This window comes from Streptomyces sp. PT12 (assembly GCF_003311645.1).
Lineage (GTDB): Bacteria > Actinomycetota > Actinomycetes > Streptomycetales > Streptomycetaceae > Streptomyces.
This window is the reverse complement of record NZ_QEST01000079.1, coordinates 284,496-327,822: the sequence shown is the minus strand read 5'-3', so window position 1 is coordinate 327,822 and position 43,327 is coordinate 284,496. Positions and strand designations below refer to the sequence as shown.

40 protein-coding genes and 1 pseudogene are annotated in these 43,327 nt (G+C 73.4%); 15 read left to right on the top strand and 26 right to left on the bottom strand.

Annotated elements, in window-relative coordinates; genetic code table 11:
- The first annotated feature begins 480 nt into the window (after positions 1–480).
- Positions 481–3,621, top strand: a complete 3,141-nt coding sequence (locus tag DEH69_RS07865) for a glycosyl hydrolase 115 family protein (protein ID WP_113686144.1) — start codon at positions 481–483, stop codon at positions 3,619–3,621.
- A 125-nt stretch (positions 3,622–3,746) separates the two neighbouring features.
- The gene (gene fdhD, locus DEH69_RS07860) at positions 3,747–4,619 is read left to right on the top strand and encodes a formate dehydrogenase accessory sulfurtransferase FdhD (protein ID WP_113686143.1); all 873 of its coding nucleotides are present in this window, start codon (positions 3,747–3,749) and stop codon (positions 4,617–4,619) included.
- Here fdhD and DEH69_RS07855 read toward each other — a convergent pair.
- The 4 genes from DEH69_RS07855 to DEH69_RS07840 form a co-directional block, all read right to left on the bottom strand.
- Positions 4,562–5,611, bottom strand: coding sequence for a bile acid:sodium symporter family protein (locus DEH69_RS07855; RefSeq protein ID WP_113686142.1), 1,050 nt, complete (start codon positions 5,609–5,611; stop codon positions 4,562–4,564). The two genes, fdhD and DEH69_RS07855, sit on opposite strands and share 58 nt — an antisense overlap.
- A 382-nt stretch (positions 5,612–5,993) precedes the next feature.
- Positions 5,994–6,299, bottom strand: a complete 306-nt coding sequence (locus tag DEH69_RS07850) for a 4a-hydroxytetrahydrobiopterin dehydratase (protein WP_113686141.1) — start codon at positions 6,297–6,299, stop codon at positions 5,994–5,996.
- A 436-nt stretch (positions 6,300–6,735) separates the two neighbouring features.
- Positions 6,736–8,289 (bottom strand): PQQ-dependent sugar dehydrogenase, encoded by a 1,554-nt coding sequence (locus DEH69_RS07845; RefSeq protein ID WP_113686140.1) that lies wholly within the window; start codon positions 8,287–8,289, stop codon positions 6,736–6,738.
- 249 nt (positions 8,290–8,538) lie between these two features.
- Positions 8,539–10,605, bottom strand: coding sequence for a phage holin family protein (locus DEH69_RS07840; RefSeq protein WP_258534518.1), 2,067 nt, complete (start codon positions 10,603–10,605; stop codon positions 8,539–8,541).
- Positions 10,606–10,700: 95 nt separating this feature from the next.
- On the opposite strand from DEH69_RS07840, the gene DEH69_RS07835 reads away from it, so the two are divergent.
- Positions 10,701–11,477, top strand: coding sequence for an MBL fold metallo-hydrolase (locus tag DEH69_RS07835; RefSeq protein ID WP_113686171.1), 777 nt, complete (start codon positions 10,701–10,703; stop codon positions 11,475–11,477).
- Positions 11,474–12,139: a DedA family protein gene (locus DEH69_RS07830; RefSeq protein WP_258534517.1), complete on the top strand. Its 666-nt coding sequence runs from the start codon at positions 11,474–11,476 to the stop codon at positions 12,137–12,139. The genes DEH69_RS07835 and DEH69_RS07830 overlap by 4 nt, the downstream gene beginning before the upstream one ends.
- A gap of 130 nt (positions 12,140–12,269) precedes the next feature.
- Here DEH69_RS07830 and DEH69_RS07825 read toward each other — a convergent pair whose 3' ends face one another.
- Complete coding sequence (locus DEH69_RS07825) at positions 12,270–13,280, bottom strand: MBL fold metallo-hydrolase (RefSeq protein WP_258534516.1); 1,011 nt, start codon at positions 13,278–13,280, stop codon at positions 12,270–12,272.
- Between the two features lie 129 nt (positions 13,281–13,409).
- Here DEH69_RS07825 and DEH69_RS07820 point away from each other — a divergent pair, with 129 nt between their 5' ends.
- Positions 13,410–14,210, top strand: a complete 801-nt coding sequence (locus DEH69_RS07820; protein WP_113686138.1) for a class I SAM-dependent methyltransferase — start codon at positions 13,410–13,412, stop codon at positions 14,208–14,210.
- Between the two features lie 34 nt (positions 14,211–14,244).
- On the opposite strand, the gene DEH69_RS07815 is transcribed toward DEH69_RS07820, so the two are convergent.
- The 14 genes from DEH69_RS07815 to DEH69_RS07750 form a co-directional block, all read right to left on the bottom strand.
- Positions 14,245–14,745: a DUF1772 domain-containing protein gene (locus tag DEH69_RS07815; RefSeq protein WP_113686137.1), complete on the bottom strand. Its 501-nt coding sequence runs from the start codon at positions 14,743–14,745 to the stop codon at positions 14,245–14,247.
- A gap of 144 nt (positions 14,746–14,889) precedes the next feature.
- Positions 14,890–15,879, bottom strand: a complete 990-nt coding sequence (locus tag DEH69_RS07810; protein ID WP_113686136.1) for a zinc-dependent alcohol dehydrogenase family protein — start codon at positions 15,877–15,879, stop codon at positions 14,890–14,892.
- Positions 15,876–16,697 carry a carbohydrate ABC transporter permease gene (locus tag DEH69_RS07805; RefSeq protein WP_113686135.1) on the bottom strand — a complete coding sequence of 274 codons (822 nt, stop codon included), beginning with the start codon at positions 16,695–16,697 and terminating at the stop codon, positions 15,876–15,878. The genes DEH69_RS07810 and DEH69_RS07805 overlap by 4 nt, the downstream gene beginning before the upstream one ends.
- On the bottom strand, positions 16,694–17,680 hold the full coding sequence (locus DEH69_RS07800; RefSeq protein ID WP_113686134.1) for a carbohydrate ABC transporter permease: 987 nt from the start codon (positions 17,678–17,680) through the stop codon (positions 16,694–16,696). Before DEH69_RS07800 ends, DEH69_RS07805 begins: the two co-directional genes overlap by 4 nt.
- Positions 17,677–19,038: a sugar ABC transporter substrate-binding protein gene (locus DEH69_RS07795; protein ID WP_113686133.1), complete on the bottom strand. Its 1,362-nt coding sequence runs from the start codon at positions 19,036–19,038 to the stop codon at positions 17,677–17,679. The genes DEH69_RS07800 and DEH69_RS07795 overlap by 4 nt, the downstream gene beginning before the upstream one ends.
- A gap of 39 nt (positions 19,039–19,077) precedes the next feature.
- On the bottom strand, positions 19,078–19,839 hold the full coding sequence (locus DEH69_RS07790) for a DeoR/GlpR family DNA-binding transcription regulator (RefSeq protein ID WP_113686132.1): 762 nt from the start codon (positions 19,837–19,839) through the stop codon (positions 19,078–19,080).
- A 266-nt stretch (positions 19,840–20,105) separates the two neighbouring features.
- Positions 20,106–22,073 (bottom strand): DUF5107 domain-containing protein, encoded by a 1,968-nt coding sequence (locus DEH69_RS07785; protein WP_113686131.1) that lies wholly within the window; start codon positions 22,071–22,073, stop codon positions 20,106–20,108.
- A gap of 82 nt (positions 22,074–22,155) precedes the next feature.
- Complete coding sequence (locus DEH69_RS07780) at positions 22,156–22,398, bottom strand: LapA family protein (RefSeq protein WP_113686130.1); 243 nt, start codon at positions 22,396–22,398, stop codon at positions 22,156–22,158.
- Between the two features lie 87 nt (positions 22,399–22,485).
- Positions 22,486–22,902 (bottom strand): CBS domain-containing protein, encoded by a 417-nt coding sequence (locus DEH69_RS07775; protein ID WP_113686129.1) that lies wholly within the window; start codon positions 22,900–22,902, stop codon positions 22,486–22,488.
- A 113-nt stretch (positions 22,903–23,015) separates the two neighbouring features.
- The gene (locus DEH69_RS07770; protein WP_113686128.1) at positions 23,016–25,067 is read right to left on the bottom strand and encodes an LpqB family beta-propeller domain-containing protein; all 2,052 of its coding nucleotides are present in this window, start codon (positions 25,065–25,067) and stop codon (positions 23,016–23,018) included.
- Between the two features lie 38 nt (positions 25,068–25,105).
- Entirely contained in the window at positions 25,106–26,461 is a 1,356-nt protein-coding gene (locus DEH69_RS07765) for a M20/M25/M40 family metallo-hydrolase (RefSeq protein WP_113686127.1), read from the bottom strand.
- The gene (locus DEH69_RS07760) at positions 26,454–27,290 is read right to left on the bottom strand and encodes a M55 family metallopeptidase (protein ID WP_113686126.1); all 837 of its coding nucleotides are present in this window, start codon (positions 27,288–27,290) and stop codon (positions 26,454–26,456) included. The genes DEH69_RS07765 and DEH69_RS07760 overlap by 8 nt, the downstream gene beginning before the upstream one ends.
- A 40-nt stretch (positions 27,291–27,330) precedes the next feature.
- The gene (locus DEH69_RS07755; protein ID WP_258534515.1) at positions 27,331–29,874 is read right to left on the bottom strand and encodes a SpoIIE family protein phosphatase; all 2,544 of its coding nucleotides are present in this window, start codon (positions 29,872–29,874) and stop codon (positions 27,331–27,333) included.
- Positions 29,875–30,158: 284 nt separating this feature from the next.
- Entirely contained in the window at positions 30,159–30,611 is a 453-nt protein-coding gene (locus tag DEH69_RS07750) for an SRPBCC family protein (protein ID WP_113686124.1), read from the bottom strand.
- A 149-nt stretch (positions 30,612–30,760) separates the two neighbouring features.
- Here DEH69_RS07750 and DEH69_RS07745 point away from each other — a divergent pair, with 149 nt between their 5' ends.
- Entirely contained in the window at positions 30,761–31,816 is a 1,056-nt protein-coding gene (locus tag DEH69_RS07745; RefSeq protein ID WP_113686123.1) for an Rv2578c family radical SAM protein, read from the top strand.
- A gap of 19 nt (positions 31,817–31,835) precedes the next feature.
- On the opposite strand, the gene DEH69_RS07740 is transcribed toward DEH69_RS07745, so the two are convergent.
- The 5 genes and pseudogenes from DEH69_RS07740 to DEH69_RS07725 all read right to left on the bottom strand — a co-directional run bounded on the left by DEH69_RS07740 (position 31,836) and on the right by DEH69_RS07725 (position 34,939).
- On the bottom strand, positions 31,836–32,453 hold the full coding sequence (locus DEH69_RS07740; RefSeq protein ID WP_113686122.1) for a DUF4291 domain-containing protein: 618 nt from the start codon (positions 32,451–32,453) through the stop codon (positions 31,836–31,838).
- Positions 32,454–32,504: 51 nt separating this feature from the next.
- Positions 32,505–33,278, bottom strand: coding sequence for an SAM-dependent methyltransferase (locus DEH69_RS07735; RefSeq protein WP_258534523.1), 774 nt, complete (start codon positions 33,276–33,278; stop codon positions 32,505–32,507).
- 64 nt (positions 33,279–33,342) lie between these two features.
- Complete coding sequence (locus DEH69_RS32475; protein ID WP_258534514.1) at positions 33,343–33,540, bottom strand: hypothetical protein; 198 nt, start codon at positions 33,538–33,540, stop codon at positions 33,343–33,345.
- Between the two features lie 72 nt (positions 33,541–33,612).
- A pseudogene (locus DEH69_RS07730) lies at positions 33,613–33,825 on the bottom strand (ATP-binding cassette domain-containing protein); the annotation flags it as partial.
- 157 nt (positions 33,826–33,982) lie between these two features.
- Positions 33,983–34,939, bottom strand: coding sequence for a LysR family transcriptional regulator (locus DEH69_RS07725; protein ID WP_258534513.1), 957 nt, complete (start codon positions 34,937–34,939; stop codon positions 33,983–33,985).
- A gap of 73 nt (positions 34,940–35,012) precedes the next feature.
- Between DEH69_RS07725 and DEH69_RS31340 the strand changes: the two genes are divergently transcribed.
- Complete coding sequence (locus DEH69_RS31340) at positions 35,013–35,273, top strand: hypothetical protein (protein ID WP_181727309.1); 261 nt, start codon at positions 35,013–35,015, stop codon at positions 35,271–35,273.
- Positions 35,274–35,331: 58 nt separating this feature from the next.
- Positions 35,332–35,811 (top strand): hypothetical protein, encoded by a 480-nt coding sequence (locus DEH69_RS07720; RefSeq protein WP_113686119.1) that lies wholly within the window; start codon positions 35,332–35,334, stop codon positions 35,809–35,811.
- Here DEH69_RS07720 and DEH69_RS07715 read toward each other — a convergent pair.
- Positions 35,753–36,490, bottom strand: a complete 738-nt coding sequence (locus DEH69_RS07715; protein ID WP_113686118.1) for an HAD family hydrolase — start codon at positions 36,488–36,490, stop codon at positions 35,753–35,755. The genes DEH69_RS07720 and DEH69_RS07715 overlap by 59 nt on opposite strands.
- Before the next feature lie 32 nt (positions 36,491–36,522).
- Between DEH69_RS07715 and DEH69_RS07710 the strand changes: the two genes are divergently transcribed.
- Positions 36,523–37,338 carry an endonuclease/exonuclease/phosphatase family protein gene (locus DEH69_RS07710; RefSeq protein ID WP_113686170.1) on the top strand — a complete coding sequence of 272 codons (816 nt, stop codon included), beginning with the start codon at positions 36,523–36,525 and terminating at the stop codon, positions 37,336–37,338.
- 9 nt (positions 37,339–37,347) lie between these two features.
- Here the strand turns inward: DEH69_RS07710 and prcB are convergent, their stop codons facing one another.
- Positions 37,348–38,202 (bottom strand): proteasome subunit beta, encoded by an 855-nt coding sequence (gene prcB / locus DEH69_RS07705; RefSeq protein WP_258534512.1) that lies wholly within the window; start codon positions 38,200–38,202, stop codon positions 37,348–37,350.
- A gap of 158 nt (positions 38,203–38,360) precedes the next feature.
- Between prcB and DEH69_RS07700 the strand changes: the two genes are divergently transcribed.
- From DEH69_RS07700 to DEH69_RS07675, 6 genes are all read left to right on the top strand, one after another.
- Positions 38,361–38,930, top strand: coding sequence for a GNAT family N-acetyltransferase (locus DEH69_RS07700; RefSeq protein WP_258534511.1), 570 nt, complete (start codon positions 38,361–38,363; stop codon positions 38,928–38,930).
- A 59-nt stretch (positions 38,931–38,989) separates the two neighbouring features.
- Complete coding sequence (locus DEH69_RS07695) at positions 38,990–39,817, top strand: TetR family transcriptional regulator (RefSeq protein ID WP_113686115.1); 828 nt, start codon at positions 38,990–38,992, stop codon at positions 39,815–39,817.
- On the top strand, positions 39,814–40,794 hold the full coding sequence (locus tag DEH69_RS07690) for a CoA ester lyase (protein WP_113686114.1): 981 nt from the start codon (positions 39,814–39,816) through the stop codon (positions 40,792–40,794). Before DEH69_RS07695 ends, DEH69_RS07690 begins: the two co-directional genes overlap by 4 nt.
- Before the next feature lie 214 nt (positions 40,795–41,008).
- Positions 41,009–41,656 carry a phosphatidylserine decarboxylase gene (locus DEH69_RS07685; protein ID WP_113686113.1) on the top strand — a complete coding sequence of 216 codons (648 nt, stop codon included), beginning with the start codon at positions 41,009–41,011 and terminating at the stop codon, positions 41,654–41,656.
- Positions 41,643–42,506 carry a CDP-diacylglycerol--serine O-phosphatidyltransferase gene (pssA, locus tag DEH69_RS07680; protein WP_258534510.1) on the top strand — a complete coding sequence of 288 codons (864 nt, stop codon included), beginning with the start codon at positions 41,643–41,645 and terminating at the stop codon, positions 42,504–42,506. The genes DEH69_RS07685 and pssA overlap by 14 nt, the downstream gene beginning before the upstream one ends.
- A gap of 79 nt (positions 42,507–42,585) precedes the next feature.
- A complete protein-coding gene (locus tag DEH69_RS07675; protein WP_113686168.1) occupies positions 42,586–43,230 on the top strand; it encodes an MBL fold metallo-hydrolase in 645 nt (214 codons plus the stop codon).
- Positions 43,231–43,327: the final 97 nt, after the last annotated feature.

Genomic DNA, 43,327 nt, shown 5'->3' with positions numbered 1-43,327 from the left:
CGTTGCCGTCATGGGTGCTCGCGGTGACCGCGCCCGCGCCCGGGGTCAGCTCCTCCTCCACGGCCTGCGCGGTCGCCGGGGCGCTCAGCGCCGCCGTCGCCACGGTGAGGACGGCGACCGCCCATGGCAGCCGCCCTCGCCCTCTCCCGGCGAAGCGGGTTACGCGGGTACCTCTCACGGGGATGCCCTCCTTCTTCTGCGGCCTTCTTCCGGGCCCGCCTGCCGAGTCCGGGAGGCGTCGTCGGGCGTGACCGTAAGCGGCGCGGCGCGGGACGGGTCCCGCGCGTGGCCGCGCAACCGGAAAAGTTTCGGTGGCACGGCCTCAGCAGGTCATCCCGTGGATGTCGTTCGCGGCCCCTGCTGACCTGGAAATCCCCGGGTAACAGAGTATTGACCCGCGCATGACTTGTCCTTAGCTTCTTCCGGAACCCTCCCGGAAATTATCGGTCCTGCCCCCCCTCTTCCGTGCGGAGTGAGCCCATGACAAGCCGCCGTGCCTTCCTCGGCCTCCTGCCCCTCACCGTCGCGGCGTCCGCTGCCGCGCCCACCATCGCCGCGACATCAGCGCGCGCCGCGGAGAGACGGGATCTCTTCGTCTCGCCCTCATGGCGGCCGGGCAGCCTCACCCTCGCCAAGGGCGGAAGGGCCGCGCCGATCCTGGTGAGTTCGCGCGACCACCCCGGCGTCATCCGCGCCACGGGCGACCTGGCGGCGGACGTCGAACGCGTCACCGGCGTCCGCCCGCAGGTGTCGCAGGGCGACTGGAGCCGGATCCGCGGCGACGAGATCGTGGTCGTCGGCACCATCGGCGAAAGCCCGCTGATCGACCGGCTGATCCGGGAGGGCAAGCTCGACGTCGAGGGGATCGCGGACCGGTGGGAGACGACGCGCGAGCAGGTCGTCGACAACCCCGTGCCCGGCGTCCGTCGGGCCTTTGTCATCGCGGGCAGCGACCAGCGCGGCACCATCTACGGCATCTACGAGACCTCGCGGCAGATGGGCGTCTCGCCCTGGCACTGGTGGGACGACGTGCCCGCGCGGCGCCACGCCGAGCTGTACGCGCTGCCCGGGCGTCACACCCAGGGCACCCCCGCGGTGAAGTATCGCGGCTTCTTCATCAACGACGAGAACCCCGCGCTCGGCACCTGGGCCCCCGCGTTCTTCGGCCCTGGCCACGCCCCCGGATTCCCCAACGGGTTCACCAGCGAGTTCTGGGCCAAGATCTTCGAGGTCATGCTGCGGCTCAAGGCGAACTACCTGTGGCCCGCCGTCTGGGGCCGCGCGTTCGCCGAGGACGACCCGCTCAACCACGCGACGGCGACCGCCTACGGGGTGGTCATGGGCACCTCGCACGAGGCCCCGATGATGCGCGGCATCGAGGAGTGGAACCGGCACGCGACGGCCGCGGTGCGCGACGAGGACGGCGCCATCGTCACCCCGGGTGAGGACCCCTACGGCGGCACGGGCGAGTGGAGCTTCGTCCGCAACTCCGAGGCCATCGAGGCGTATTGGCGCGACGGCGTGCGGCGCATGGTCGATGAGGGCTTCGAGGGCGTCATCACCCTGGGCATGCGCGGCAACGGCGACGTCAGCCTGCCGGACGGCGACGGCATCGAGCTGATGGAGTCCATCCTCGCCAGCCAGCGCGAGATCATCGAGGAGACCTTCGAGGGCGACATCACCGAGATCCCGCAGGTGCAGACGCTCTACAAGGAGGTCCAGCGCTACTGGGACCAGGGCCTGCGCCCGCCCGAGGACGTCACCGTCATCTTCTGCGACGACAACTGGGGCAACATGCGCAAGGTCCCCGACCTCTCCCTCCCCGAGCGCCCGGGCGGCTATGGCATCTACTACCACTTCGACTACGTCGGCGGCGGCCGCAACTACAAGTGGGTCGACACCATCAACCTCGCCTCCACCTGGGAGCAGTTGCACCTGTGTCACCAGTACGGCATCGACCGGCTGTGGATGGTCAACGTGGGCGACATGAAGGCCGAGGAGATGCCGCTCCAGTTCTTCCTCGACTACGCCTGGGATCCCGGGCGTTGGACCCTGGATCGGCTGGGCGAGTGGGAACGGCGCTACGCCGAGGAGAACTTCGGCCCCGAGCACGCCGAGGCCATCGGCGAGCTCCTGCACACCTATGGCGTCCTCCAGGCCCGTCGCAAGCCCGAGTTGCTCAACCGCCGCATCACCCTCGACCCCGACAAGGACCTGTCCACCGACCCGACCGCGGTGGTCTACGACGACCGTGCCACGCCGTTCAGCCTCACCGACTACCGCGAGATGGAACGCGTCACCGCCGAGTGGGAACGCCTCGACGCCGAGGCACAGCGCATCGGCGACGCCATCGACCCGGCCTACTCGGAGGCGTACTACCAGCTGGTGCAGTACCAGGTGGAGGCCACGGCCAACCTCTACGCCCTGCGCTACGCCGAGTTCGCCAGCCTCCACTACGCCGAGCAGGGGCGCGCGCTGACCAACGAGCTCGCCGACGCGACCGACGCGCGGTTCGCCGACGACCAGGCGATGTCGGACTACTACAACAACACGCTCTCGGACGGGAAGTGGCAGGGCTTCCAGACGCAGCCGAAGATCGGCTACGGCGACGTGGAACGCTACGGGCCCGACGCGCCCTGGCAGCAGCCGCAGACGCCCGACCATGTGGCGCTGCCCGACGAGGTGTTCCCCGCGGTGCGGCGGATCGAGCTGGCCGAAGGGCCCGAGCTCGGCGTGGCCATCGACGGCTCATCGGCGTGGTGGCCGTATGCCCAGGAGCCCGCGATTCTCCCGCAGTTCAGCCCCTACCAGAGCCAACCCACCCAGTACATCGAGGTGTTCAACCGCGGCTCCGCGCCGTTCGAGTACACGATCGAGCCCGCCGAGCCCTGGGTGACCGTGACCCACCCGTCCGGCACCGTGGACACCCAGGTGCGCGCCGAGGTGACGGTGGACTTCTCGGCCGCGCCGCGCGGCGAGACCACCGTGCCGATCACCGTGTCGGGGCCCGACGGCACCAGCGTCGATGTGCTCGCGCCCCTCTTCAACCCCGGCACCCCGCGCCGCCGCCTGTCCGGCTTCATCGAGGCCAACGGCTATGTGTCGATCGAGGCCGCGCACTACTGGCGCGCGGTCAACACCTCGGGCGTCAGCTGGCAGGTCATCCCCGACATCGGGCGCACGGGCGACGGCGTCACCCCGTTCCCCGTGACCGCGGCCAGGAGCACGCCGGGCGGACGCGGGCCGCGCCTGGAGTACGAGGTGACACTGTTCACGGCGGGCGAGGTCACCCTCCACACGCACCTGTCGCCGCGCAACAACACCCTTCCGACCGACGGACTTTCCTACGCCGTCTCGTTCGACGACGCCGCGCCGCAGACCGTCAACGTCACGGAGGTCACCGGCTCGGACGACACCTCCATGAACAAGCAGTGGGAGCGCAACACGTCCGACAACGTCACCGTCACGTTCACCACGCACACGATCGCGGAGCCGGGGCGGCACGTGCTGAAGTTCTGGATGGTGGACCCGACCGTGATCGTGCAGAAGTTGATCATCGACACGGGCGGCCTCCGCTACAGCTATCTGGGCCCGCCGGAGAGCCTGCGCGCCCGCGGCTGACCACGCTCAGGTCCGACCACGCTCAATCACACTCAACCACGCCCGACCATGGCCGATCACGAGCGATCACACCCGGCCACGCCCGCGACCGTCATGCCCGCACGATGTGCGGGCATGATGGCGCTATGGGACGAATCACGGAGCGCCGCCCGATGGTGCGGATCAGGGACGGCCGGGTCAGCGAGCGGGCGGACACGCTGGTGGGCGAGGAGCCGCTGGAGATCCGCGTGAACGGCCGCCCCCTGGCCGTCACGATGCGCACCCCGGGCGACGACTTCGCGCTGGCGGCGGGCTTCCTGGTGAGCGAGGGCGTGCTGGCGTCGGCCGACGAGGTGGCCCGCATCGCCTACTGCGCGGGCGCCACCGCGGCGGACGGCGAGGGGCGCGTGAGCAACACGTACAACGTCGTGGACGTCCGGCTCTCCGACGGCGTCGAGCCCCCGTCGCTCGACGGCCTCGAACGCAACGTCTACACCACGTCGTCGTGCGGCGTGTGCGGCAAGGCCAGCCTGGACGCCGTGCGCACCACGGCGCGCTGGCCGCTGCCGCTCACGGGAGGGCCGCGCCTCACGCCCGCGGTGCTGGCCGCGCTGCCCGACCGACTGCGGGCGGCGCAGCGGGTGTTCGAGCGCACCGGGGGCCTGCACGCGGCGGCGCTCTTCGACGGCGAGGGCACGCTGCTCGACGTCAGGGAGGACGTGGGGCGGCACAACGCCGTGGACAAGGTCGTGGGCCGGGCCCTGACGCGCGGGGCCCTGCCGCTGTCGGACGCGGTGCTGATGGTGTCGGGGCGCGCGTCGTTCGAGCTGGCGCAGAAGGCCGTGATGGCCGGGATCCCCGTGCTCGCCGCGGTCTCCGCGCCCTCGTCGCTCGCCGTCGACCTGGCCGCCGACGCGGGCCTGACGCTGGTGGGCTTCCTGCGCGGCACGTCGATGAACGTCTACGCGGGCGCCGAGCGGCTTGTCCTCGCGGAGGCAGCCGCGACCGCCCGCTCCTGATCCACCCGCTCCTGACCCGAGCGCCCCTCATCCGCGCCCCTCGCGGCGGTGGGAGTCGCGGGCGCGCGGGACCAGCGGCGGGAGAGATAGGCGCACACGATCAGCTGGAGCTGGTGGAACAGCATGAGCGGCAGCACCGCGAGCGCGGCCTGGTCCTGGAAGATCACGCTGGCCATGGGCAGCCCCGCCGCGAGCGACTTCTGCGACCCGGCGAGGACGACGACGACCCTGTCCTCACGGCCGAAGCGCAGCCTGCGCGCGACCAGCCCGGTCAGCAGCAGCAACGCGACGAGCAGCAGCGCCTCGACGCCGAACAGCGCGCCGAGCCGCGGCCAGCTGACCTCGTTCCACACCCCGGCGTTCACGCCCTCGCTGAACGCCGCGTAGACCACGACCAGGATCGAGCCGCGGTCGACGAAGGACAGCGCCCGCTTGTGGCGTTTCACCCACGCGCCGATCCAGCGGCGCAGCAGCTGCCCCAGCGCGAACGGCGCGAGGAGCTGGCCCGCGGTCGCGAGCAGCGTGTCGGCGGCGAAGCCGCCGCTGCCGCCGATCAACGCCGCCGCGAGCAGCGGGGTCAGCAGCACGCCGAGCACGCTGGAGAACGAGCCCGCGGCGATCGCGCCAGCGACGTTGCCGCGCGCCATCGACGTGAACGCGATCGACGACTGCACGGTCGAGGGCACCAGGCACAGGAAGAGCAGCCCGTCGTACAGCTCGTCCGTCACCAGCCACGGGGTCAGGCCGTAGGCGGCGAGGCCGAGCAGCGGGAAGACGGCGAACGTGAAGGCCAGGATGGTCAGATGGAGCCGCCAGTGGCGGATGCCGTCGAGCGCCTCGCGGGTGGACAGGCGGGCGCCGTAGAGGAAGAACAGCAGCCCGATGCCGCCCGTCGCCGCGCCGTCCGCCACGTCGGCGGCCGCGCCCGATGCGGGGAGCAGCGCGGCGATCCCGACCGTGGCGAGCAGCAGCACGATGTAGGGATCGATCATCCGGATCAGTCTGCGCACGGCCGGGGCCCTCCTTGGCGTCTCTGCGATGTCCTGGCGTCCCCGGCGCCCCATCCGGAAACATTTCGTCCGATCATTCTTCCATTACGGGAAAGGTGCGTGCGCCGACCATGGGGGATCAGAGGTGGAGGGGCGAACGGGGGCGCGCGGACGCGCGGTCGGGCCACGGTGGACACCTGGCGGCCCGGGTGTGACGGTGGGAGGCGCCCCCAGGCGGGCACCGCAGCCGGGTCCGCGCGACGGGCCGGGCCGGGGTGCCTCAGACATCCGAGGACACCCCGGTGGTCCCCGACGGCGCGACGGGGTGGCACACACGGTCACCCTGCGGGTGGGGGCCGCCGACGGCTGAGGTGCTGGCGGCGGCTCAGCGGGCGCCGTGGGCGGGGGCCAGCGCCTCGACGCGGCGGGCGAGGGTGACGTCGAGCTCGGTGACCTTGCCGCCGACGCTGTGGGTGTTCACGGCGACGCCGAGCCGGTTGTAGGTGAGGGCCAGATCGGCGTGATGCTCCAACTCCTCCTGAACCGTGGCCACATGGACCAGGAACGCCACGGCGGGGAGGTGGGCGGCGAAGCCGTAGCCGCGAATCAGCCGGTCGTCCTCGAAGGTCCAGCCCGGCAGCGATTCCAGTGCGTCGGCGATCTCGGACTCGGACAGCGGGCGCGGTGCCATGGTCGTTCCTCTCACGGTGCGGTCACACGGGTGCGCCTTCCAGCGTAGGCGCGGGCCCAGGCGTCCACCGTGGCGACGAGAGGACGGATCCGGCGCCGCGCGCAGCGGACGCGGCCCCGCCGCCGTCTCCACCGCGGACGACCGCCTCGGCGCGGCGGCGCCGCGTCACACCCACCGCCCTCGCGTGCCTCGGCAGGGAACGCCGCCCCCGTCACCTCGTCACCACCGCACGCGCTGTGGCCTTGACACGCCAGCGCGCCGAAGCGGGGCGACGCCCGTGCGTTCGCCTGGTCGGCCGGGCTCGCCGCGCCGCGCACATGACCGAGGCGGCCGGGGCCCGCGGGCCGTTGCCGCGCCGCCGCCGCGCCGCCGCGCCGTTGACGCGAGAGGGCCCCTGGCGGCCTCGTTGCCGCCAGGGGCCCTCCGTCCCGGGGCGTCAGCCGATGGTGCAGGCGGCGCCGTTGAGGGTATAGCGCGCGGGGGGCGCGGTGTCACCCGTGTGGGTGGCGAGGAAGCCAAGCGTCACGCTGCCGCCGGGCGGGATGGTGGCGTTGTGCGCGGAGTTCCTGGCGCGGACGAGGTCGCCGCCCTGGAAGAGGTCGGTGTTCCAGTCCGACACGACTCGCTGCCCGATGGCCAGCGGGAAGACCAGCTCCCAGCCGTCGACCGGCTCGTCGCCCGTGGCGGTGACGGTGAGGTCGACGGTCATGCCGTCGCCCCACACCTCGCGGGTGACCTCGACCGCGCACGCGGGCTGGACCCGCTCGAACCCGACGCGGTGCAGGCCGCCAGGCAGGTCGTTGACGACGTAGAACTCGCCCTCGGGCGTGGTCCCGAACGCCGTCACCTGGGTGGGCGTCTCCCCGATCTCCGCCTGGAGATAGCCCCCTGCGCCGTCCTCGCGCAGCGCCCACACCGTGGAGGAGCAGTAGTCGGTGGCGATGTACGTGCCGCCGACGAGGTCGGCGAACTGCTGCCCGCGGTAGACGTGTCCGCCGATGACCGCGCAGCCGCCGGTCTGCGGCGAGTAGGTGAAGACCGGCTCGGTGTACTCGGCCGACGGGTCGCACTGGGCCTCGTCGAAGACCTCGAGGCCCTCGTAGCACGACCAGCCGAGATTGGCGCCTGGCTGCTCGCCGGGGGTGAGGTGGTTGATCTCCTCCCAGCGGCCCTGGCCGACGTCCGCGATCCACGCGTCGCCCGTCTCCGGGTCGATGGACCAGCGCCAGGGGTTGCGGCCCCCCGACATCCAGATCTCCTCGCGCGCGCCCGCGACGCCGACGAAGGGGTTGTCCTCCGGGACGCAGTAGGGCAGGTCGCCGCAGGCGGCGCCGACGTCGATGCGGATGATCTTGCCGAGCAGCGTGTCGAGGCGCTGCCCGCTGTCGAACGGGTCGCCCGAGCCGCCGCCGTCGCCGATGCTCAGATAGAGGTGGCCGTCGGTGCCGAAGACGAGCTGGCCGCCGTTGTGGTTGCTGAACTCGGCGTGCTCCTGCGCCAGCAGCGGCTCGAGGGTGCCGTCGTCGAGGCCGTACCTGCCCAGCGTGACCGCGCCGTCGGGCAGCGCGGTGTAGGCGAGGTAGAGGTCCTGGGTTTGCGCGAAGTCCGGCGCGACGGCGATGCCGAGGAGGCCGCGCTCGTTGCCCGACTCGTCGACGGTGCCGGTCAGGTCGACGAGCGGGTCGGCCGCGAGCCCGGTGTCCGGGTGGTAGACGCGGACCACGCCGTCCTTCTCGGTGATGAACAGGCGGCCCGACCCGTCGTCGGGCGCGGCGATCGCCGTGGGGCGGTAGAGGCCCGAGGCGACCTGGGTGGTCGTGGTGGTCAGCTCCTCGAGGGGAACGTCGGCGGCGCCCGCGTCGGCGGCCCGGGGGGCGGGGGCCGCGGGGGCCGCGGGGGCCGCGGACGCCGAGGTGACGGCGGTGAGGGGGGCGAGCAGGGCGAGGATCACTGCGGACAGCACGGGGGCTGCCCGGCGTCTTCTGGGCATGTCGGCTCCAGGGGGAGGGGACTTCCTGGGAACGAACGGCACGCGCGGCCGCGGAACCCGACCGGGTTTGTTCGCTCGACGTCCCAGAGCGTTCAAGTCCGGTCCGGCGCAGTGGAGTTCCGCGCGCGGATGTGCCATTCGGGACCGTATCCGCTTCCCTTCTGCCACACCAGGGTGCGGCACCCACGGGAATGGGACCGCTCCCATGGCCGGGCGGCGCGGAGCCCGGGGCCCGGCGCCCGCCCGCGTTCAGGAGCCGGTGCGGGCCGGGGCGTCGGCGGGGTGGACGGGCTGGGCCGCCGCCTCGCGCTGCCAGCGGCGCAGTATCCGGTGCACGGCCTCGGCGCCCATGGGCTCGAACGGCGGCGCGGACAGCGCGCGCGGTGACAGCAGGAACGCGCGGCTCTGCGGCCCGCCGAGTCCGCCGTGGCAGCCGATCTGGTCCTCGAAGGCGTGCACGGCGCCGGTCTCGGGGTCCACCGTCGAGTTGACCATGAGGTCGGCGGCGTGGGGGTACGCCGCCACCCGCCGCACGGCCCGCGCGGCGCCGGGGCCGAACGGCGCCAGCGGGTCGCGCCCTTTGATCTCCCCGGTGGCGAGCCGGTGTTCGGCCCCTTCGGCGCCGAGCACGACGGGCCCGTGCCGCTCGTCGCGGACCAGCACGAAGCCGATGCCGGGGTGGTCGGCCAGCGTGGGTAGCAGGTCGGGATAGCGGCGTTCGATGTCGCCGCGCCCCGCGCGGCCCGGCAGGTCGGGGAACGAGATCAGGCCCAGATTGCCCGAGGCCAGGACGATGGGCGCGGTGCGGCGCCCCGGCTCGCCCGGAGGGCGCGGCGGCGGCTCGCGTGGCACTTCGGGGCGGTGCAGCGCGGCGCGCGCCACCTCGCGCGCCTCCGCGCCGCTCTCGCGCCGGCGCCTGGTACGGCGCACGGGCCGCCCCGCGCCGGCGCGCACAACCTCCTCAAGGGAGTGGCCGAACGCCGACTCGAACGTCTCGCCCTGGCTCTGCCCGTGGTCGGAGAGCAGCACCAGGTGGTAAGGGCGGGGCGCGTACACGGTGGCCTGCCTGATCAGCTCGACGCAGCGGTCGAGGCGGGCGAGGACCTGCCGGGTGTCGCGCCCGCGCGGCCCCGAGTGGTGGGCCACCTCGTCGTAGGCGACCAGGTCGGCGAAGACATGGGTGCGGCCCGTGAGGATGTCGCCGACGACGACGGCGGTGACGACGTCGCGCTGCACCACGGTGGCGAACGCGCGGATGAACGGGTACAGCCCGCCGCGCGAGACGCGCGGCCGGTCGCCGCGCAGCCGGGCGCGCGTGGACTGGCCGATCTCGCGGAAGAGCTCCGCGGTGAACGACGCGGCGGTGCGGGCCGCGCGGGCGGGGTCGGAGAAGTAGGCGAAGTACCCGGCGCGCGAGTGCCGCCCGCGCCCCCGGCGCGCGGCGATCGACAGGACGAGCGCGACCTGCTCGGCGCCGCCCGTGAACAGGTTGCCGCGCGACGCGCCGTCCTCGGCCAGCAGCCCGGGGTCCCCGGCGCGGGCGACGGCGCGGCGTTGCAACTCGGCGGCGCTGGAAGGGCGGTTGCTGACGATGACCTCGCCGGTCTCCTTCTCGTACCAGCGGAACGCGGGCACGTCCTCGTTGGTGCCGTGCAGCAGGGCGAGCTGCGCCGCGCCCGTCTGGCTCGACCAGTCGGTGCGCCAGGGCGTGAGCCGGTGGGTGGACCCGCACATCGCGGCCAGCGTGGGCATGGCAGGGTCGTCGCCCTCGATCGCGGCGCACAGCACGTCGTGGCCGATGCCGTCGAGCTGGAGGAAGACGATCCCCGGGGTGTGCGCCGGGGGCGCGGGCGCCCGGCGCGTGACGCGCAAGCCCGCCATCCGGCGCAGGCGCCTCGCCTGCGCGCGAGGGTCCCTGACGGCGAGGAACGTGCTGGTGGCCGAGGCCGTGACGGACATCACGGACGCCACGACGACCGCCGTCGCCGGGCCCACCTCGCTGTGCCCCTCGGGCACGGCGCTGAGCGCGACCCACAGCAGCGAACCGTTGAGCAGGAAGACGAGCGAGCCGAGCGCGAAGGCGGGGACGAGCAGCAGGGCACGCACGAGCCAGGGCCAGACCAACGCGCTGAGCAGGCCGAACGCGCCCGCGCCCAGAGCGGCGGCGAGCGCCGAGCGCGTCAGGCTCTCGCCGCCGGGCGCCTGGATGCGGAAGTCCGGCAGGGCGATGGCGAGCACCGCCATCGTGAGGGTGCCGACCGCCCACACGGCGAGCAGGCGCAGCAGCGTCCGCCCCGCGCTCCGCCAACCGGTCACCGGTATCGACCTGCCCTTCCTCGGCTCGCAATTCTTCCTGACGCGCGCCTGGCATCCTGGGGGGAAAGCCCGCGATGGGCCGAAAGGAGCTCCTGGTGCCGGTGGAGATCACCTGGTGGGGGCATGCCACCACGAGTGTGCTGGACTCCGGCACCACGGTGCTGACCGATCCGCTGTTCACCCGGCGGTGCGCCCATCTGCGGCGGCGGCGCGGCGCGTTGCCGCCTCCCGCGACCTGGCGGCCCGACGCCGTTCTCGTGTCGCACCTGCACGCCGACCACCTGCATCTGCGGTCGCTCGCGCGGCTCGCGCCGGGGACGCTCCTGGTCCTGCCGCGCGGCGCGCTGCGCGCGGTCCCCGGGCTGCGACGCGTGGCGGCGCGGCTCGACGTGCACGAGATGCTGGCCGGTGAGTCGGTCGAGGTGGGGCGCGTAACGGTGCGTTCCGTGCCCGCGGCGCACGACGGGCGGCGGCTGCCGCTGGGCCCGCGCCGGGTGCCCGCGCTCGGCTATGTGGTGGAGGGCGAGGCGCGGACGTACTACGCGGGCGACACCGACCTCTATGACGCGATGGCCAGCGAAACGGGCCCGGTGGACACCGCGCTGCTGCCGGTCGGCGGCTGGGGGCCGCGCCTTGGCCATGGCCATCTGAACGCCGAGCGCGCCGCGGAGGCGCTGGTCAGGCTGGGGCCGCACAGCGCCGTTCCCGTGCACTTCGGCACCTACTGGCCGGTGGGGATGTCGGCGGTGCGGCCGCACGAGTTCCACGCGCCCGGCGACGAGTTCGTGCGGTGCGCGGCGCGCGTGGCGCCGGGGGTGCGGGTGCACCGGCTCGAGCACGGGCAGAGCGTGCGGCTGGCGGTGACGGGGTGACGGCGGCGGCCCGCGCGGACTGCGCGCTGGCGGCGTCAGGGGCGCTCACGCCGGAGTCCACGCAGCACGCGATCGGCTATCCGACGCTGTTCGCGCTCGTGCTGCTCGGGGCGCTGCTGCCGGTCATCCCGACCGGGGCGCTGGTGAGTTCGTCGGCGGCGGTGGCATTCCACCAGGACCAGGCGGCGGCCGCGTCGGGCGCGGTGTTCGCGGTGGCGGCGTCGGCCGCGTACGCGGGGGACGCGCTGTTGTTCTGGCTGGGGCGGCGCGGCACGCGGTCGCGCAGCGGCTCGCGCTGGCTGGACAGGATACGGCGGCAGGTGGACCCCGACCGGCTCGCGCGGGCGGAGGCCAACCTGGAGCGGCACGGCACGACGGTGCTCACGGTGTCGCGGCTGCTGCCCGCGGGGCGGCTGCCCGCGATGCTGGCCTGCCTGCTCGCGCCGATGCCGACGCGCGACTACTTCCGCGGGAACATCCCCGCGGTGCTCGCCTGGACCACGACCTACGGGCTGATCGGCACGCTGGGGGGCGCGCTGTTCCCGCACCCGTGGCAGGGCGTGCTGGCCGCGGTGGGGCTGACGCTGCTGGTCGCGGCAACGCCGAGGCTGTGGCGCAGGATCCGCAGCGTTCGCGCGCGGCGACGGGCGGCGGCGCGCTAGCTTCTCTGGGGCTTCTCTGGGGCTTCTCCGGGGCCTTTCCGAGGCTTCTCTGGGGCTTTGCCGGGGCGGCGGCCACGGAGGGTCCCGTCGGCCCGCGGGTGTACGGGACCGTTCACCGAACGGGAGGGCGTCAAGACTCGGCCGCCGCCCTCACCGAACGCATCACCCGCGAGCCACCGATCGGCAGGTCCCACAGGTCCGCCCTCGGGCGGCCCGTCGCCGCCCACGCCGCGCGCGCCCTGTGCAACGGCTCCGCGGGTGGCTCGCCCGACAGCAGGAACGTCGCCCAGTGCATGGGCGCCATGCGTGCCGCGCCCACCTCGACGCACGCCCGCACCGCCTCCTCGGGATCGGTGTGCACGGGCTGCTGGAGCCACGGCGGGTCGTAGGCGCCGATGGGCATGAACGCCAGGTCGATGCCGGGGTGCCGGGCGCCGATCTCCGCGAAGAAGTGCCCGTATCCGGTGTCCCCCGCGAAGTAGAGCCGCCACCCCGCGGCGTCGGTCAGCACCCAGCCGCCCCACAGCGAGCGGCATGTGTCGGCGAGGGTCCGCTTCGACCAGTGGTGCGCGGGCACGAAGTCGAACCGCACCGGCCCTCCGGGCCCTGGCAGCTCGGCCGCCTCCCACCAGTCGAGCTCGGTGACCCGGCCGAACCCGCGCCGCCTGCACCAGCCGCCGAGGCCCGCGGGGACGAACAGCGGGGTGGCGCGCGGCAGTCGGCGCAGGGTGGGGGCGTCGAGGTGGTCGTAGTGGTTGTGCGAGATCACCACCGCGTCCACGGGCGGCAGATCGCCCCAGCGGACGCCGACGGGCGTGAGGCGTGGCGGGGTGCCGAAGATCCTGCGCGACCACACGGGGTCGGTCAGCACGGTCAGGCCCCCGATCCGCACCACCCAGCTGGCGTGCCCCGCCCAGGTGACCGCGACCGCGCCGGGGCCAGCGGCGGGCAGCGGCGCCGGGGCGAACGGCAGGCCCGCCGTCTCGCGCAGCTCGGCGGCCGAGGGGCGCAGATCGCCCCTGCGGGCGGCGACGGCCAGGGTGCGCAGACCGGGCAGCGGCGTGGTCAGCCGGTCGGCGAAGCTGCGCGGCCACGAGCGCCGCTCGAACAGCGGGCGCGGGGCGGCGAGGTCGTGCGTCATCCCATCAAGCGCAACACGCGGCGCCGGGACGGCCATCCGGCGGCGTGGCGCGTTGGGCCGAACCAGTGAGGGCGTCCACATCGCGGAACCACCTTGCCCGGATGCCGAGACGGGAGGGAGGGTGGCGCCATGCAGGAAGCGACCTACACCCATGGGCACCACGAGTCGGTGCTGCGTTCCCACCGCTGGCGCACCGCGGAGAACTCCGCCGCCTATCTGCTGCCGAGGCTACGCCCTGGGCTCGCCCTGCTCGACATCGGCTGCGGCCCGGGCACGCTGACCGCCGACCTGGCGGAGCGCGTGGCGCCGGGGCCCGTGACGGCGCTCGACCACGCGCCGGGGATCCTCGACGCGGCGCGGGCCGAGGTGGCCTCGCGCGGGCTCGCGGGGGTGAGCTTCGCGACGGGCGATGTGCACGCGCTCGACCTGCCCGACGCCTCGTTCGACATCGTCCACGCCCACCAGGTGCTCCAGCACGTCGCCGACCCGGTGGGCGCGCTGCGCGAGATGGGCCGGGTCTGCCGCCCCGACGGCCTGGTGGCGGCGCGCGAGTCGGACTACGCGGCGATGACGTGGTTCCCGCGGGTGCCGGGCCTCGACGAGTGGCGCTCGCTGTACCGGAGGGTCGCCAGATCGAACGGCGGGGAGCCCGACGCGGGCCGCCGCGTCGCGTCGTGGGCGAGGCGTGCGGGGTTCGCCGACGTCACGGCCACGGCATCGGTGTGGTGCTTCGCGTCGCCCGAGGACCGGGCCTGGTGGAGCGGGAGTTGGTCGGAGCGTGCGACGGCGTCCGCGTTCGCCGAGGCCGCGGTGGACGGCGGCCACGCCACCACGGGGGACCTGGAGCGGATCGCCGCCGCCTGGCGCGAGTGGGGCCAGCGGCCCGACGGGTGGTTCACCGTGCTGCACGGCGAGGTGCTGTGCCGTTGAGGCGCCGCGCCGCCGAGCGCCGCGCCGCCGAACGTCAGCGGCCCCGCCCCCACAGCCACACGCCGAGCGCCCCGAGCAGCAGCGACAGGCCGCTCGCGGCCGCGCGGACATGGTTCCAGCGGGTCCAGCGCGGCGCGTAGTCCGCCCACGCCTCGGCCGCGCGCGCCGCGCTTTCCGGGGTGCCGAGCGCGGCGAGTGCGTCGTTCAGCGGGACGTTGACCGCCCCGGTGGGCAGGAGCGCGCCCAGCAGGTAGACGGCCCCCGAGGCGAGGAACGCCAGGCCAGCGGCCCGGTGTCCGAGCAGGATCAGCAGCACCCCGGTGGCCAGGGCCGCGGCGGGCAGGCCGAGGAACGCCAGCAGAAACGCCGGGTTGACGATCGTGACGTTGACGGACCGCATGGCCCGCACGGCGTGCGGTGGCTCGATCGCGTCGAGCCCCGGCATCACCGAGACCGAGAACGCGAAGAAGACGCCGGTCATGGCGGCGGCGAACAGAAGGGCGAGGGCGGCGGTGACCGCGGCGGTGATCGGCATGCCGCGAGTACAACCGGTGGGGCGCGCCCCGGCCCATCGTCGAGCCGCTTCACCCCATACGCGGGGCGCTACGGCCTCGTCCAGGAGCTCGTCGTCCAGGAGCTGGTCGTCCAGGAGCTCGTCGTCACAGGAGCTGGCAGCGCGTCATGGCACCACCACGATCTTGCGCCCGACGCCCGCCGCGAACTGGTCGAGCGCGCGCGGGTAGTCGTCGAGCGGCAGCCGGTCGCTGATGAACACCGCGGGGTCCAGCAGGCCACCGGCGAACAGGTCGGCGGCGCGCTCGTAGCTGTGCAGCACGGCCATGGAGCCGGTGATGGTGATCTCCTGGTTGTAGATCTTGAACGGCTCGATCGTGGCGCGCGTCGCGTAGTCGGCGACGCCGAACTGGAGGAACGTTCCGGCCTTGGCGACGCGGCCGAGGCCGTCCTGGATGGCCGCGGCGTTGCCCGTCGCGTCGATCACCACGTCCCAGCCCTCGGGCCGGTCCAGCTCGTCGGCGGTCGCCGCGGCGGATGAGCAGCCCAGATCGCGCGCGGTGGCGAGCCGTTCGGGGTTGAGGTCCAGCATGTCGACGCCGCTCGCGCCGGTGCGCTTGGCCAGCTCGAGCATCATCAGGCCCATCGTGCCCGAGCCGTAGATCAGCACGCGGGCGCCGAGCGTCGAGCGCATCACGTCGTAGCCGCGGATCGCGCACGACAGCGGCTCGATGAGGGCCGCGTCCTGGAGGGTGACATGGTCGGGCAGCCTGACGCAGTTGGCGACGGGCGCCAGGGCGTACTCGGCGGCGCCGCCCGAGACGGTGACGCCGATGGCGGCCCAGCGGTCGCACAGGTTGTTGTGGCCGCCGCGGCAGTAGCGGCACTCGTGGCAGTAGAGCGACGGGTCGACGGCCACCCGGTCGCCGACGGCCAGCTCCGTGACGTCCCGGCCGGTCTCGGCGATCTCCCCCGCGAACTCGTGCCCCGGCACCACGGGCAGCCGGGGCGCGAACTCGCCCTCCCTGATGTGCAGATCGGTGCCGCACAGCCCGCAGGCGGCCACCTTCACCACGACCTCGCGCGGCCCCGGGGCCGGGTCGGGTACATCGGTGACGGTCACCTGGCCGACGGATTCGATGAGGGCGGCTTTCACTTGACTGCTCCTAGCGACAGGCCCTGGACCAGCTTGTCCTGGGCGGCGAACCCCGCGGCGAGAACCGGCAGGGAGATGGCGATCGAGGCGGCGGACAGCTGGGCGAGGAAGAGGCCCTGGCTGGTGATGAACCTCGTCAGGAAGACCGGCGCGGTCTCCGCCGTGACGCCGGTCAGCACCCGGGCGAAGAGCAGCTCGTTCCAGCTGAAGATGAAGCAGATCAACGCCGTGGCCGCGATGCCGGGCAGCACCACGGGCGCGACCACCCGGCCGAGCACGGCGGGCAGCCTGGCGCCGTCGAGTTGGGCCGCCTCGATGACGGACACGGGCACCTCGGCGAGGAAGGACTGGAGCATCCACACGGCGATAGGGAGGTTCATCGAGGTGTAGAGGATGACCAGCAGCCAGATGTTGTCGAGGAAGCCGATCTCCCTGGCGAACAGGTAGATCGGCAGCAGGCCCGCGATCACCGGCAGCATCTTGGTGGACAGGAAGAAGAACAGGACGTCGCGCCACGCCCGCACGGGCCTGATGGTCAGCGCGTACGCGGCGGGCAGCGCGAGCAGCAGCACCAGCAGCGTGGAGGCGAGCGAGGCCGTCAGGGAGTTGATCAGCGGCGGCCATGGGTCGGGCCCCCCGCCGGTCCCGAAGAACTCGCGGTAGCCGTCCAGGGTGAGCGGCGCGGTGAACGCCGGGGGGTTGCTCGCGGCGTCGGCCTCGGAGTGGAACGACGTGAGCACCATCCAGGCCACCGGCAGGAAGAAGATCATCCCGGCCAGCCAGGCCCCGAGGGTGAGGGAGGCGTTCTTGATCCTCATGCCCTGCTGCCCTCCTCACGGAACAGGGAGGACACCACGCGCAGCGCGAAGGTGGCGATCAGCAGCGAGCCGATCACGACGAGCACGCCGGCCGCCGAGGCGACCCCGTACTCCTGCGCGGCGTAGAACTCCTGGTAGACGACATACGGCAGGTTGGCGGTGTCGAGGCTGCCTCCGGTGATGGTGAAGACCGCGTCGAAGTGCTGCACGATGTAGATGGAACCGAGCAGCGCGCCGAGTTCGAGGTAGCGCCGCAGGTGCGGCAGGGTGAGATGGCGGAAGAGCTGCCAGTTGCTCGCGCCGTCAAGGCGCGCGGCCTCGTAGAGCTCGAGCGGGCGGCTCTGGAGCCCGGCGAGCAGGATCAGCATCATGAACGGCGTCCACTGCCAGATCAGCGCCGCCTCCACGGCCACGAGCGGCATCTCGGAGATCCAGTCGCGCTCGGGCGCGGTGAAGCCGAAGAGGTCGCCGATCCCCGCGAGCAGCCCGTTGAGCAGGCCGTATTCCGGGTTGAACAGGATGTGCTTCCAGAGCAGCGCGGCGGCGACCGGCACCAGCAAAAACGGCGTGATGGTCATCGTGCGCACCAGGCCGCGGCCCGCGAACTTCCGGTCGAGCAGCAGCGCGAGGCCGAGGCCGAGTAGCAGGCTGACCAGCACCACGGTGGCGGTGAGCAGGGCGGTGGTGACGACGGCGCCGCGCAGGTCGGCGTCGCCGATGACCGTGTCGTAGTTGCCGAGGCCGGTGAAGGCGCGGTCGTCGGGGTAGAGGGCGTTCCAGTCGAAGAGCGAGATCACCAGCGTGGCGACGAACGGCAGCTGGGTGACGACGATCAGGAAGATCAGGGCGGGCAGCAGCGGGGCGCGGGTGGCCCACGCCTTGGCACGGTTCGCGCGCCGCCCCTGGCCCGGGGCCGTCTTGGCCCCGGGCCGCGGTGGCGCGCCCGGGCCGCCGGGGGCGGCCTTGGTCGTGGCGCTCGTCATCGGTTCCTGTACTCCTCCGCCACCTCTTCGGCCAGGGCCTGCGACGCGTCGAGCGCGTCCTGGACGCTCTGGCGCCCCGCGATCGCCTCGCTGATCTCCTGGGAGACGCGGGTGCCCAGGTCGGTGAACTCGGGGATGCCGACGAACTGCACGCCGGGCGCGGGGCGTTCCTGCACGCCCGGGTCATCGGGCCTGGCCTCGGCGATGGCGTCGTGCGTGACCTGGTAGAACGCGCCCGCCGCCGCCCGGTAGTCGGCGTTCTCGTAGGTGGAGGCGCGCTTGCCAGCGGGCACGTTCTCCCAGCCGAGGGTCTCGCCGACCAGCTCCTCGTACTCGGCGCTCGACGCCCAGGAGATGAACTCCCAGGCGTTGTCGGCGTTGTCGGAGGCGCGCTGGATGCCCCAGGCCCACGTGTAGAGCCAGCCCGACGACTCGGTCTCGACGACCGGGGCGGGGACATAGCCGATGGTGCCGCGGACCGGGGAGTCCTCGGCCTCAAGCGAACCGGCGCCCGCGGTGGCGTCGTACCACATCGCGGTGTTGCCCTGGACCATGTTGTTGAGGCACTCGGCGTAGCCCGCCTGCGCCGCGCCCGACTCGCCGTGCTCGCGGACCAGGTTCACATAGAACTCCGTGGCCTCCACGAACTCGGGATCGGTCAGGCGGGCGTTCCACTCGGCGTCGAACCATGTGCCGCCGAACGTGTTGACGACCGTGGTGAGCGGCGCGATGACCTCGCCCCAACCCGGCAGCCCGCGCAGACAGATGCCCTTCATGTCCTCCTCGGCCCCGTCCACCTCGGCGGCCAGGTCGGCGACCTCCTGCCACGTGGGCCGCTCGGGCATCTGAAGGCCGTGCTCGTCGAAGACGTCGGTGCGGTACATCAGGAACGAGGACTCGCCGTAGAACGGCTGGGCGTAGACCCGCCCGTCAGCGCCGGTCAGCGAGCTCTGGATGGGCGGCAGTATGTCGTCGACGGCGTAGTCGGCGTCGTCCGCCAGATAGTCGTCCAGCGGGTGCAGCCAGTCGTTGCCCGAGTAGATGGGCGTCTCGTAATTGCTGATCGTGGCCACGTCGTACTGGCCCGACTGGTTGGCGAAGTCCTGGCTGATCTTGTCCCTGACCTCGTTCTCCGGGAGCACCGTGAAGTTGACCTCGATGCCCGTCTCCTCGGTGAAGTGCTCAGCGGTCAGCTGCTCGAGCTGGGTCATTTGGGGGTTGTTGACCATCAGGACGTTGATGCTTTCTCCCCCGCCTCCGCCGCCGGAGCCCCCGGCCCCGGCACACGCGGCGAGAAAGGTGGTGGCCGTCGCTCCGGCCACGATCGAACGCAGGACAAGTCGGCTCTTCTTACGCATGGTGGGGGACTCCTGGATGTCGCGGGCGCTGAGGGCGGGTCAGACCCTGATGAGGTGCGGCCCCAGCAGGGAGTAGCGGTGTGCCTCGGCCGTGCCGAGGCTCGTACTGGTGACGATCACGTCGAGGTCGGGCACGTCGGCGAACCGGCAGAAGCTCGCCGCCCCGAACTTGGTGTGGATGCCCGCGAACACGCGGCGCCGCGAGGCCAGCACCGCCTGCCGCTTGACCTCGGCCACGGCGGGGTCGGGGGTGGTGAGGCCGTGCTCGCGCGAGATGCCGTTGGCCCCGATGAAGCCGAGGTCGATCACGAATCCCGCGAGCATCTTGGCCGTCCAGTGGTCCACCGTGGCCAGCGTGGAGCCGCGGACGCGGCCGCCGAGCAGCAGCACGGTGTAGTCCTTGACCGGCGCGAGCGCGGTGGCCACCGCGAGGGACGCGGTGACCACGGTCAGCGGGCGGTCCCTGGGAAGCGACTCGACGATGAGCTGCGGGGTGAAGCCCTCGTCGACGAAGATGGTCTCCGCGTCGCCGAGTTGCTCGGCCGCCGCGGCGGCGATGCGGCGCTTCTCCGGGATGTGCCGGGTGGCGCGCGCCGCGAGCGTCGTCTCGAAGCCGCCGCTCTCCACCGGGTACGCGCCGCCGTGGGTGCGGCGCAACAGCCCGTGCGCCTCAAGCACCTTGAGGTCGCGGCGCACGGTCTCCTTGGCCACGCCGAGCGTCCTGGCGAGCTGCGTCACCTCGACCGAGCCCGAGCGCCGGGCCGCCCCGACGATGGCGCGCTGACGCTCCTCCGCGGTCATGGCGTGCCTCCTCGCAGCCGTCCGGGTCCTGCCTCCATGCCCGTGTGGGCCCGTGTGGAGAGTTCTACCCCGGTGGCATGACCCTGACCATGGTCCCCAGGCGCCCGATCGTGCCCGGTTATGCCCGTTCGACGAGCTGTGACCAGGAGGAGCCGGGGTGCGGCTGCCCGAACGGACCGCGACCCCTGCCCGTTCCGCGCCCGATAGGGGTCCTGGCATCCGGGCGGCCGGACACGGGCGCGGGGCCAACGAAACGGGCAGGCGCCTCAGGCGGGGCGCATCCTGAACTCGTACGCGGCGGGCAGCGGGTCGTCGGTCAGCAGGGCCCAGGTGGTGCTCAGGACCTCGTCGCCCTCGCGGAGGTCGGCGACCTCGAAGCCCGCGTCGAAGATGGCCCTCGCGCCCGCCCTGTCGCCCAGCGCGAGCAGGATCCGCGCGTCGAGCAGCCGGAACCTGCCGCGGGCCCGCACCTCCCGCGGCAGCCGGTCGAACACGCGGCGCGCGATGTCCGCCCGCCCCGCGTCGAGCAGCACCGGGATCATGTCCCTGGCCAGCGCGGCGAGCGCGACCGGGTCGACGCCCTCGGTGGCGAGGGCGCGCTTGGCCGCGGCGAGCGCGCCCGCGATGGCGCGCTGCGGATGGCCGCCCCACGCCTCGGCCAGCGCCAGGCAGCGCGAGGTCCACGGGCTGGGCGCGGCGGACAGCGAACGCTCCCAGCTGCGCCGCGCCTGCGCCCGGTCGCCCGCGTGCCACTGGGCGACGCCCAGGTGGTAGTCGGTGAGCGGCCCGCCGGGCGCGCACTCCAGGCGTTCACGCCAGGGCTGGGCGACCAGGCTCGGCCCCGGCGGGCGCTCGGGCGCCGCGTCCTCCTCGGGGAAGCGACCTGTGTCGAGCAGCGTGAGCCAGGGCCGCTGGTCGGGGCCGAGCGTGGCGGGGTCGAACGGCGTGCCGGGCAGCGCGTAGCCGCCGCGCGCGACCTCGAGCGCGCCCCACCCGCTGCCGGTGTGCAACACCTCGTCGGGATCGCGGTCGGCGAGCGGCAGCCACGCGCGGTAGGCCGCGTCAACGGTGGCCTCGGGCAGCGTCGCGGCCAGCCGCTTCTCGGCGTGGGCGCGGGCCGCGGCCCAGTCGGGGCCCCGCACCACGGTCGGGTCGGCGTCCATCGGGCCGTAGCACTCGACCCACGACACCTCGCCGCCCGCGGCCAGCGGCACATGCTCGAGCTGGGTGCGCGCCAGGCCCGCCTGGATCTCCGCGTAGCCCGGCGCGCCGTCCTCGGTGAGCCACCGCTGCCAGCGCCGCCCGCCGGGGCCCGCGCCCCACACGAAGAGCTTTCTGCCGCGCAGCGTCGCGGTCGATGTCTGCACCAGGCCGTTGCCGTCGCGGTCGACGGCGGCGATCCACTTCCTCGACTCGGCGGGCACCTCGTAGAAGTAGTCGGCGGGGAAGTCGCCGTGCAGGGGGTAACTCCGGTCGGCGCCGCGCCACTCGGGGAACGGGATGGGCGTGAGGCGGTGCTCGTACCCGAAGTGCCAGCCCTCGTCGGCAGGGACGAGCACCCTGCCGTGCCGCGTCTCGGGCACGGCGGTGTTGGACCACCAGTAGACGGGCACGGTCACGTCGTGCGGATTGCGCAGCCTGACCCCGGCGAAGAGGAAGTCGGAGCCCTCCGGCAGCCACAGGTCGACCTGGAACGGCAGGTCGCGCAGCCGCTCCCACTCCCACAGGCGCAGCGTCGGGGCGCCGCCCGGGCCTTCGAGCACGGCGGCGTGCAGGGGCGCGCAGGAGAGCGTGGTGTGCCCGGTGGCTCCTATGTTCCACTCGATGCCACCGGAGAACCACGCGCCGTTGAGCGCGAAGTCGGCGGGCTGGATCACGGGGTTGGTGTAGAGCAGGTCGCGGCCCGTGGGCTTGTGGCGCATCGCGTACACCCGGCCGCCGTAGGCGGGGAGCACGGTGACGGTGAGCCGGTCGTTCTCCAGGACGATCGCGTCGAGGTCGGTGGGGACCCGGTCGCGGCCGTAGCCGTCGCGCAGGCGGGTCGGGAGGACGGAGGTCAGCGGCGCGTAGCCGACCTGGCGCGCCATGTCGGGCGGCAGCGTGGCGCGCTGCCTGGGGTCGATCCGGTGCGGGTCGTCCCTCGGGAGGAGCGGCGGCAGGGGGTTCTCGGGGCCCAGCGGGGCGACGGGCAGGGTCAGGGTGGAACGTCGGATGGTCGTGGCGCTGCGTGCCATAGGGTCTCCCCCCGCCGTACGACTGCTGAGGGCCCATGGAACACCTCGCGGCCTGACGGAACAACAGGGCCCCGCACCGCACTCATTTGCGGTGGCGCAGATACCGGCCAGCCAGGCCGCCGATGATCAGCGTGAAGAGCAACGCCAGCCACAGGGGCATCGTCACCTCGGGGATCAAGAGCCTGATCCGGGTCTGCCTGGTGTTCGCGAAGACGAACCACAGCGTGAGCCCGGCGATCACCGCGACGACGACGCGCCCCGTGGTCCAGAAGGTCTCGGTCTCCCCCGCGGTCCCCTGCCGCTGCGAGTGGTGGTGAGAGTGCATGGCACCAGCATGCGAGCGGCGCGCGCATGCCGCATGCCGCCGGGAGATCCGGCGGCATGCGGCGCAGGCGCGGTGGGCGGGCGCCGTTTACGCGTAGACGTGCTCGACGAACTCGCCGATCTGGTCGTCGGTGAGCGACCTGGCGAGGTCGGCCTCGCTGATCATGCCGACCAGGCGCTTGTCGCCGTCGATCACGGGCAGTCGGCGGATCTGGTGGATCTCCATCTCCTGGAGAACCTCCTCGACGCTGGCCGAGCTGCTGATCCAGCGGGGCGTCCCCCGGCACAGGTCACCCGCGGTCACCCGGGCGGGGTCGTGGCCCGCGGCGACGCAGTGCACGACGATGTCACGGTCGGTGATGATGCCGCACAACCGCTCGTTCTCGTCGCTGACGGGCAGCGCGCCGACGTCGTGCTCGCGCATGAGCTGCGCGGCACGGTCGAGCGTCTCCGTGTCGGGGATCCACTGGGCGCCGGGGCTCATGATGTCCGCGGCAGTGGTCATGTCATCCCTCCTCGGTTCGGACAGTCTCATCCTCCGACTCCATCGTCACCCGGGACGGCCACCTGCGCCATTCGAGTGATCGTCGACCGGCTGGCGCCCCTTGGAGGCGCGCCCTATCCGCGCTCCCCCGCGCCCCCGGGTGCGCCCGTCGCGAGGCCGCCCAGATCGAGGGCGGGCGCATCCGGGCGTTCGATGCCGAAAACGGTCAGATACAGGCCAAGCTCGGCCTCGATCGCTCGGCGGATGGTCTCCGCGCGGCGGAAGCCATGGCCCTCGCCGGGAAACGTGAGATACGCGTGCGGCACCCCGCGCCCCACCACCGCGGCGAGTAGCGCCTCCGCCTGGGCCGGTGGGCAGATCGGGTCGTCCAGGCCCTGGAGCAGCACGAACGGCACGGAGATCAGGTCGGCGCGCGCGGCGGGGGAACGCTCCCTGTACAGGTCGGCCGCCTCGTCGCGCGGGCCGATCAGCCCGTCGAGGTAACGCGCCTCGAAGTCGTGTGTGCCGTTCTCGTCCCACGTGGCCAGGTCGATGACCGGGTAGGTGAGCGCGGCGCACGCGTAGAGCCCGGCCGTGGCGGGTGAGGCGAGGGAGGCGGCGGCCGTCCAGCCGCCCGCGCTGCCGCCGCTGATGGCGATCCGGTCGGGGTCGGCGGCGCTCTCCTCGACCAGGGCGCGGGCCACGGCGGCGCAGTCCTCGACGTCGACCACGCCCCACTGCCCGGCCAGCCGCTCGCGGTAGGCGCGGCCATAGCCGGTGGAGCCGCCGTAGTTGACGTCGGCGACGGCGAAGCCGCGCGAGGTGAGGTGGGCGATCTCCAGGTCGAGCAGCATCGCCGCGCGCCCCGTGGGCCCGCCGTGCGCGCGCACCACGAGGGGCGGCGCGGCGCCATCGGGGCCCGTGAACTCGGGATGGCGCGGCGGGTAGACATAGGCGTGCACCTCGCGCCCGCCGGGGCCCGTGACGGTGCGGGCGACGGGCTCGGGGTAGTACGCGGGGTCCACCGCGTGCTCGTGCTCCTCGGCCACCGCGCGGCAGCGGCCGGTGACGGTGTCGAGGCACACGATCTCCCTGCCGCGGTCCGGTCCTCCCGCGATGGCGGCCACCCTGGAGCCGCGCACGGCGAGCGGCCCCGACCACTCGGCCCAGGGGCCCGCCGCGTCGGCCAACTCCCCGGTGGCCGGGTCGAGTACGCCGAGCCGCCGCGCGCCGACGCCGTGCAGCACGGCGACCCTTCCGTCGTCCAGGGGCGCGAACCAGCGCGTCCCGACGCGCCACAGGGCGTCGGCGAACTCCTCGTCGCGCGGGCACAGGCCAACGGCGTCGCCGGTGTCGGGGTCCACCCGGTGCAGGTTCCACCAGCCGGTGCGGTCGGTGGCGGCCAGGAGCGTGCCGTCGGCGGCCCACTCGACCTGCGCGACGGACTCGCCGGGGCCGCCGATCAGGGTGCGCGCCCCGGTGAGCTCATGGCGCCCGCCGGGGGCAGCGGTGATGTCGGCGATCACCAGTTCGGTGCCGTCCCACGGCATGCGCGGGTGGTCCCAGGCGAGCCACGCCGCGCGCGTGCCGTCGGGGGAGATCCGGGGCCCGGTGACAAAGCGGTGCCGGTCGTCGGTCAGCTCGCGGATCGCCGAGCGGTCGTCGGCCGCGGTGCCGTCGAGCGGCACCGCGGCCAGCAGCCGCCGCAGCTCGCCCGGCCGCTCCCCGGTGAACTCCTCGAGCACGCACCACACTTCGCCGTCCCTGAGCACCGGGTCGCACCAGCGCAGCCCGCCGCCCACCGAGGACAGCGGCGTCAACGGGCGCGGCTGGGCGGCGCCGGGGCCCTCGGCGGTGTCGGGCTCGGCGGCATGCAGCCGCTGGTCGGCGAAGTCGGCGAACACGATCAGAGGCCCGCCGCCGTCCCGCGCGAGCCCCGCCCAGGGCTGGCCGCCGTATTCGTGGACACGGCTGCGGACGTTCCACGGCGCGGGCAGCACCGACACGGCGCCGCCCGCGTCGGGCGCGAGCCGCATCAGCGCGCGCCGCCCGCCCTCATCGGGCCGGGGCACGGTCCACCACAGCTCGTCGCCGACCGCGCCGAGGTACTCGGGTGCGCCCGAGCGCGCGGCGACGAGCGCGGCGTCGATGGGCGAGGGCCAACTGCCGTACGGGGCTTGGTGCACGGGGCCTCCCGTTGCGTGGGAACGAGCGGGGCGGGGCGTCACAGGGCGCGCAGGGCGCGGTCGAGGACGCGGGTGCCGAAGTGGAGGGCGTCGACGGGGACGCGTTCGTCGACGCCGTGGAACATCGCCTGGTAGTCGAACCCCTCGGGCAGCCGCAGCGGCATGAAGCCGTATCCGGCGATGCCCAGGCGCGAGAACTGCTTGGCGTCGGTGCCGCCCGACATGCAGTAGGGGACGACGTGCGCACCGGGGTCGAAGTGCAGCAGCGCGTCCCTCATGACGGCGTACGCCGGCGCGTCCACCGGCGCCTGGAGCGGGATCTCGTGGTGGACGTGCTCCCAGTCCACCTCGGGCCCGGTCAGCCGGTCGAGGGTCGCGGCGAACTCCTCCTCGCCGCCCGGCAGCACCCGCCCGTCCACCTGCGCGGTCGCGCTGCCCGGGATGACGTTCACCTTGTAACCCGCCGACAGCATCGTGGGGTTGGCGCTGTTCCTGACGGTGGGGGCGACCAGCGCGGCGGCCGGGCCGAGGCGCGCGAGCAGCCCGTCCACCGCGTCGGCGAGGCGCGCGGGGTCCGCGGTGTCCAGGTCGGGCAGCGGCACGCCGTAGATCGCGGCGAGCTCGGTGAGCGCGGCGCGCACGGTGGGGCTGAGCCTGACCGGCCACGTGTGCTCGCCGATGCGGGTGACGGCCGCGGCGACGCGGGTGACGGCGTTGGCGTGGTTGATCTTGGACCCGTGCCCGGCCCGCCCGCGGGCGGTCAGCCGCAGCCACGCGGTGCCGCGCTCCCCCGCGGCCAGCGGGTAGATGCGGCGGCCATCGCCCGGGTGAAAGGTGAACGCGCCCGATTCGCCGATGGCCTCGGTGCAGCCGTCGAACAGCTCGGGGCGGCTGGCCGCCAGGAAGCCGGAGCCGAACTGCGCGGTGTCCTCCTCGTCCGCGGTGAACGCCAGCACGATGTCGCGCCGCGGCCGCACCCCGGCCCTGGCCCACGCGCGGACCACGGCGAGCACCATCGCGTCGGAGTCCTTCATGTCCACCGCGCCCCTGCCCCAGACCACGCCGTCGCGGATCTCGCCCGAGAACGGGTGGATGGCCCACTCGGCCGGGTCGGCGGGCACGACGTCGAGGTGCCCGTGCACCAGCAGCGCGGGGGCGGCGGGGTCGGTGCCTGGGACGCGCGCGACGACGTTGGTGCGTCCCGGCGCCTTCTCGAGCAGCAGGGGCTCGACGCCGACCTCGGCCAGGAGGGCCGCCACATACTCGGCCGCGGGGCGCTCGACCCCGTCGCCGCCGCCGCGGTTGGTGGTGTCGATGCGGATCAGGTCCGAGGTGAAGCGGACCGCCTCCGAAAGCGCCGACTCGTCGATGTGGGGAGCGTCCGCCTCAGCCATACCATTCCTCCACCGCCGCGGATACCAGTGTCGTGACCGCCTTGAAGCAGCGGATTCCCTCGTACATGTCGGGCGCGGTGTACGCCACCCTGCGCGGCCCGGTCTGCTCCACCCCTGGAACGACCGTAGCGGCGCCCGCCAGGTGCTCGGCGTCGAACTCGATCTCGACGGTACGCGGCCTCGGCCCCGCGGGCTCGTGGCGCACCGCGAGGGCGACGGCCTCGGCCGCGGCGGCGCGGATGTCACCGGCCGTGCGCGCGGGGGTGCGGCAGACGGCGGCGTAACGCGACACATAGTCCTTGACGGCGACCGTGCGCGCGTGCGGCGCGTACCCGCGGGCGTCGGCGCACGTGCGGTCGTCGCCGGTGACCAGGACGACCGGGGTGCCGTACTCGGCGGCGACCAGGGAGTTCAGCAGGCCCTCGCTCGCGCGGGCGCCGTCGACGAAGACGCCGGTCAGCGAGTTCCCGAGGTAGGTGTGGGCCAGCACGCCCTCGTCGCCCGCGCCCGTGTGGTACCCGATGAACGCGATGCCGTCCACGTCGCCGTGCTGGACGCCCTCGACCATGCTCAGGGCCTTGTGGCGGCCCGTCAGCATCTCGGCGCGGTCGTCGAGCTGTTCGAGCAGAAGGTTCCGCATGGTCATGTGCGCCTCGTTGACCAGGACGGAGTCGGCGCCGCCGTCGAGGAAGCCGGTGATCGCGGCGTTGACGTCGGAGGTGAACATCGGGCGGCAGCGCTGCCATTCGGGGGTGCCGGGCAGGCAGTCGGCGGGCCAGGTGACTCCGGTGGCCCCTTCCATGTCGGCCGAGATCAGGATCCTGGTCATGGGGTGTCACGTTACCCGGCGTGCGGGACCCCCAGCCAGATCAACGGCGCCTGTCGGGGGCGGTCCCCGGGGTGGCGGGGCCGAGGCCCTGCTCGAACCACACGGTCTTCCCCCGGCCCGCGCGGCTCGTGCCCCACGCCCTGGCCAGGTGGCTGACGACGGCGAGGCCGCGCCCCGCCTCGTCGTCGGGCGCGGCCTCGCGCAGCACGGGGAGCTCGGGTCCGTGGTCGGTGATCTCGCACAGCAGCGCGTCGGCGCGCACCAGGCGTACCCGGACAGGGCCACGGGCCGCGTGCCGCACGGCGTTGGTCAGCACCTCGCTGACCAACAGCTCCGTGGTGTCGGCGAGAGGGGTCAGGCCCCAGCTCGCGAGCCGTTCGACGACCAGGCGGCGGGCGCGCGGGACCTGGGCGGGCTCGGCGTCGAAGTGCCACGTGGCCACGTCGCCCCTCGGCATCCCGCCGAGCCGCGCCATCAGCAGCGCCACGTCGTCCTTGCGCTCGTCGGACGCGGTCGCGGCGGCGAGCGCGCGGATGATCGTGTCGCACGCGTCGTCCATCGAGGCGGCCGGGTGTGCGGCGGACTCGCAGAGCGCGGCGAGGCCGACGCCGATGTCCCTGCCCCTGACCTCGACCAGGCCGTCGGTGCACATCACCAGGCGGTCGCCGGGCGCGACGGGCACGGTGACGGTGCCGAACGCCACGCGCCCCACGCCGATGGGCGCGCCGGTCGGCAGGTCGAGCAGCTCGCCGCGGCCATCGGCGGCGCGCACGAGAACGGGCGGAACGTGACCGGCGTTGGTCAGCTGGAGCTCGGATCCGACCGGGTCGTAGACGGCGTAGAGACAGGTGGCGAGGTAGTGGTCACCCAGCCGCTGGGCGAGGTCGTCGAGGCCGCGCAGCACATGGACGGGCTCGGTGCCCAGCGCCGCCATGGTGCGCACGGCGGTGCGCAGCTGGCCCATCATCGCGGCGGAGTGGATCCCGTGGCCCATCACGTCGCCGACGACCAGCGCGGTGCGGCAGCCCGGCAGCCTGATGGTGTCGAACCAGTCGCCGCCGACCCGCCCGAGCCGGGTGCCAGGCAGGTAGCGGGTCGCGGTCTCGCAGCCCGCCATCCTGTGGGTGACGCGGGGCAGCATGCCGTCCTGGAGCGTGTCGGCCAGCGACTCCTGGAGCGTGTACATCCGGGCGTTGTCGAGCACGAGCCCGGCGCGCGCGGCCAGTTGCGCGCCGGTGGAGCGGTCCATGTCGTCGAACGCGTCGCGGTCGGCGTGCCGCAGCAGGACCATGAAGCCCAGCACCATCCGGCGCGCCGTGAGCGGCAGCACCAGCATCGAACGGTGGGTGAGGAGGGGGCGCAGGTCGCGCTTCTCGAAGCGGGAGGCGATGGCGTCGCCCATCTCCTGGGTGACGCGCGGCACCAGGATGGGCTCGCCCGCGACCATGCAGCGGAAGAACGGCGTCTGAACGGGCAGCGTCGTCGACTCGCCCACGGGCACGACGTCGTCCCAGCGGCCCGGCTCGTCGTCGTGCTCGATCGTGACGCGGTGCCAGAGGGTCGATGCGGCGGGCGGCCCGTCGGCGAACCGCTCGCCCGCGACGACCTCTTCGCGCAGATAGGTGCCCACGGCGTCGCCGAACCGCGGCACCACGGCGCGGCTGATCTCGGTGAGGGTGCGGTGCAGGTCGAGGGATGAGCCGATGCGGGCGCTGACCTCGTTGAGGAACTCCAGGCGCTCGCGCGCGGCGGCGTGCTCGAGGTCGGAGAGCAGCTCGGCCTCGGCGGCCGCGGCCGCCTCCTCGTCCGCCGCGGCCCTGGCCTCCTCGGCGGCGCGCAGCAGCCGCGCGCGCCGGGTCACGCGCCGGGGCACACCCCAGTCGGGGGTGACGGGAACGCGTGTGCTCCGGCTGAACTCCAGGACCGGGTAGCCGAGTCGGAGGACCTGGGCCGCGATGCGGCCGCCCTCCCCCGGGCTCATCCGGGGCAGGATCTCGGGGAGCCGCTTGGCCAGCTCGGCGGCCTCGGCGAAGTCGGTGTGGGCGGCGAACGCGGCCGCGACGCGCTCGCCTGGCTCGTCGTCGTCATCGGCGTCGGGCCGCACGCCGCTGCCGTCGGCGGCGAGCACCAGGACGCGGGCGCCCCCGGGGCCGCGCAGGGGGTACACCCACCACAGGACGTCGCTCGGGCAGCGGTCGCGCTCGGGGTGGCGGGTCCAGAAGCGGCCCGAGGTCGGCTGGGTCAGCTCGGCGGTGTCGGCGCCGAACAGCACGTCGACCCGAGCCTCGGGGTCCAGGCGGCCGAGCGCGGCGGCGGGGTCCTTGGGGTCGGGCGGCTCGGCGCCCGCGTCGACCAGCTCGGCGGTGCGGTCGATGACCCCGGAGACGGGCATGATCTCGGTGGCCGGGCGGCCCACCGCCTCGTCGGCGGCCAGCCCGAAGAGGCGGCGGGCGCCGATGCTCCAGTGCGAGACCAGGCCCGCGCCGTCGACGACGATGACGGCGAGAGGGACGCGGCCCGAGGCGGTGGTCGGGGGTAACGACTCGGAGTCTTCCGGCCGCTCATGCGCGGAATGGGGTGCCACCGTCTCTCCTTCTGGGCCGGGCGCCCCTCCACGGTACGCGCCCATGGACCCCCGTCGCAGGCGAACCCGGGGGCGGGCGCGCGGGACCTGGGATCGCGCGCCGAAGCCCGCTTCCACGCCACGGTCCGCGCGCCGGGCGCGTCCACCGGACGAAGGGCGCGCGTCGGCCAGCGCGCTCCCCGGCTGAGGGCGCTGACGCGGGGGCGCTGACGCACAGGAGCCCGGCGCCGTCGGCGCCGGGCACGGTGTATGTCGCGGTCGGAGCCCCGAGGGAGAGCCTGCGGCTACTTCTCCGTCTCGGTGGCGAGGTTGGCCAGGATCTGGTCGTAGATCGACCTGAGCGCGCGGGGCGCGAAGAGGCGTTCGAAGAAGCCGCCCACGCCCCCGGCGCCCTCCCAGGTGGTCTGGATGGTCACGCGCGCCTGCCCGGTGCCGCCCTCGGCGACGGGCACCACGGTCCAGGTGGTGACGAGCGTGGAGTTGCGGTCGGTCTCCACCAGCGTGTCGTCCCGGGGCTCGGTGACGTCGAGCAGGCACTCCCGCACCCTGCGGGAGGTCGCCTGGAGCTTGAAGTACAGCACCGTGCCCTCGCCGTCGCCCCCCTTGCGGACCTCGTACTCCGTGAACTGCTCGGGCAGCAGCCTCGGGTGCACCTCCTTGTAGTCCGCGATCGCGTCGAGCACGTCGTCCGGCTCGGCCTTGATGTCCCGCCGCGCTACGACCTCGACCAGCGCCATGCCTTGTTCTCCTGCCTGTTGAGGAACGTGGCGGCCCAGTCTGTCAGTGCCGCGCGGGGGCGCGGGCCACCGGGGCGGCCGGATCCGGGTTGACACCCGAGCTACGAACGTGTGTTCTATTCTGGTACGACAGCAGCGAGGAGATGCCCATGCGCTGGAACCATCTGAGCGAGGGATCACCGGCCACCGCCCCCGCCCTCTTCGGCACGGACGTCGTGACCCGGACGTTCGACACCCCCGAATTCCGCGGGATCACCTTCCACGAGGTGCGGGCCCGCTCCCTCGTGAACCGCGTCCCCGGCGCCTCCCGGATGCCCTTCACCTGGACCGTCAACCCCTACCGCGGGTGCAGCCACGCCTGCGTGTACTGCTTCGCCCGCAAGACGCACAGCTATCTGGACCTCGACACGGGCATCGGGTTCGACACCCAGATCGTCGTGAAGGTCAACGCCCCCCAGCTGCTGCGCCGCGAGCTGGGCGCGAGCCGCTGGCGCGGCGAGCACATCGCCATGGGCACCAACGTCGACTGCTACCAGCGCGCCGAGGGCCGCTACCGCCTCATGCCCGGCATCATCGCCGCCCTGCGCGACCACGCGAACCCGTTCTCGATCCTCACCAAGGGCACGCTGATCCTGCGCGACCTCGAGCTGATCCGCCAGGCCGCGGCCGTCACCGACGTGGGCATCTCCGTCTCGGTCGGCTCGGTGGACCGCGCCCTGTGGCGCACCGTCGAGCCCGGCACCCCCGCGCCCGAGCGGCGCCTCGGCGTGGTCCGCACCCTGCGCGAGCACGGCATCCCCTGCGGGGTGCTGATGGCGCCCGTCATCCCCTATCTCACCGACTCCCCCGCGCAGCTGCGGGAGACGGTCCGCGCGATCGCCGCGGCGGGCGCCGAGTCCGTGACCCCGCTCGCGCTGCATCTGCGCCCCGGGGCGCGCGAGTGGTTCATGGCCTGGCTCGCGCACCACCACCCCGATCTGGTGCGCCGCTACCAGGTGTTGTACGCGGGGGGCGCATACGCCCCCACGTGGTACCAGCGGCGGATCACGGGCCAGGTGCACGAGCTGGCGGCCGAGTACGGCATGGGCCCGGTCGGCCCTGGCGCGCACCGTCGGCCGCCGCGGGCCGACGAGGACGACATCGAGCCCGAACCCGATCCCGACCCCGAGCCCGAGCCCCTTGGCACCCAGCTGACGCTGCTGTGAGGACGCGCCGGGGCGGTGTCTACGCGCCGCCGAGGTGGGCGGTCAGCTCCGCGCTTGCCGGGTAGGGCCGTTCGACGGGCAGCAGGCGCCGCGCCGCTTCCAGGTCGCCGCCCCGCACCAGGCCGTGGATCTCGCGGGCCAGCGGCGTCACATCCCTGATCCCCGTCAGCCACGCGTCGGCGTAGCGGCGGGCCGCCGGGCCCGAGAGGCCGAGTTGGAGCGAACGGTGCGGCAGGGGCGCGAGGCGCAGGTCGCGCTCGGGGTCCCACTGCACGCGCGCCGGGGCGTTCTTCAGGGCGCGCCGCCACGCGTCGCGCTCCCCGTGCAGCTCGGGAACGTGGTGCGAAAGACACGCGTTGCGCAGCGCCCACTCGAAGCCGTCGCGCCGGATGTCGACGGCGAGAACGGTCTCCTGCGCCTCCTTCAGGCCCCAGCCGCAGCGGTACATCATCCAGAGGAACGACGGCTTGATCCAGGTCATCCGCTCCCGGCTCCAACTGGCCGGAAATCGCCCGTCACGCGCCGCCGGAACGCCGCTCGCGGGCGCGTACGCCTGGTAGACGGTGACCGTGTCGTCGGTGAAGGCGGCCCTGACGCGGCGCGTGGGCTCGGGGGCGGGCTCGGGTATGGCAGGCAGCGCAGAAGCCGCGGGGCCCGCCCGACGAGGGGTTTTCCCCGTCGCCGACGACTATCCCGTGCGGCCGACCGCGCCGAACTGCGGGACCACGCGCCCCGCCATGTCCCGCGCCTCGGGCCGCCACCGCGAGCAGGACACCAGGCCCGGCGCCAACAGCTCGACACGACGCAGGAAAAGGGCCACCTCTGCGCCGGTCCTCGCGGTGATCGGCGGCGTGGCGTGGGCGTTCCAGTAGCGCATCGCGGCCTCGTTCTCCGCGCCGCCCAACTCGCCGGTGGGGTGGGTGATCACCACATAGCTGCCGGGCGACAGCGCGTCCAGCAGGCGATCGACAACGGCCACGGCCCGGTCCGTGTCCAGCACGAAATTAAGGATTCCCAGCAGGAGAAGGCCCACCGGACGATCGAAGTCGACCGTTTTCTTTGCCGCGTCGAGGATCGCCTCGGGCTCGTGGACGTCCGCGTCGACATAGTCGGTCATGCCCTCGGGGGTCCCGTACAGCAGCGCGCGGGCGTGGGCGAGCACGAGCGGGTCGTTGTCCACGTAGACGACCCGGGCGTCGGGCGCGAGGCGCTGGGCGATCTCATGGGTGTTCTCGACGGTGGGCAGCCCGGTGCCGATGTCGAGGAACTGCCGTATCCCCGCGTATCCGACGAGGTACCGCACGGCCCGCCCCAGGAACCGCCGATCGGCGCGCGCCACCTGGACGATGCCGGGGAACATGGCGCGCACGTGGTCGCCGACCCTGCGGTCGACCTCGTAGTTCTCCCGGCCGCCCAGCCAGTAGTCCCAGACCCGCGCGTTGTGCGCCAGGCTCGCATCCACGCTCACCGCCGGATCATGACATGAGTGCCGGTCAGTCACCCCCGTTGAGAACGGCGCGAATTGATCACTCGACGGAACGGAACGGTCCGGTCCTGTCGGATGCGAAGGGGTCGGCGGCCCGCGCGGCCTCGCCCTCGCCCTCGCCCTCGCCCTCGCCCTCGCCCTCGCCGTGCAACGGCAGCAGCATGCGGAAGGTCGCCCCCTCCCCCGGCGCGGTGTGCAGCTCGACCCGCCCATGGTGCGCCGCCACCAGGGAGGCCACGACCGCCACGTTCCCGCCCCGCGCCGCGCCGCCCTCTCAAGGCCGACCTCGGCCAGCACCTCGTCGACCCTGCGGCGCGGGGTGCGCGCCATAGGGGCGCCCGTCCACGGTCGCGGCGCCCGAGGTGGCGGCGTCGAGGCCCAGGATCACGCGGAGCGTCGTCGACTTGCCCGAGCCATTGGGTCCGAGGAAGCCGGCCACCCCGCCCTGGCGGACGGCGAAGGTCAGGCGGTCCACGGCGAGGACGTCGCCATACCGCTTGGTCAGCCCACGAACATCGATCACCAGGACTCCAGGAGCCGGTGGTGTGCGCACCGCGCGCACCACCCCGCCCTCGTCCGCCTATGTGGGCCCGGCCTGCGCGTTCATGAACGCCGCGTGTGAGGGGCGCGCGCGTCCCGCGGGGAACGCCGGGGCGCCCGCGCCCCCGTGGCCAGGGAACTCACACGGAACTCACGGAAAGCGGCGGCCCCGGCGCGTCGCGCAGCGCCGGATGGCGGGCGATCACGTCGGCCAGCGCGTCAAGACCCCGACGGATCACCGGGTGGTCGCGGCTGCCGCCCCGCACACACGTGAGGACGTGCCGGAAGAGCGGCATCTGCGCGGTGACCGGCACCCGGACGACCGTGTGCGACGGCGGGATCTCGGCGAGGCGAGGAAAGAGGGTGACGCCAAGTCCGTGGCAGACCATGGCGGAGATGGCCGACCACTCCCTGACATGGTGGGTCACGCGCGGCGTGAAGCCCTCGGCGGCGCAGAACACCATGACGCGGCGGTGGTGGTCGCAGCTGTCGGGCAGCGGCAGCACCCAGTCCTCGCCCGCGGTCTCGCCCAGCGCGACCGAGGCGCGCGCCGCCAGCGGGTGCCCCGCGGAGACGAGCAGGTCGAACGGGTCCTCGAGCAGCGAAGCCTGGTCGAAGCGCGAGTCCTTGGGGTGCGGGAACCCCGCGGGCGGCGCGAGCACGGCGATGTCGGAGTCCGTCGACATCAGCATGTCGAACCCCGCGGGCGCCTCGGCCTCGGTGACCTCCACCGCGAGCCCGGGGTGCCGCTCCCGCAGCAGCGCCGTCGCGGGGGCGATGAGCCCGGAGACCGCGCTCGGGAAGCCGCACATGCGCAGCAGCCCCGCCTCGCCCTGGCGCTGCGCGGCGAGCGCCGCCTCGGCCTCCTCCCAGCGGGCGAGCACCGCGTCACCGTGCTCGATCACGAGGTGCGCGGCGCCCGTCAGGCGGATGCCCCGGCCCTGCGGCTCGATCAGCCGCACCTTCAACTCACGTGAGAACTCCCTTAGTTGGTGGGAGACGGCGGAGGGCGTGAGATGCAGCGCCGCGGCCGCGGCCGTGACGGTGCCGTGCTGGTGCACCGCCCTGAGCACCTGGAGTCGACGCAGATCAATCATGCAGCGATTCTGCACATACACCCGGGGAAACATGCAATGGACGCGAACAGTCATCCGCCCCGACACTCGAACCATGACGATCACGACCCACACGACCGGCACGACCCACACGACCGGCACGACCCACACGACCGGCACAACCCACACGACCGACGCGCCCCGCGCCCCCGCGCCCCCCGTCGAGGTCTCACGGCACGTCACCAGCGAGGGAACGGTCCGCTGGACCCGCTGCCCCACATGCGGCGGGCTCCGCATGGCCCTCACCCCCGACGACCCGCGCACCGCGCCGCTCGTCTCGGGCGGCCACGTCCCCGAGTGCCCCGACTCCCCGTGAACGCCCCTCTCCCCTACGCTTTTCCCAGGTACCGGGCCTGGGTGGAAGGGGGCGGGCGATGGCGAGGGACGGCGACGCGGCGCACGCGACGCTCGTGGCGTTCAGGGCCGCCTGCCACGAGGCCGCGGCCCGCGTCCCCGGCGTCACCTTCTACGAGCTGACCGAGGCGGCGGGCCCGACGGCCTACCACTCGGCGGCCATGAGCGAACGCCGCCTGCGCCACCGCGTCGTGTGCCGCCCGCGCGGCGGGCTCGTGGCGTTCGCCGCGCCCCCGCCGTTCCCCGGCTCCGCCCGGCTGCACTTCCGCGAACCACCGCGCTGGGCCGAGACGTTCACCCTCAAGGGCCTGCGCGTCCTTGACGCGGGCACCCTCGGCAAGCCCCTGTCCGCCGTCGACCTCGGGGCGCTCGAAGGCGTCGACGAAGCCGACCGCGCCGCCGCCCGCCGCTGGCGCCCCGGCACCCTCGGCGAGCTGCTGTTCAACTGGTGGGAGCGGCCAGGGTCGCAAGCAGCGCGGGCAGGGCGGCAAGGCCGGTGATCCGCCGCAGCGACTCGGGGGCGGCCACCGCGCGCTCCCCCGTGCGGTCGAGCCAGATCCCGTGCAGCCCGGCCGCGTCGGCGGCCGCCGCGTCGATGTCGGGCCTGTCCCCCACATACGCCACCGCGCCGGGCGGCAGGTCCATCGCCGCGCACACCGCGAGGAACGCCTCGGGCGCCGGCTTGGCGTGACCGAGCTGCCCCGAGCACACCAACACCTCGAAACGGTCCCTGATCCCCAGCCTGCGCAGCGTGCGGTCCTGGTGGTCGGCGTCGGAGTTGGACAGCAGGCCGTGCCGGTAGTGCGGGGTCAGCTCCGCGAGCGCGGGCAGCACATCGGGGAACAGGCCGTCGGCGTCCCTGCGCAGCTCCAGATACCGGTCGAACCACGCGTCCACCGCCGCGTCGTCGAGCGGGGCGGCGGCGCCCCCGGGCGCGCACGCGTCAAGGAACCCGCGGACGCGCGCCCTGCGCTGCCCGGGGAAGTCGGTCTCGCCCGCCAGATAGCGGGCGTAGTGCGTCTCCATCTGCCCGCGCCACTCGGCCAGCGCGTCATCGGGCGAGGCGAACCGGCCGAGCAGGCCCTCGGCCTCGAAGTGCACAAGGGCGGCGGTCCTGTCCGTCCCCGTGTAGTCGAAGAGGGTGTCGTCGATGTCCCAGACCACGGCGCTGATGGGCATGAACGGGACCGTAGCATCGGCGGGTGCGCATCATGACCTGGAATCTGTGGTGGCGGTTCGGTCCCTGGGAACGGCGCAGGGCGGCGATCCTTCGGACGCTGCGGCGCGAGCGCCCGGACGTCATCGGGCTCCAGGAGGTGTGGCAGACCGGCGACGGCGAGAACCTGGCGGGCTGGCTGGCCGACGAGCTGGGGATGCGCTGGGCGTGGTCGCCCGGCGAGGCGTTTCCCCACTGGCGCGCCGCCCTGGGCGACGACCTCCCCGCGGTGGGGAACGCGGTGCTCAGCCGGTGGCCGATCGTGGACACCGCGATCGACCTGCTGCCGGTGGCGGGCGGCCCGCCCGAGATCAGGACGGCGCTGTTCGCGCTGGTCGAGGCGGAAGGCGGCGTGCGGGTGCCGTTCTTCACGACGCATCTGCACTCCGCGCGGGGCGGCTCGGCGGTGCGGGTCGAGCAGGTGCGGGCGCTGGCGCGGCACGTGCGGGAGCGGCGCGGCACGGGCCCGTTCCCGCCCGTGGTCACGGGGGACTTCAACGCCGAGCCCGCGTCGGACGAGGTGCGGCTCTTCGGCGGCACGCTCACCGCGCCCGCGGTGCCTGGCCAGGTGATGCTCGACGCGTGGCGCGGAGCGGAGCGGGACGCGCCATGGGCCACGTGGGACCCCGTGGAGAACCCCCATGTCGCGGGTCCCGCGGGGTTCCGCGCGCGCATCGACTACATCCATGTGGGGCTGCCAGGCCCCGACCGCCTCGGCCAGGTCACCGCGGCCCGCCGCGCGGGCGACGCGCCGGTGGACGGCGTCTTCCCCTCGGACCACATGGCGGTCGTGGCCGAGCTGATCGGCTGACCCGGCCGCTCACAGCGCCTCGGCCGCCGGCCCGTCGGGCCGGTCGCGGCGCTGCTCCACAACGCGGCGGGCGATCGCCGCGGACTCCTCGAAGTCCACCGTGCGCACGCCCTCTTCGGTGATGAGCGTGAGCAGCGGATAGTACTGCCGCGCGAGATCGGGCCCACCGGTCGCGGTGTCCTCGTCGGCGGCGTCGTAGAGCGCCTGGACGACGACGGCGCAGACGTCGTCCTCGCTCAGGCCCCGCCGGTACAGCTTCTTGAGGGCGCCCCTGGCGAACGGCGAGCCCGACCCCGTGGCCGCGAAGTCCCGCTCCTCGTGGTGCCCGCCGGTGACGTCGAAGGAGAAGATCCTGCCCCGCTCCCCCGCCGCGTCGTACCCGGCGAACAGCGGGATCACGGCGAGGCCCCGCATGGCCAGGCCCAGATTGCCGCGGATCATGGTGGTCAGCCGGTTCGCCTTGCCGACCAGCGAGAGCGGGACGCCCTCGACCTTCTCGTAGTGCTCCAGCTCGAGCTGGAAGAGGCGCACCATGTCGAGGGCGATGCCGACCGTTCCCGAGATGCCCACGGCGGAGAACTCGTCGGTGGCGAGCACCTTCTCCGCGTCGCGGTGGGCGATCAGGTTCCCCTGGGTGATGCGGCGGTCCCCGGCGATGAGGACGCCGTCCGCGTAGGTCACGGCGATGATCGTGGTCCCGTGCGGGATCCGCCGCGCGCGCCCGGCCGCGCCCGGCGACGTGGCGACCCGGCGCGCGGGCAGCGCCCCCGGCACGTGGCGGGCGAGGAAGTCGATGAACGACGGCGGCCCTGGGGCGAGAAACCCCGCGGGCAGCTGACCCCGCTCTGAGGCATCGGCGGACACGGCTCTCCCCTTCCTGCTGCTTCCTGTTCCCGCTGCTTCCTGCCGCGAGTGCCGCGGCGGATTCCCGCCGCGAAGCGCGGCCCATCGTAGGCATATCCGCCGGTGACCGGGGCGAACCCGCATCGGATCAAGGGAGTTGGCGAACTACGCTGCCCGGTATGCGCATTGAGATACGAGAGATGGGCGCTGCGGACATCGACGGGGTCGCCAGGACCAGGATCGAGGGGTGGCGGCACGCCTACCGCGGCCTGATGCCGCAGGAATTCCTCGACGGGATGCGGCCCGAGCTGTTCGCGGCGCGGCTGCGCGCCGGGCTGCCACGGGCGGCCGACCTGCTGCACCTGGTCGCCGTCGAACGCGACGCCGGCGTCGTTGGCTGGTCCCACTCGGGCCCCTACCGCCCCGACGAGAACGTGGACAGAACGGACACCCCCGGCGTGTACCTGTCCTCCTGGGGCGAGCTGCACGCCCTGTACTTGCGGCCCCCCTTCATCGGCCACGGCATCGGCCGCGCGCTGCTGGCCGCGTCGACGCGCTGGCTCGCCGAGCGAGGCCACCGGGGGATGCGCCTGTGGGTGCTGCGGGACAACGTCATCGGCCGCCGCTTCTACGACCGCGCCGGGCTCGTCCCCGACGGCGCGGAGCGCAGCGAGCTGGTCGCGGGCACGCCCGTGGACGAGGTGCGGTACGCCCGCGCGCTCGACGCGGCCGGGGCCGCGAGCGCGTGACGGCGGGGGGCCGATCCGTTCCCCGGCGCGGCGGTATGCGTGAGCGTCCCGCCAGGTGGATGCAGTACGTTCCCTCCATGGCCCAGCCCGTGAAGTCCAGCGTCAGGCCCCCCACCTCGTCCCAGCGCCTCAAGGTCCGCCGCAGGCTCGCCGCGGCGGCCATGGAGCTGTTCGCGACGAAGGGATACGAGGCCACCACGGTGGACGAGATCGCCGCCACGGCGGGGGTGGCGCGGCGTACGTTCTTCCGGCACTTCCGCTCCAAGGAAGAGGCGATCTTCCCCGACCACGACGACACGCTGGTGCGCGCGGAGGCCGTGCTCGACGCGGCGCCGCCCACGGAGAACCCCATCGACACGGTCTGCCGGGGGATCAAGGAGGTCATGAAGATGTACACGGCCTCCCCCGCCGTCTCCGTCCAGCGCTACCGCCTGACGCGCGAGGTGCCCGCGCTGCGCGAGCGGGAGATCGCCTCGGTCGCCCGCTATGAACGCCTCTTCACCCGTTACCTGCTCGGCCAGTTCGACGAGCACTCCCCGCACGACGGCGACGAGCCGCTGCTCGCCGAGGTCGCGGCGGCCGCCGTGGTGACCGCGCACAACCACGTGCTGCGGCGCTGGCTGCGGCGCGACGGGCAGGGCGACGTGGCGACCGAGCTCGACCACGCGTTCGCCATCGTGCGGCGGACGTTCGGCGCGCTGCCCGCCGGGGTCGAGGGCGCGCCCGCCGCGGTGTCATCCCCGCGCGGCGAGGTGCTGGTGACGGTGGCGAGGACGGACGCGCCGCTCGGCGAGGTGATGCGCACGATCGAGCAGGCGTTGCAGGACAAGCTGCGCAACCCGGCGCGCCACGAGCGCGCGCCCGAGACCCAGGAGGAGTCCCGATGACCCGCGTCGACAGGCCGCGTTCCCGGCGCTCGTGCCTTGCCGTGCCGGGCAGCAGCCCGCGTTTTCTGGAGAAGGCCCAGGGCCTGCCCGTCGACCAGGTCTTCCTCGACCTGGAGGACGCGTGCGCCCCGCTGGCCAAGGAGAGCGCGCGGCACGCGATCGTCAAGGCGCTCAACGAGGGCGACTGGACGGGCAAGACGCGCGTCGTGCGGGTCAACGACTGGACGACGCCATGGACCTACCGCGACGTGATCACCGTGGTCGAGGGCGCGGGGGCCAGCCTTGACTGCCTCATGCTGCCCAAGGTGCGCGACGCCCACCAGGTGCGGGCGCTCGACCTGCTGCTGACGCAGGTCGAGCGGTCCGCGGGGCTGCCCGTGGGCCGCATCGGCATCGAGGCGCAGATCGAGGACGCCCAGGGCCTGGTGAACGTCGACGAGATCGCCACGGCCTCGCCCCGCATGGAGACGATCGTGTTCGGCCCCGCCGACTTCATGGCGTCCATCAACATGAAGTCCCTGGTGGTGGGCGAGCAGCCGCCCGGCTATCCGGCCGACGCCTACCACTACGTCCTGATGCGGATCCTGATGGCGGCGCGCGCCGCCGGGCTCCAGGCGATCGACGGGCCCTACCTCCAGATCAGGCACGTCGACGGCTTCCGCGAGGTGGCCCGCAGGTCCGCCGCGCTCGGCTTCGACGGCAAGTGGGTGCTGCATCCGGGCCAGATCGACGCGGCGAACGAGGTCTACTCGCCGACGCAGGAGGACTACGACCGCGCGGAGCTGATCCTCGACGCCTACGCCTATGTCACGTCGGAGCGCGGGGGCGCGCGCGGGGCGGCGATGCTGGGCGACGAGATGATCGACGAGGCGAGCCGCAAGATGGCGCTCGTCATCGCGGGTAAGGGGCGCGCGGCGGGGCTGATCCGCACGAAGACCTATGCGCCACCGGCCGGGGGCGGAAGTTTTGCCGAATGATGAAGGGGCGGACACGCGGTCGTCCCGATCCCCTCGAAACGCGAACGAACTGCCCGTTCCGGGAAGATGATCAAGGCCCTCGAGGCGCCCCGCCCCTTGTCGTGAAGCTCCCCAACGGCCCGCTGGCTTGCCGAGTTACCGCTCGAAACCTATAGCATCGACGTAGCCGCGTCGCTTCGGACAGGTGCGGCTTCCCACGCTACGAAGGTCTCCCATGCCTTACCGCTCATCTCCCCAATCCGGCGGCCGGGTACGTCTGGCACGCGGCGCCTCCCCCTGGCTGCTGCCCACCGTTGCCGCCGCCACCGTCAGCCTGGTGAAGTCCCGCCGTTCCGGCCGCTGGGCGGCCGTGGCCGTGCCGACCACCGCGCTGGCCGCGGGCATGCTGTGGTTCTTCCGCGACCCCGAGCGGGAGATCGGCCAGGGGCGCCTGATCTCCCCGGCCGACGGCGTCGTCCAGAGCATCACGCCCTGGCACGACGGCCGCGTCAGGGTGGCGATCTTCATGAGTCCGCTCAACGTCCACGTCAACCGCGCTCCGGTGGCCGCGACGGTCGCCTCGGTCGAGCACATCCCCGGCGGGTACGTCCCGGCGTTCGACAAGGAGAGCGAGAACAACGAGCGGGTCGTCTGGCACTTCTCCAGCGAGTTGGGCGACATCGAGATGGTCCAGATCGCCGGCGCCGTGGCCCGGCGCATCGTGCCCTACGTGCCGCAGGGGTGCAAGGTCGAGCAGGGCGACCGGATCGGGCTCATCCGCTTCGGCTCCCGCGTCGACGTGTACCTCCCCGAGGGCATCGAGCCCGCCGTCGAGGTCGGGACACGCACCACAGCGGGAGTGACTCGCCTTGACCGTGATTGACCGCAAGTCACGGGGCTCGCGGGCCAGTTGGGCCGAGGTGGACGACGAGGAGCAGGAAGACGACGGCATGCCGTTGTCCATGCGCCTCTCAATAGCGGACACGCTCACCCTCTCGAACGCCACCTGCGGCTTTCTCGCCGTCTACTTCACGACCACCGGCGTCCTGATCCCGCACCTGACGAACAGCGGCGACGCGGGCGTCGTGCGGAACAACGCCGCGACCGCCGTGCTCCTGATGCTGCTGGCCTCGGTCTTCGACCTCTTCGACGGCCTGGTGGCCCGCAAGCTGCGCGCCTCGCCGATGGGCGCCGAGCTCGACAACCTCTCGGACCTCATCAGCTTCGGCCTCGCCCCCGCCTACTTCGTGCTGGTGTGGGGGATGGTCGTCGGCGACGTCCACGAGCCGCTTTCGGCGGTCGCCGCCATCGTCGTGCTCCTCGCGGTGATCCTGCGGCTCGCGAGATTCTCCTGCGTCCAGGTGCCCGACGGTGTCTTCCAGGGCATGCCGAGCCCGTTCGGCGCGCTCACCGTCGTCTCCATCGTGCTGCTCGAGCTGCCGTTCACGCCGACGCTGCTCGCCATCGTCGGGGTGGCCTGGCTCATGGTGAGCAGGGTGGAGTACCCCAAGCCGCGCGGCACCCTGGCCGTCGCGATGCTCTCCTGGATCGTGCTCAGCATGGCGCTGCTGACCGCGTGGGCCTTCGACGCCCCAGGCGGCCTGCTGATGCTCCAGACCGCCTGCTCGCTCCAGCTCGTGCTCGGCGCGGTGATCCCGCTGTTCGCGATGGTCCGCCGCGTGTACACCTTCCGCGACAACCGCCGCGAGGCCCGCGCCGCCGGGGAGCCCTAAGGGCGCTCCCCGGCGCCCGACCGGTCGCCGCCTGTGCCCTCGCGGGCGACTGTCGGTGGCACGTAGCACAATGGCCCGCATGGAGCTGACCAAGAAGGGCCATGCCTGTGTGCGGCTGACCAAGGGCGGCCGCACCCTCGTCATCGACCCGGGCGCCTTTAGCGAGGAGGACGCGGCGGCTGGCGCCGACGCCGTCCTCATCACGCACGAGCACCCCGACCACCTCGACGAGGGGCGGCTGCGCGTCGCCCTCGAAGGCCGCCCGGGCACCGAGGTGTGGGCGCCCCGCGCCGTCGCCGAGCGCGTCTCGGCCGCGTTCCCCGGGCGGGTGCACACCGTGGGCCATGGCGACACGTTCGAGGCCGCGGGGTTCGCCGTCGAGGCGCACGGCGAGCTGCACGCCGTCATCCACCCCGACCTGCCGCGCATCGCGAACGTCGGCTTCGTCGTGGACGGGGCGCTGTTCCACCCCGGGGACGCGCTCACCGTGCCCGAGCGGCCCGTCGCGGTGCTGATGCTCCCGCTCCACGCCCCGTGGAACAAATTCTCCGAGGTCCTCGACTATGTGCGCGAGGTCGGCCCCGAGCGCGCCTACGCCGTGCACGACGGGCTGCTCGCCGACGCGGGCCTCGCCGTCTACGGACGGAACCTCGGCCCCCAGGGCCCCGGCACGGGACGCACCGCCTACGCCAGGCTCGCGCCCGGCGATTCCACCACCGTCTGACCACCGTCCGACCGCCCCGCGACCACCGTCCGACCGCCCTCCGACCACCGTCCGACCACCGTCCGACCACCGTCCGACCGCCTTCTGTCGCCGACCC

Excerpts from the sequence above, each read along its gene's own strand:
- DEH69_RS07865 (WP_113686144.1), top strand. The coding sequence starts at position 481 with ATGACAAGCCGCCGTGCCTTCCTCGGCCTCCTGCCCCTCACCGTCGCG.
- fdhD (WP_113686143.1), top strand. The coding sequence starts at position 3,747 with ATGGGACGAATCACGGAGCGCCGCCCGATGGTGCGGATCAGGGACGGC.
- DEH69_RS07855 (WP_113686142.1), bottom strand. The coding sequence starts at position 5,611 with ATGATCGATCCCTACATCGTGCTGCTGCTCGCCACGGTCGGGATCGCC.
- DEH69_RS07850 (WP_113686141.1), bottom strand. The coding sequence starts at position 6,299 with ATGGCACCGCGCCCGCTGTCCGAGTCCGAGATCGCCGACGCACTGGAA.
- DEH69_RS07845 (WP_113686140.1), bottom strand. The coding sequence starts at position 8,289 with ATGCCCAGAAGACGCCGGGCAGCCCCCGTGCTGTCCGCAGTGATCCTC.
- DEH69_RS07825 (WP_258534516.1), bottom strand. The coding sequence starts at position 13,280 with ATGACGCACGACCTCGCCGCCCCGCGCCCGCTGTTCGAGCGGCGCTCG.
- DEH69_RS07820 (WP_113686138.1), top strand. The coding sequence starts at position 13,410 with ATGCAGGAAGCGACCTACACCCATGGGCACCACGAGTCGGTGCTGCGT.
- DEH69_RS07815 (WP_113686137.1), bottom strand. The coding sequence starts at position 14,745 with ATGCCGATCACCGCCGCGGTCACCGCCGCCCTCGCCCTTCTGTTCGCC.
- DEH69_RS07805 (WP_113686135.1), bottom strand. The coding sequence starts at position 16,697 with ATGAGGATCAAGAACGCCTCCCTCACCCTCGGGGCCTGGCTGGCCGGG.
- DEH69_RS07800 (WP_113686134.1), bottom strand. The coding sequence starts at position 17,680 with ATGACGAGCGCCACGACCAAGGCCGCCCCCGGCGGCCCGGGCGCGCCA.
- DEH69_RS07795 (WP_113686133.1), bottom strand. The coding sequence starts at position 19,038 with ATGCGTAAGAAGAGCCGACTTGTCCTGCGTTCGATCGTGGCCGGAGCG.
- DEH69_RS07790 (WP_113686132.1), bottom strand. The coding sequence starts at position 19,839 with ATGACCGCGGAGGAGCGTCAGCGCGCCATCGTCGGGGCGGCCCGGCGC.
- DEH69_RS07785 (WP_113686131.1), bottom strand. The coding sequence starts at position 22,073 with ATGGCACGCAGCGCCACGACCATCCGACGTTCCACCCTGACCCTGCCC.
- DEH69_RS07780 (WP_113686130.1), bottom strand. The coding sequence starts at position 22,398 with ATGCACTCTCACCACCACTCGCAGCGGCAGGGGACCGCGGGGGAGACC.
- DEH69_RS07775 (WP_113686129.1), bottom strand. The coding sequence starts at position 22,902 with ATGACCACTGCCGCGGACATCATGAGCCCCGGCGCCCAGTGGATCCCC.
- DEH69_RS07765 (WP_113686127.1), bottom strand. The coding sequence starts at position 26,461 with ATGGCTGAGGCGGACGCTCCCCACATCGACGAGTCGGCGCTTTCGGAG.
- DEH69_RS07760 (WP_113686126.1), bottom strand. The coding sequence starts at position 27,290 with ATGACCAGGATCCTGATCTCGGCCGACATGGAAGGGGCCACCGGAGTC.
- DEH69_RS07750 (WP_113686124.1), bottom strand. The coding sequence starts at position 30,611 with ATGGCGCTGGTCGAGGTCGTAGCGCGGCGGGACATCAAGGCCGAGCCG.
- DEH69_RS07745 (WP_113686123.1), top strand. The coding sequence starts at position 30,761 with ATGCGCTGGAACCATCTGAGCGAGGGATCACCGGCCACCGCCCCCGCC.
- DEH69_RS07725 (WP_258534513.1), bottom strand. The coding sequence starts at position 34,939 with ATGATTGATCTGCGTCGACTCCAGGTGCTCAGGGCGGTGCACCAGCAC.
- DEH69_RS31340 (WP_181727309.1), top strand. The coding sequence starts at position 35,013 with ATGACGATCACGACCCACACGACCGGCACGACCCACACGACCGGCACG.
- DEH69_RS07720 (WP_113686119.1), top strand. The coding sequence starts at position 35,332 with ATGGCGAGGGACGGCGACGCGGCGCACGCGACGCTCGTGGCGTTCAGG.
- DEH69_RS07715 (WP_113686118.1), bottom strand. The coding sequence starts at position 36,490 with ATGCCCATCAGCGCCGTGGTCTGGGACATCGACGACACCCTCTTCGAC.
- DEH69_RS07710 (WP_113686170.1), top strand. The coding sequence starts at position 36,523 with ATGACCTGGAATCTGTGGTGGCGGTTCGGTCCCTGGGAACGGCGCAGG.
- DEH69_RS07700 (WP_258534511.1), top strand. The coding sequence starts at position 38,361 with ATGCGCATTGAGATACGAGAGATGGGCGCTGCGGACATCGACGGGGTC.
- DEH69_RS07695 (WP_113686115.1), top strand. The coding sequence starts at position 38,990 with ATGCAGTACGTTCCCTCCATGGCCCAGCCCGTGAAGTCCAGCGTCAGG.
- DEH69_RS07690 (WP_113686114.1), top strand. The coding sequence starts at position 39,814 with ATGACCCGCGTCGACAGGCCGCGTTCCCGGCGCTCGTGCCTTGCCGTG.
- DEH69_RS07685 (WP_113686113.1), top strand. The coding sequence starts at position 41,009 with ATGCCTTACCGCTCATCTCCCCAATCCGGCGGCCGGGTACGTCTGGCA.
- DEH69_RS07675 (WP_113686168.1), top strand. The coding sequence starts at position 42,586 with ATGGAGCTGACCAAGAAGGGCCATGCCTGTGTGCGGCTGACCAAGGGC.